This is a genomic window from Acinetobacter sp. GFQ9D191M (assembly GCF_011174875.1).
Taxonomy (GTDB): Bacteria; Pseudomonadota; Gammaproteobacteria; order Pseudomonadales; family Moraxellaceae; genus Acinetobacter.
Genome location: NZ_JAALGV010000067.1, coordinates 1 through 57,671, shown reverse-complemented (window position 1 = coordinate 57,671; position 57,671 = coordinate 1). Strand labels below are relative to the sequence as shown.

57 protein-coding genes, 1 other RNA gene and 1 pseudogene (1 of these 59 running past the window's edge) are annotated in these 57,671 nt (G+C 42.3%); 27 read left to right on the top strand and 32 right to left on the bottom strand.

All coding sequences use genetic code 11. The features are described from left to right. The 4 genes from putA to G5T77_RS10090 all read left to right on the top strand — a co-directional run. Window positions 1-2,247 carry the 3' portion of a trifunctional transcriptional regulator/proline dehydrogenase/L-glutamate gamma-semialdehyde dehydrogenase gene (gene putA / locus G5T77_RS10105; protein ID WP_166136631.1) on the top strand. It extends 1,509 nt beyond the left edge of the window, so only the last 2,247 of its 3,756 coding nucleotides appear in the window; its start codon lies off the left edge, out of view; it ends in the stop codon at window positions 2,245-2,247. 179 nt (window positions 2,248-2,426) lie between these two features. After that, window positions 2,427-3,509 carry a tRNA (uridine(54)-C5)-methyltransferase TrmA gene (gene trmA, locus G5T77_RS10100; RefSeq protein WP_166136629.1) on the top strand — a complete coding sequence of 361 codons (1,083 nt, stop codon included), beginning with the start codon at window positions 2,427-2,429 and terminating at the stop codon, window positions 3,507-3,509. 242 nt (window positions 3,510-3,751) lie between these two features. Beyond that, the gene (locus G5T77_RS10095) at window positions 3,752-3,976 is read left to right on the top strand and encodes a hypothetical protein (RefSeq protein ID WP_004786091.1); all 225 of its coding nucleotides are present in this window, start codon (window positions 3,752-3,754) and stop codon (window positions 3,974-3,976) included. A gap of 382 nt (window positions 3,977-4,358) precedes the next feature. Then, complete coding sequence (locus G5T77_RS10090; protein WP_166136626.1) at window positions 4,359-4,922, top strand: lecithin retinol acyltransferase family protein; 564 nt, start codon at window positions 4,359-4,361, stop codon at window positions 4,920-4,922. A 117-nt stretch (window positions 4,923-5,039) separates the two neighbouring features. Here the strand turns inward: G5T77_RS10090 and G5T77_RS10085 are convergent, their stop codons facing one another. Both G5T77_RS10085 and G5T77_RS10080 read right to left on the bottom strand, forming a co-directional pair. After that, complete coding sequence (locus G5T77_RS10085; protein ID WP_166136623.1) at window positions 5,040-5,951, bottom strand: bestrophin family protein; 912 nt, start codon at window positions 5,949-5,951, stop codon at window positions 5,040-5,042. A gap of 66 nt (window positions 5,952-6,017) precedes the next feature. After that, window positions 6,018-7,745, bottom strand: a complete 1,728-nt coding sequence (locus G5T77_RS10080) for a glutamine--tRNA ligase/YqeY domain fusion protein (protein WP_166136620.1) — start codon at window positions 7,743-7,745, stop codon at window positions 6,018-6,020. A gap of 430 nt (window positions 7,746-8,175) precedes the next feature. On the opposite strand from G5T77_RS10080, the gene G5T77_RS10075 reads away from it, so the two are divergent. Both G5T77_RS10075 and G5T77_RS10070 read left to right on the top strand, forming a co-directional pair. Next, window positions 8,176-8,685: a peptidylprolyl isomerase gene (locus tag G5T77_RS10075; protein ID WP_004786097.1), complete on the top strand. Its 510-nt coding sequence runs from the start codon at window positions 8,176-8,178 to the stop codon at window positions 8,683-8,685. Between the two features lie 154 nt (window positions 8,686-8,839). Beyond that, a complete protein-coding gene (locus G5T77_RS10070; RefSeq protein WP_166136617.1) occupies window positions 8,840-9,565 on the top strand; it encodes a UDP-2,3-diacylglucosamine diphosphatase in 726 nt (241 codons plus the stop codon). Window positions 9,566-9,602: 37 nt separating this feature from the next. On the opposite strand, the gene G5T77_RS10065 is transcribed toward G5T77_RS10070, so the two are convergent. Together G5T77_RS10065 and hpaI are read right to left on the bottom strand one after the other, a co-directional pair. Continuing rightward, window positions 9,603-9,821, bottom strand: coding sequence for a hypothetical protein (locus tag G5T77_RS10065; RefSeq protein ID WP_004786100.1), 219 nt, complete (start codon window positions 9,819-9,821; stop codon window positions 9,603-9,605). A 652-nt stretch (window positions 9,822-10,473) separates the two neighbouring features. Then, complete coding sequence (gene hpaI / locus G5T77_RS10060; RefSeq protein WP_125278322.1) at window positions 10,474-11,268, bottom strand: 4-hydroxy-2-oxoheptanedioate aldolase; 795 nt, start codon at window positions 11,266-11,268, stop codon at window positions 10,474-10,476. Window positions 11,269-11,513: 245 nt separating this feature from the next. Between hpaI and nfsB the strand changes: the two genes are divergently transcribed. Both nfsB and G5T77_RS10050 read left to right on the top strand, forming a co-directional pair. Continuing rightward, window positions 11,514-12,167 carry an oxygen-insensitive NAD(P)H nitroreductase gene (nfsB, locus tag G5T77_RS10055; RefSeq protein WP_166136614.1) on the top strand — a complete coding sequence of 218 codons (654 nt, stop codon included), beginning with the start codon at window positions 11,514-11,516 and terminating at the stop codon, window positions 12,165-12,167. Window positions 12,168-12,274: 107 nt separating this feature from the next. Next, a complete protein-coding gene (locus tag G5T77_RS10050; protein ID WP_004786112.1) occupies window positions 12,275-12,502 on the top strand; it encodes a hypothetical protein in 228 nt (75 codons plus the stop codon). Here the strand turns inward: G5T77_RS10050 and G5T77_RS10045 are convergent. The 4 genes from G5T77_RS10045 to G5T77_RS10030 all read right to left on the bottom strand — a co-directional run bounded on the left by G5T77_RS10045 (window position 12,465) and on the right by G5T77_RS10030 (window position 16,178). Next, the gene (locus G5T77_RS10045; RefSeq protein WP_034702593.1) at window positions 12,465-13,319 is read right to left on the bottom strand and encodes a DMT family transporter; all 855 of its coding nucleotides are present in this window, start codon (window positions 13,317-13,319) and stop codon (window positions 12,465-12,467) included. The genes G5T77_RS10050 and G5T77_RS10045 overlap by 38 nt on opposite strands. A gap of 85 nt (window positions 13,320-13,404) precedes the next feature. Continuing rightward, window positions 13,405-14,442: a class II fructose-bisphosphate aldolase gene (fba, locus tag G5T77_RS10040; RefSeq protein WP_104426189.1), complete on the bottom strand. Its 1,038-nt coding sequence runs from the start codon at window positions 14,440-14,442 to the stop codon at window positions 13,405-13,407. Window positions 14,443-14,562: 120 nt separating this feature from the next. Next, the gene (locus G5T77_RS10035) at window positions 14,563-14,841 is read right to left on the bottom strand and encodes a hypothetical protein (protein WP_166136611.1); all 279 of its coding nucleotides are present in this window, start codon (window positions 14,839-14,841) and stop codon (window positions 14,563-14,565) included. A gap of 149 nt (window positions 14,842-14,990) precedes the next feature. Beyond that, window positions 14,991-16,178 (bottom strand): phosphoglycerate kinase, encoded by a 1,188-nt coding sequence (locus tag G5T77_RS10030; RefSeq protein WP_166136607.1) that lies wholly within the window; start codon window positions 16,176-16,178, stop codon window positions 14,991-14,993. A 141-nt stretch (window positions 16,179-16,319) separates the two neighbouring features. On the opposite strand from G5T77_RS10030, the gene G5T77_RS10025 reads away from it, so the two are divergent. Genes G5T77_RS10025 through G5T77_RS10015 form a run of 3 tightly spaced genes read left to right on the top strand, consistent with a single transcriptional unit; the run spans window position 16,320 to window position 18,490 of the window. Then, a complete protein-coding gene (locus G5T77_RS10025) occupies window positions 16,320-16,703 on the top strand; it encodes a DUF2237 domain-containing protein (RefSeq protein ID WP_034170328.1) in 384 nt (127 codons plus the stop codon). Further along, window positions 16,703-17,296: a Maf family protein gene (locus G5T77_RS10020; protein ID WP_034702599.1), complete on the top strand. Its 594-nt coding sequence runs from the start codon at window positions 16,703-16,705 to the stop codon at window positions 17,294-17,296. The genes G5T77_RS10025 and G5T77_RS10020 overlap by 1 nt, the downstream gene beginning before the upstream one ends. A 24-nt stretch (window positions 17,297-17,320) precedes the next feature. Continuing rightward, the gene (locus G5T77_RS10015; RefSeq protein ID WP_166136604.1) at window positions 17,321-18,490 is read left to right on the top strand and encodes a cupin domain-containing protein; all 1,170 of its coding nucleotides are present in this window, start codon (window positions 17,321-17,323) and stop codon (window positions 18,488-18,490) included. A gap of 85 nt (window positions 18,491-18,575) precedes the next feature. Here the strand turns inward: G5T77_RS10015 and G5T77_RS10010 are convergent, their stop codons facing one another. From G5T77_RS10010 to G5T77_RS09990, 5 genes are all read right to left on the bottom strand, one after another. Continuing rightward, window positions 18,576-20,438 carry an ATP-binding protein gene (locus G5T77_RS10010; RefSeq protein ID WP_166136601.1) on the bottom strand — a complete coding sequence of 621 codons (1,863 nt, stop codon included), beginning with the start codon at window positions 20,436-20,438 and terminating at the stop codon, window positions 18,576-18,578. Window positions 20,439-20,497: 59 nt separating this feature from the next. Further along, window positions 20,498-21,181, bottom strand: a complete 684-nt coding sequence (locus G5T77_RS10005; RefSeq protein ID WP_034702603.1) for a response regulator transcription factor — start codon at window positions 21,179-21,181, stop codon at window positions 20,498-20,500. Window positions 21,182-21,403: 222 nt separating this feature from the next. Then, window positions 21,404-22,201 carry a glutathione S-transferase N-terminal domain-containing protein gene (locus tag G5T77_RS10000; protein ID WP_034702605.1) on the bottom strand — a complete coding sequence of 266 codons (798 nt, stop codon included), beginning with the start codon at window positions 22,199-22,201 and terminating at the stop codon, window positions 21,404-21,406. A gap of 101 nt (window positions 22,202-22,302) precedes the next feature. Next, on the bottom strand, window positions 22,303-22,812 hold the full coding sequence (gene rraA, locus G5T77_RS09995; protein ID WP_125278329.1) for a ribonuclease E activity regulator RraA: 510 nt from the start codon (window positions 22,810-22,812) through the stop codon (window positions 22,303-22,305). A gap of 12 nt (window positions 22,813-22,824) precedes the next feature. Continuing rightward, window positions 22,825-23,490, bottom strand: coding sequence for an NAD-dependent epimerase/dehydratase family protein (locus G5T77_RS09990; protein WP_034702612.1), 666 nt, complete (start codon window positions 23,488-23,490; stop codon window positions 22,825-22,827). Window positions 23,491-23,703: 213 nt separating this feature from the next. Here G5T77_RS09990 and rpsT point away from each other — a divergent pair, with 213 nt between their 5' ends. Next, window positions 23,704-23,973, top strand: coding sequence for a 30S ribosomal protein S20 (gene rpsT, locus G5T77_RS09985; RefSeq protein WP_004786139.1), 270 nt, complete (start codon window positions 23,704-23,706; stop codon window positions 23,971-23,973). Between the two features lie 139 nt (window positions 23,974-24,112). Here the strand turns inward: rpsT and G5T77_RS17205 are convergent, their stop codons facing one another. The 3 genes from G5T77_RS17205 to G5T77_RS09975 form a co-directional block, all read right to left on the bottom strand. Then, window positions 24,113-24,235: a hypothetical protein gene (locus G5T77_RS17205; protein ID WP_004786141.1), complete on the bottom strand. Its 123-nt coding sequence runs from the start codon at window positions 24,233-24,235 to the stop codon at window positions 24,113-24,115. Between the two features lie 120 nt (window positions 24,236-24,355). Then, window positions 24,356-25,105 carry a phosphoglycerate mutase family protein gene (locus G5T77_RS09980; protein WP_166136598.1) on the bottom strand — a complete coding sequence of 250 codons (750 nt, stop codon included), beginning with the start codon at window positions 25,103-25,105 and terminating at the stop codon, window positions 24,356-24,358. 60 nt (window positions 25,106-25,165) lie between these two features. Beyond that, window positions 25,166-26,017 (bottom strand): 3'(2'),5'-bisphosphate nucleotidase CysQ, encoded by an 852-nt coding sequence (locus G5T77_RS09975; RefSeq protein WP_166136595.1) that lies wholly within the window; start codon window positions 26,015-26,017, stop codon window positions 25,166-25,168. Window positions 26,018-26,029: 12 nt separating this feature from the next. On the opposite strand from G5T77_RS09975, the gene G5T77_RS09970 reads away from it, so the two are divergent. The 4 genes from G5T77_RS09970 to G5T77_RS09955 all read left to right on the top strand — a co-directional run bounded on the left by G5T77_RS09970 (window position 26,030) and on the right by G5T77_RS09955 (window position 29,028). Then, entirely contained in the window at window positions 26,030-26,716 is a 687-nt protein-coding gene (locus tag G5T77_RS09970) for an HAD hydrolase-like protein (RefSeq protein WP_004786146.1), read from the top strand. Next, window positions 26,709-27,149 (top strand): S4 domain-containing protein, encoded by a 441-nt coding sequence (locus tag G5T77_RS09965; RefSeq protein ID WP_004786147.1) that lies wholly within the window; start codon window positions 26,709-26,711, stop codon window positions 27,147-27,149. Before G5T77_RS09970 ends, G5T77_RS09965 begins: the two co-directional genes overlap by 8 nt. A gap of 145 nt (window positions 27,150-27,294) precedes the next feature. Continuing rightward, a complete protein-coding gene (gene recA, locus G5T77_RS09960) occupies window positions 27,295-28,338 on the top strand; it encodes a recombinase RecA (protein ID WP_004786150.1) in 1,044 nt (347 codons plus the stop codon). Between the two features lie 75 nt (window positions 28,339-28,413). Further along, on the top strand, window positions 28,414-29,028 hold the full coding sequence (locus tag G5T77_RS09955; RefSeq protein ID WP_166136593.1) for a regulatory protein RecX: 615 nt from the start codon (window positions 28,414-28,416) through the stop codon (window positions 29,026-29,028). A 299-nt stretch (window positions 29,029-29,327) separates the two neighbouring features. On the opposite strand, the gene ffs is transcribed toward G5T77_RS09955, so the two are convergent. Then, an RNA gene (gene ffs / locus G5T77_RS09950) (signal recognition particle sRNA small type) lies at window positions 29,328-29,424 on the bottom strand. A gap of 295 nt (window positions 29,425-29,719) precedes the next feature. Here ffs and G5T77_RS09945 point away from each other — a divergent pair. After that, the gene (locus G5T77_RS09945; protein ID WP_166136590.1) at window positions 29,720-30,523 is read left to right on the top strand and encodes a YbgF trimerization domain-containing protein; all 804 of its coding nucleotides are present in this window, start codon (window positions 29,720-29,722) and stop codon (window positions 30,521-30,523) included. Window positions 30,524-30,591: 68 nt separating this feature from the next. Here G5T77_RS09945 and lpxA read toward each other — a convergent pair whose 3' ends face one another. The 12 genes from lpxA to rimO form a co-directional block, all read right to left on the bottom strand. Next, the gene (lpxA, locus tag G5T77_RS09940) at window positions 30,592-31,380 is read right to left on the bottom strand and encodes an acyl-ACP--UDP-N-acetylglucosamine O-acyltransferase (protein ID WP_004786156.1); all 789 of its coding nucleotides are present in this window, start codon (window positions 31,378-31,380) and stop codon (window positions 30,592-30,594) included. Next, window positions 31,377-31,862, bottom strand: coding sequence for a 3-hydroxyacyl-ACP dehydratase FabZ (fabZ, locus tag G5T77_RS09935; RefSeq protein ID WP_171064833.1), 486 nt, complete (start codon window positions 31,860-31,862; stop codon window positions 31,377-31,379). The genes lpxA and fabZ overlap by 4 nt, the downstream gene beginning before the upstream one ends. Window positions 31,863-31,867: 5 nt before the next feature. After that, the gene (lpxD, locus tag G5T77_RS09930) at window positions 31,868-32,938 is read right to left on the bottom strand and encodes a UDP-3-O-(3-hydroxymyristoyl)glucosamine N-acyltransferase (RefSeq protein WP_166136587.1); all 1,071 of its coding nucleotides are present in this window, start codon (window positions 32,936-32,938) and stop codon (window positions 31,868-31,870) included. Between the two features lie 3 nt (window positions 32,939-32,941). After that, entirely contained in the window at window positions 32,942-33,433 is a 492-nt protein-coding gene (locus G5T77_RS09925; RefSeq protein ID WP_205683238.1) for an OmpH family outer membrane protein, read from the bottom strand. 80 nt (window positions 33,434-33,513) lie between these two features. Then, window positions 33,514-36,003 (bottom strand): outer membrane protein assembly factor BamA, encoded by a 2,490-nt coding sequence (gene bamA / locus G5T77_RS09920; protein ID WP_004786164.1) that lies wholly within the window; start codon window positions 36,001-36,003, stop codon window positions 33,514-33,516. 38 nt (window positions 36,004-36,041) lie between these two features. Then, window positions 36,042-37,397, bottom strand: coding sequence for an RIP metalloprotease RseP (gene rseP, locus G5T77_RS09915; RefSeq protein WP_166136580.1), 1,356 nt, complete (start codon window positions 37,395-37,397; stop codon window positions 36,042-36,044). A gap of 3 nt (window positions 37,398-37,400) precedes the next feature. Then, the gene (ispC, locus tag G5T77_RS09910) at window positions 37,401-38,597 is read right to left on the bottom strand and encodes a 1-deoxy-D-xylulose-5-phosphate reductoisomerase (protein WP_166136577.1); all 1,197 of its coding nucleotides are present in this window, start codon (window positions 38,595-38,597) and stop codon (window positions 37,401-37,403) included. Beyond that, window positions 38,598-39,422, bottom strand: a complete 825-nt coding sequence (locus G5T77_RS09905; RefSeq protein WP_004786167.1) for a phosphatidate cytidylyltransferase — start codon at window positions 39,420-39,422, stop codon at window positions 38,598-38,600. A 5-nt stretch (window positions 39,423-39,427) separates the two neighbouring features. Beyond that, the gene (gene uppS, locus G5T77_RS09900) at window positions 39,428-40,180 is read right to left on the bottom strand and encodes a polyprenyl diphosphate synthase (protein ID WP_166136574.1); all 753 of its coding nucleotides are present in this window, start codon (window positions 40,178-40,180) and stop codon (window positions 39,428-39,430) included. Between the two features lie 7 nt (window positions 40,181-40,187). Then, a complete protein-coding gene (frr, locus tag G5T77_RS09895) occupies window positions 40,188-40,742 on the bottom strand; it encodes a ribosome recycling factor (RefSeq protein ID WP_005235283.1) in 555 nt (184 codons plus the stop codon). A 79-nt stretch (window positions 40,743-40,821) separates the two neighbouring features. Then, window positions 40,822-41,550 carry a UMP kinase gene (gene pyrH / locus G5T77_RS09890; protein ID WP_004786170.1) on the bottom strand — a complete coding sequence of 243 codons (729 nt, stop codon included), beginning with the start codon at window positions 41,548-41,550 and terminating at the stop codon, window positions 40,822-40,824. Window positions 41,551-41,596: 46 nt separating this feature from the next. After that, the gene (rimO, locus tag G5T77_RS09885; protein WP_004786172.1) at window positions 41,597-42,940 is read right to left on the bottom strand and encodes a 30S ribosomal protein S12 methylthiotransferase RimO; all 1,344 of its coding nucleotides are present in this window, start codon (window positions 42,938-42,940) and stop codon (window positions 41,597-41,599) included. Between the two features lie 350 nt (window positions 42,941-43,290). Here rimO and glnL point away from each other — a divergent pair, with 350 nt between their 5' ends. Together glnL and glnG are read left to right on the top strand one after the other, a co-directional pair. Further along, window positions 43,291-44,400, top strand: a complete 1,110-nt coding sequence (glnL, locus tag G5T77_RS09880; protein ID WP_166136571.1) for a nitrogen regulation protein NR(II) — start codon at window positions 43,291-43,293, stop codon at window positions 44,398-44,400. Next, entirely contained in the window at window positions 44,387-45,868 is a 1,482-nt protein-coding gene (gene glnG, locus G5T77_RS09875; RefSeq protein WP_166136568.1) for a nitrogen regulation protein NR(I), read from the top strand. The genes glnL and glnG overlap by 14 nt, the downstream gene beginning before the upstream one ends. A 56-nt stretch (window positions 45,869-45,924) precedes the next feature. Here glnG and G5T77_RS09870 read toward each other — a convergent pair whose 3' ends face one another. From G5T77_RS09870 to mnmG, 3 genes and pseudogenes are all read right to left on the bottom strand, one after another. Continuing rightward, window positions 45,925-46,251, bottom strand: coding sequence for a hypothetical protein (locus G5T77_RS09870; RefSeq protein ID WP_004786177.1), 327 nt, complete (start codon window positions 46,249-46,251; stop codon window positions 45,925-45,927). A gap of 76 nt (window positions 46,252-46,327) precedes the next feature. Continuing rightward, window positions 46,328-47,251, bottom strand: a pseudogene (locus G5T77_RS09865) (ADP-ribosylglycohydrolase family protein). A 145-nt stretch (window positions 47,252-47,396) separates the two neighbouring features. Further along, window positions 47,397-49,277: a tRNA uridine-5-carboxymethylaminomethyl(34) synthesis enzyme MnmG gene (gene mnmG / locus G5T77_RS09860; RefSeq protein WP_159122801.1), complete on the bottom strand. Its 1,881-nt coding sequence runs from the start codon at window positions 49,275-49,277 to the stop codon at window positions 47,397-47,399. A gap of 249 nt (window positions 49,278-49,526) precedes the next feature. Between mnmG and G5T77_RS09855 the strand changes: the two genes are divergently transcribed. From G5T77_RS09855 to purD, 8 genes are all read left to right on the top strand, one after another. Beyond that, window positions 49,527-49,916 (top strand): hypothetical protein, encoded by a 390-nt coding sequence (locus G5T77_RS09855; protein WP_051065385.1) that lies wholly within the window; start codon window positions 49,527-49,529, stop codon window positions 49,914-49,916. Between the two features lie 146 nt (window positions 49,917-50,062). Beyond that, window positions 50,063-50,950 (top strand): bile acid:sodium symporter family protein, encoded by an 888-nt coding sequence (locus G5T77_RS09850; RefSeq protein WP_166136565.1) that lies wholly within the window; start codon window positions 50,063-50,065, stop codon window positions 50,948-50,950. 87 nt (window positions 50,951-51,037) lie between these two features. Next, window positions 51,038-51,937, top strand: a complete 900-nt coding sequence (locus tag G5T77_RS09845) for a bile acid:sodium symporter family protein (protein ID WP_125278346.1) — start codon at window positions 51,038-51,040, stop codon at window positions 51,935-51,937. 123 nt (window positions 51,938-52,060) lie between these two features. Further along, entirely contained in the window at window positions 52,061-52,966 is a 906-nt protein-coding gene (prmA, locus tag G5T77_RS09840; protein ID WP_166136562.1) for a 50S ribosomal protein L11 methyltransferase, read from the top strand. Between the two features lie 18 nt (window positions 52,967-52,984). Beyond that, window positions 52,985-53,845 (top strand): DUF3426 domain-containing protein, encoded by an 861-nt coding sequence (locus G5T77_RS09835; RefSeq protein ID WP_125278348.1) that lies wholly within the window; start codon window positions 52,985-52,987, stop codon window positions 53,843-53,845. 401 nt (window positions 53,846-54,246) lie between these two features. Beyond that, window positions 54,247-54,516 (top strand): DNA-binding transcriptional regulator Fis, encoded by a 270-nt coding sequence (gene fis, locus G5T77_RS09830; protein ID WP_001086304.1) that lies wholly within the window; start codon window positions 54,247-54,249, stop codon window positions 54,514-54,516. Between the two features lie 94 nt (window positions 54,517-54,610). Continuing rightward, on the top strand, window positions 54,611-56,185 hold the full coding sequence (gene purH, locus G5T77_RS09825) for a bifunctional phosphoribosylaminoimidazolecarboxamide formyltransferase/IMP cyclohydrolase (protein WP_004786185.1): 1,575 nt from the start codon (window positions 54,611-54,613) through the stop codon (window positions 56,183-56,185). 147 nt (window positions 56,186-56,332) lie between these two features. Beyond that, window positions 56,333-57,616 (top strand): phosphoribosylamine--glycine ligase, encoded by a 1,284-nt coding sequence (purD, locus tag G5T77_RS09820; protein WP_166136559.1) that lies wholly within the window; start codon window positions 56,333-56,335, stop codon window positions 57,614-57,616. Window positions 57,617-57,671 lie beyond the last annotated feature (55 nt).

Here is a 57,671-nt window from a genome sequence, read left to right as displayed (position 1 = left end):
TCTTTCGTCAATCGCATTGCCGACAAGAATTTAAAAGTCGAAGACCTGATTGAGAATCCGCGTCAAACCATTTTAAAAGCAGCTCAACAGGAAAATGCCTTAGGTGCTAAACATCCGCAAATCCCTTATCCAAAAGATTTATATGGTACTTTACGATCAAATTCGTCTGGTTTGGATCTGGCCAATGACGCAGACCTGCAAGCCTTAAATGAAGTTGCAACTGACTTGGCGAATAGCCAATTCCAGGCTGCTGCAATGGGTACTGCATTTTCAGAACTAGATACTAGCAATGCTATACAGGTTATCAATCCAGCTCAGCATCAGGATGTTGTGGGCACCGTATATGAGGCAACAACTGAACAGGCAGAAATTGCCCTGACACAGGCAGTAAATGCACAAAGTTTCTGGAGCACCTTGCCAAAGGATGAACGTGCAGCCTGTCTCAATAAAGCCGCTGACCTGATGCAGGAACGTCTGTTACCACTGATGGTTCTACTGTCTCGTGAAGCCGGTAAAACTTATGCAAATGCGATTGCGGAAGTCCGTGAAGCGATTGACTTCCTACGCTACTATGCTGGCCAGATGCTGGACCTGTCTAATGATGTCCATATTCAGCCTTTAGGAACTGTACTCTGCATTAGTCCTTGGAACTTCCCTTTAGCGATTTTTAGCGGTCAAATTTCTGCAGCACTGGTTGCTGGCAATACTGTCATCGCCAAACCGGCTGAACAGACTCCATTGATTGCCGCTCAAGCCGTGCAGATTCTCTGGGAAGCAGGTATTCCGCAGGATGTCCTTCAGCTATTGCCGGGTCGTGGTGAAACCATTGGAGCTCAACTCAGCCAAGATTCACGCATCCAAGGCATCATGTTTACCGGTTCTACTGAAGTAGCAAAAATTCTACAGAAGACCGTAGCAGAACGACTGAATCAGTTTGGCGAAAGCGTCACTTTAATTGCCGAAACTGGCGGTCAAAATGCCATGATCGTAGATTCATCAGCACTTACCGAACAGGTTGTACTGGATGTAGTTAACTCAGCCTTTGATAGTGCCGGTCAACGCTGTTCTGCCCTGCGTGTACTCTGTGTGCAGGAAGACAATCTAGATACTGTGCGTAAGATGCTACAAGGAGCCATGCAACAGCTACGTGTCGGCAATCCGGTTCTACTCAAAACCGATATTGGTCCAGTGATTGATGCCGAAGCCCAGCAGAATATCCAGAAACATATTGATCAGATGCGCAGTAAAGGTCATCAAGTTCATCAGCTGATGTTTAATCAAGATGCTTCTGATCTGGCTCAAGGGACTTTTATTCCACCGACCTTGATTGAACTGCCGAATTTGAATGATCTAGAACGTGAAGTTTTTGGTCCAGTGTTGCATCTGATTAGCTATAAAGCTGGTGAACTGTCACAGTTATTGGATCAGATCAACAGCAAAGGTTATGGCCTGACCATGGGACTACATACCAGGATCGATGAAACCATGCAGACCGTGATTTCAAAAGCGCACGTCGGCAACCTGTATATCAACCGCAATATTGTCGGTGCTGTGGTGGGTGTACAGCCCTTTGGCGGAGAAGGCCTGTCTGGGACTGGTCCGAAAGCCGGTGGTCCACTTTATATCTACCGTTTAATGCATCAGGTGTCTGAGAAGAAGCTGGCTCAGCCTTATGCAATGCAGCCTGCCCAAGTTTCCCTTGAAAATCCGGTAATGCAGGACTTTAAGGCTTGGGTAAACAAGACTTTCCCAAGAGTTTCGTTGAAGGCCCCAGCTCAGATTGCAACGAGACATAGCTTTAGCCTGCAAGGTCCAACGGGTGAGGAAAACCAGTACATGATCCTGCCGCGTGAGAGTGTGCTCTCTCTAGCAGACAATGATGTAGATCAGATTCAGCAAATCTTGGCAATTTTATCGGTCGGTAGCCGCCCGGCTGTACTGGCAGACAATACTTTTATACTCAAGTATCTGCAAAGCATGCCCGCGAGTGTGGTGAAAGCTATTAAAGTTATCAAAGATATTGAATCAGGTGATTTTGAGGCTGTACTGCATCATGGCGAGACCACTGCATTGATGGATTTGCAGCAACGTATTGCAAGACGACAAGGAGCTATTGTAGGTATCACGCATTTAAGCTCTGGAAATTATGATATTCCAGTGGAGCGTTTCGTGATTGAACGTGCAATCAGTATCAATACCGCAGCTGCAGGTGGCAATGCCAGTCTCATGACCATGTCAGGCCTATAAACAGCTTTAGTACTTAAATTATTTTAATTCCTTTCCTCTTACGGCCAAATCTCTCCCCTTTGAAGATTTGGCCTTTTTTTAACAGCTTTTCCAGCCTGTTTCCCTGAATAGCCTTAGGCAGAACAGCAAATTTTTGCTACCATCTTGGCTTTCAAAATATTTGCGATTTTTTACTGCATATGACCTCATCTTATCAGCAACAACTGGATGCCAAAGTTGAACGCATTAGCGCGCAATTTGCCGAATATCAACCACCTGCCCTTGAAGTATTTGAGTCGCCTGAACAGTACTATCGCATGCGTGCTGAATTCCGGATCTGGCATACTGAAGATGACCTGTTCTATGCCATGTTTGAACGTGATGAGAACAATAACAAGAAAGTGATCCGTATTGATGAATTCCCTGTGGCTGACCGCAGTATTAATGACTTAATGCCGCAATTGCTAGAAGCCTTCAAAGCCGATGCAACTCTAGGCCACCGCCTATTTGAAGTCCACTTTCTAGCAACACTAAAAGGTGAAGTACTGGTTTCCCTGATCTATCACCGTAAACTGGATGAAAGCTGGGAACCTGCAGCTAAAGCACTGGCTGAAAAATTGAAGATCAAGCTGATTGGTCGTAGCCGTGGCCAGAAATTTGTCTTGAGCGATGAGTTTGTCGTAGAAGAACTCACTGTATTTGACCGTAAATATCAGTACAAACAGATCGAAAGCAGCTTCACCCAGCCGAATGCGCAAGTCTGCCAGAAAATGCTGGAATGGGCATGTAATGCCGCGCAGCAATCTGACAAAGATCTGTTAGAGCTGTATTGTGGCAATGGTAACTTTACCCTGCCATTGTCTACCCGTTTCCGTCGTGCATTGGCAACTGAATTGGCCAAGTCATCTGTGTATGCGGCTGAATGGAATATCGAGCAGAACGGTATCGAGAATATTCAGGTGGCGCGTCTGTCCGCTGAAGAATTTACGCAAGCTTTTAATGGTGAACGTACTTTCCGCCGTCTGCAAGAAGCCAATATCGATCTGTCAACTTATGACTTCGATACGGTATTTGTCGATCCACCACGGGCAGGGATTGATAATGAAACACTGAAACTGTTGCAACGCTTTGAACGAATTATTTACATTTCTTGCAATCCAGACACATTATATGACAATCTGAAACAACTTTCCCAAACCCATAAAATTACCAAGTTTGCCCTGTTCGATCAGTTCCCTTATACCCACCATGTAGAGTCTGGAGTACTGCTGGAAAAAGGCTAAAAATATTGTTTCAATTTATTTTTTTGTTACATAAATGGAGCTTTTGTTAGCTCCATTTTTTATATATAAAATTAGTAACTTACCTATGAATTATCTTGTTTCAATCAAATAATATCGTTCAAAATGTCTTCTGCAATCGAAAATTTGAAATACTGACTGCTGCTTTTATCACATAGGTCCTATTGCTTTATTTATTAAATTGGATATATTTCACCCTATGTTAGGTTGTGTATGAAGGCTCTATGAGTTTCTGGCAGAAGTTGTTTTCAGATGAACAACAAAATGAACACAAGAACCAGATTGCTTGTGTTGAAAATGATTGCTCTTGCAAGACAAATGAACAGCTCCTTGAAGCACTGTCTAAAGCAACTGATGAAGATATCATTATCGGAATCAAAAAAGTTCTAGCTTCTCGCGGTTATAGCCGTAAAGAACTCAATGAACTTCAGCACCTGCCGCTGCAATAAGCAGCTTAGGTCTTGATAAAAAGCATTTGCATACGCAAATGCTTTTTTTATATCTATCATTTGGATTTTTGCCTACCCTTCTTTGCTTTTAATCAGGTGGAACCTACTCCTTCTATCTAAACCTAAGTGTCTATATCTTTATTTCTTTTCAAATATGCAGATAAATGACTTTTCATATTTGCTTAGGCTATTTAGACATTATAGTTTAAGATCTGCCTCAATCAGTTCACATACAGCATTTATAAAGTTCGAAAAATTTAAAGATGACTGTCTAGACAACGAATTCTGGATAGAATTGAACCCTAAAACATCGATTAATTCACAAAAAAACAGTACACTTGCTGTTTAAAATACACTTGTTATTAAATGGCTTAATCTTTACATGCAGCGAACTAAACGGTTTCCCATAGGTGCGCATCTTATGGTTAAACATTTCGGTTATACTCATCACGGGATTTATGCCGGGCGTGGTCGTGTCATCCACTATTCTGGTTTTGCACATTTATTTAAGAAGCATCCAATTGAAATCACCTCAATTGAGAAATTCAGCAATGGCAAACCGATTCAGATCCAGTATTATGCTTCAGCAAAATATAAAGGCCGTAAAGTGGTTCGCCGTATGCGTTCCAGAATGCATGAAAATAACTATCACCTGATTATTAATAATTGTGAGCATCTCTGTACCTGGGCAATCACTGGTGTAGAAAGCAGCCCACAAGTCATTCAGATGATGAATCGCCTGACGACGATCGGTTATATCAGCTCCATGATGAGCTTTATGAATAGCCTTTTCCTGACCTTGACGACCACCTGTTTCGCTCTAGCTCTCTATATCAAGAAAAAGCTACGTGACAAGGCCAAACAACGTTTAGAGCAATATCGTGAGCTACATAAGCAGGTTAAAAACAATAGCCCAGATCTTGGCAATCATTTAAAACATCGCTAGGGTCATAGTTTCTTGCTTTTAAAATTTTTAAGCCAGCCACTCAAAAATAATTTAAAAATAAGATGATTTTCATTTAATTTATTTAATGATTAGCTTTTCAATAAAATCAGTTTAAACCTAAGTTAAATAAGCTTTTTTAGCTTTAATCGCTTCAGGTAATTCTTGTCCTAAAGAACTCAGGGTTTCACGTTCGATCAATCTTACAATAGAGTCTAAAGGCAGATCATTATCCTGAAATCCAAAAGGCTCTTCCAGTTCCGCACTCAGTTCATCTAACCCTAACAGCATATAGGCAATCAGGCCGACTAGAATCGGAGTCCATAAACCAAGACTGGCTTCCAGACTAAATGGCAGGATAAAACAGAAAGAATAAACAGCACGATGCAACAGCACCGAATAGGAAAATGGTAACGGCGTCGACAGGATCCGGTCACAACCCGCCTGTATATCGCCTAAAGCCACTGTATGCTGATTCAGATTGTTATAAATAATGTCTGTAATCTTGCCTTGTTTATAGAGCAGAACCAAATCTTTCTGGATTTGTTCCAGTACCCATTGTGATGCATTGATATGCGTGGGCAATTGATCAAATGCAGCAACTTCAAAATTAGTGTGGGCCTGGTAATGCTGAATACTTTGCTGCTTCTGTCTCAAACGGTCACGTAATAAATGAGTAAACAGCATCATTCGATACAACAGGATTTCACGTGACTGATCATCAAGGACATAGCTATCACGGCATAAATGACGTGTCGTAGCAATCAGCGCTCCCCACAGCTTGCGCCCTTCCCACCAACGGTCATAACAGGCGGTGTTACGAAAGCTGAGAAAAATCGACAGAATCACCCCGAAGATGGTAAAGCCTATGGCCGGCACTGCAGGAAAGCTAAAAAAATGCGCCTGACGCAGATAGACCAGCAAGCCTGAAAGAAAAATTACCAGCCCCAAGGCAGGCAGAACTTTAGGCAAAATTGTGCCATGCCATGCAAACAGCAGACTAAAGCTATTACTTTTATCACGAACAATCATTCATTCTTTCCTACCAGGATTGAAAAAGCCCAACCGGAGTTGGGCTTTTTAGGGATTTAGCTTAAATTATTTGCCAGGTTTAAAGCTGTCTTTCAAATCTAGAATACGGTTGAACACTGGTTTGTCACTTGAATGATCATATTGATCCGCTACGAAATAGCCTTCACGTTCAAACTGGAAACGATCTTCCGGTTTTGCCTCAGCCAGCGCAGGCTCAATAACTGCTTGAACCACTTTCAATGATTCAGGGTTCAGATTCGCCAGGAAGTCATCACCAGTTTCTGGATCAGATTCAGTGAACAGACGATCGTAAATGCGAACTTCGGCAGGAATACCTTTGGTTGCAGATACCCAGTGAACTACACCTTTTACTTTACGGCCTTCAGGATTTTTACCTAAAGTTTCAGGATCGATTGAGCATTTCAATTCAACCACTTCACCGTTCGCATCTTTAATCACTTCATCACATTTGATGACATAAGCATGACGAAGACGCACTTCACCACCCGGGATTAGGCGTTTGAAGCCTTTAGGTGGCTCTTCTTCAAAGTCTTTATGGTCGATATAGATTTCTGAAGTGAGCGGAATAATACGTTCGCCCATATCTACGTTTGGATGACGTGAATGAGTCAGATCCATATCCGCTGGCAAATTGGTTAAAGTCACTTTCAGTGGATTCAATACTGCCATACCGCGAGCTGCAGTATTTTCTAAAGATTGACGGATGCAATATTCAAGCATTGCTACATCAACGATACTGCCATCGACTTTAGATACTCCTACACGCTTACAGAAATCACGCAGACCTTCAGGCGTGAAACCACGACGGCGCATACCGACAACAGTCGGCATACGTGGATCATCCCACCCGTTAACATAACCGCCTTCAACCAGCTTGCGCAGCTTACGTTTAGAAGTGATGGTGTAATCAACATTCAGACGGCTAGATTCGTACTGACGTGGAACTGATGGCGATTTAACTTTTTCCACCATCCAGTCATAGAATGGACGGTGATCTTGGAATTCCAGTGTACAAAGTGAGTGCGTAATGCCTTCAATCGCATCTGATAATGGATGCGCATAGTCGTACATTGGATAAATTTTCCATTTATCGCCAGTCTGGTGATGTGCAGAATGCAGAATACGATACAGGATTGGATCACGCATATGCACATTTGGCGAGTTCATATCTATCTTGGCACGCAATACCGCTTCGCCTTCAGCATATTCACCAGTGCGCATTTTCTCGAAACGCTCAAGGTTTTCTTCCACAGTCGCATCGCGTTGTGGCGAGTTTTTACCTGGCTCTACAAAGTTACCGCGGTTCAGCTTGATCTCTTCCGGAGTTTGCAGATCCACATAGGCATCGCCCTGTTCAATCAGTTGAATTGCCCATGCATATAACTGATCAAAATAGCTTGATGCATAGCGTGGCTCACCATTCCACTGAAAGCCCAGCCATTTCACATCATTGGCAATACCATCCACATATTCCTGCTCTTCTGCATCTGGGTTGGTATCATCAAAACGCAGGTTGCACAGGCCACCAAATTCTTCAGCAATACCAAAGTTCAGGCAGATTGCTTTTACATGACCAATATGCAAATAACCATTTGGTTCAGGCGGGAAACGGGTGACCACTTGCTGGGTACGGCCAGCTGCTAGATCGTCAGTAATCACCTGACGTACAAAGTCTAAGCCTGGTTGTTGTTCCTGCTGCTGCGCTGAATCGACTGCATTCTTATTTTGGGTCGGGTTGTCGGGCAGAGACGTCACAACATCATTTGGCTTCATGATTAATCATTCACTTCTAAAGTTAAAAAGGGATTAATGAATATGCAGTAGCTCACGCGGTCTAACTGTATTCACTAAATAAAGGTTCTTTAGTTTAACTATAGGTGAATGATCTCTCAACCGTTAACTTAGGTATTTGATTTCAATTCGTTCATTTTCAAATTGGAAAATACAATAGCTTACCAAATCGTAAAATATCCGCTTTTGACTGAGCCAGCAGATCAGTGCATGCTCTTAGGGTCAGACAAGCTTTATGAAGACGCATGATCTAGAAGAAATGACTTTGTAAATCAATGCATAAATAAGATACGATTTTTATGTTTTTAACAAAGAAAATTATGTTTTTGCTTGCCTTGTCGATTGTAGTTTGCTTATGCTTCCTTCATTCAGAAAAAACCATGGCATTAGTCCATGATTAGGAGATTACACAATGAGTTTTCCTCAAGTCGAATTAAACACCAATAAAGGTCGTATTGTTCTTGAATTAAACGCTGAAAAAGCACCTAAAACAGTAGCTAACTTCTTGCAATATGTACGTGACGGTTTTTATGACGGCGTAATTTTCCACCGCGTTATTGATGGTTTCATGATCCAGGGCGGCGGCATGGATGAAAACTTCAAAGAAAAAGCAACACGTGATGCGATTGAAAACGAAGCTGACAACGGTTTAAGCAACGATGTAGGCACCATTGCAATGGCACGTACTCAAGCACCTCACTCTGCTTCTGCTCAGTTCTTCATTAACGTGAAAAACAACTCTTTCCTTAACCACACTGGTAAAACTGCACAAGGTTGGGGTTATGCCGTATTTGGTAAAGTAGTTGAAGGCATGGACGTTGTTGATGCAATCAAAGGCGTTCGCACTGGTAACCGTGGCTACCACGCTGACGTTCCTCTAGAGAACGTTGTGATCGAATCTGCAAAAATCATTTCTGAGTAATTTTAAATCCTCCCTAACCCTCCTTTAATAAAGGAGGGAACCACCATTTTTAAAGATGGTTTTTCTCCTCCCTGAGTAAGTTTTAAAGCACTGCTTTTAAAACGAAACGCAAGAAAGGGAGGTCGGGAGGGATTAAAAAATAAGGAAAAGATTCGTGACCTATCTGTTTATCTCAGATTTACATTTGTCACCTGATCACCCTCGACTCGTTCGGGGGTTTTTAGATTTATTGGCAGCTTATCAGCATAAAAATACCCAACTGTATATTTTGGGCGACTGGTTCAATGCCTGGATTGGAGATGACTACACTGCTCCCTGGCTGGATGAAATCGTCAGTGCTTTAAAACAGTTTAACCAGGCCGGCAATCAGATCTATTTTCTCATCGGTAACCGTGACTTTGCCTTAGGCCAAGATTTTCTGAATCAATTTTCCGGACAGCTTTTACCTGAAATGACCAGTTTAAATATCGGTTCGATCCGATACCGGATCGAACATGGCGATGCACTCTGTACCGATGATGTGTCCTATCAACGTTTCAGAAAAATCATCCGTCATCCCTGGATGTTAGGTTTTTTAAGAAAAATGCCTCTTAGCTTTCGAGCCAGACTCGCCAACGGTTTCCGCAAGAAAAGCCATGAAGCACAGCAATTGAAAAGCTATGAGGTTATGGATGTAAACCCATCTGCGGTAGAAGCAGCACTCAAAGAAGCAGATGTGCTGATTCATGGACATACTCACCGCGCTGCAATCCATGATGTAAATGGTAAAAAAAGAATTGTTTTAGGAGATTGGAAAGCTGATTATGCTGAGATTTTAGAGCTGGGCAGCTCGGATATTGATATTCATAACATTCAGCTAAAAATCTGGTATTACCCATAAAAAAAGCAACTGCGAGTAGTTGCTTTTTATATTTTATTTAACTTAAACGGTATAACTGGTTAAAACCAGTATAGAAACTTTTACCATCCAGATTAAATGGATATTGTTCACCATTTTCAAGTTCAATCATCTTGCCCACATTGACCATAATCATACCATTGATGGTATTTTGCTGACGTTGCATTGGTACAACTTTGACTTGAATTTCACAACCATTAATGGCGGTCGCGATAGACCATGTATTTAAATTTTTCAAAATATTCACTCATAATATGAGCTTTTTGTGATTAAACAAGGAGAGCTATAGACTAAAAATAAATCTTATTTCTGGGTTTGCTAGAGTTTTTTTAACAGGAAAACCTGTCTTTCGTGTATCACAATCAGCTAAAAATAAACCAGCGAAAACAGTATTCGCTTTAAAGTAATTATCTTATAACTCTTTTTTGACCAAATAGCAAAATTACATTGTAATGACATATGTCAAGAGTAGTATTTTTCAGATGCTTTTTCGCCTATCTGAATGTCCAGTAAAGAAGTATTTCAACATATAAAACAAACCGATCAACATCATGATACTAAAGCCAGAGATCAAATCACCTGAATCAAGAAAGTTTAAAACTGCCAGATATCCACTAAGCAATGTATAAGTCAGCATTAAAGACGAATAAGATACGTTGCCCTAAATGATAACGTTGTTGTTTTTTTGCTCATGGATCTGTTTTTGCTGCTCAAAAAATATATCAATTTCTTCTGGTTTCATTTTACAATCCCACCCATCTTATTTTTTAAACTACTATAGCTAAAGTAAATAAAAAAGCTCTGACAAATCAGAGCTTTTATAAAATATCTTCTATGTAAGTAATCAATATTGAGAAACCACAATTTACGACTCTCTGATATTTTTATAATCAATAACCGCCTTCTGACTTGATGACTTCAGCATCAGGTTTATATTTCGCCAAAAGTTCACGAAGCGAATTCATCAGAACACTGGTATCAACCCCTACTGCAACGAACTCAGTTCCAAGCGCCAGATATTTCTGGGTAGCTTCATGCTGAGTCGATAAAATCCCAGCAGCCTTACCTGATGCACGAATCCGCTGAATAGCGTCTACTACTGCTTTTTGTACTTCAGGATGGTTCGGATTCCCCTGATAACCCATAGTCGCTGAAAGATCTACCGCCCCAATAAATACACCATCAATCCCCTCAATCTTGAGGATTTCATCCAGATTTTCCAGACCTGTCACCGATTCAATCTGAATTAACAAACAGATATTTTCATGAGCAGTCTGATAATAATTCGGGATACTGTTCCAGCGTGTCGCACGTGCCAGCGCAGCACCCACACCACGAATTCCTTCCGGTGGATAACGGACTGCTTTGACCATTAATTCGGCCTGCTCCACAGTTTCTACCATAGGAATCAATAAGGTCTGTGCGCCAATATCGAGTAACTGCTTGATCAGTTGTACACTGCCGATTGGTGGGCGTACTACAGCTTGAGATGGATAAGCAGCGATACTCTGTAATTGAGAGAGCGTTGTTCTTAAATCGCTTGGGGCATGCTCACCATCAATCAAGAGCCAGTCATAGCCCGCATTTGCCGCAATTTCTGTTCCATACGCGTCAGCCAGTCCGACCCACAAGCCAATTTGCTGCTGCGTCTTTAATTTACGTTTAAAGTAATTGGTATATTGCATCGGCCCACCTATCTTGCATGCTATTGCCTGAAGTTCTTATTAAACTCCTGTTACCAGAAACTGCCAATATACAAAAGCTTGCTTTTTATCTGATTTAACTCTTAGTTTTTCATAAAATTTCACTCAAGATTATATAAATATAAACTTTGCCGATGATGTTTTTATTGTAATAATCTTTTGATCAGAAAAATCTAGATGCCTAAAGCATATTTCTAAACGCCTTATCAAAAGATTGGAGTCCATCAATGGATTTACTCAAGATCGCTCAAACCCGTTATACCACTAAAGCTTATGACCCTAACAAGAAGGTTCCAGCAGAACAATTTGAACGTTTATTAGAAATCTTACGCCTGACGCCATCTTCGATTAACATTCAGCCTTGGCATTTTTTTATTGCCGACAATGATGCCGCTAAACAGCGTATTGCCAAAGCACTAGTTGGAACTTATGCCTACAATGCTCCCAAAGTGCTGGACTCTTCACATACCATTTTATTTTGTACCAAAGCCGATATTGACGAGTTACATCTGGACAATCTGTTAAATCGTGATGATCTCAGTGGTCGTTTTAAAGATGAGAGCGCCAAAGAAGGTCAAAAGAATACCCGTACCGGCTATGTACATTATTATCGTAATGAAAAAGGTGATATTCAGCGCTGGGCAGAAAACCAGACCTTTATCGCGCTGGGACAAATTCTATTAGCTGCAGGAAGTGAAGGGATTGATGCCACTCCGATCGGTGGTTTTGATGAAGACATTCTGAGTGAGGAATTACAGTTAGCTGAACAGGGCCTGATTCCATCAGTACTGCTTACTTTAGGTTATCGCAGTGAAAATGATTTCAATGCCAAATTACCGAAATCCCGTCTGCAAGCTGAAGATATTTTCACCAAACTGTAAGCATTTTATGTTATAAAAGGGGTCTAGTGCCCCTTTTCTTGTCAATTTGGGCCTAATTTTTGCTTTATTCTCCAAACATCCAACTAGAATAACAATTAGAGGTACCCATGTCTGTTTTACCATCCAGCTCTTTAAAATTCGAATGCAAACACTGCGATAAGATCTATTTACATCACTATGCTAATGCCCAGCATCGTTATCCGCATTGTCCAGACTGCAAACAGGCAGGCTTATTGCTTGGACGGGCTGAAAAAGAAGACCTGTTACGTTATCCGCTTGAATTTGCATCTTCCTATGTTAAACAGACATTGCATATGCTAGGCAAACAACACTAATCACACCTAGAATCAACCCGATCACACTTGCAGGTTTGAGTCGTTCTTTAAAGATGAGCAATCCTGCAATCACACCAAAAATCACCACCAGAATATTCATGCCCGCAAATACAATCGCTGGCGTATCTTTGAGCATCATGTGTGCTTTGACGTAAAAAGCAATATTGGCAAAGTTCAACGCACCCAATAACAGACCGAAACCAATATCCTTGCCAGAACCCAGATGACGATATTGCAGCAGCAGATAGATCATCGACAGAATCATGGCGCAGATAAACATCAAGTTCAGTGCCACAGCAAATTGTAGACCAAGGCTGGTGGTATATTTCAACAAGACATCAATCAGTGCATAACCAAACCACACCAGACCCAGAAAAAACATTCCCTGCCGGGAGCTTTCTGATGCCTGACGGTGTGAGAATAGAATGCACAGTACGGAACTTATGCCTAAGACAATACCCAGCATCTTGAGCTGGTTAAATTGTTCCTGAAAAATGAAATAAGCAGCGGCCAGTGATAGTACAACCGATAATCGCTGGGCAATTTCAGTTTTTAAGATTCCTGCTGTCTGTAATGACTTGGCCAGAAATAGAAATACGCTCGGCAATAAAACGCCAAGCGCCAGAATCAGTAGCCATGGAGTCTGACTCATGGAAATATGCTGGATGTCTGGCTTGAACCAGAAAAAACACAATACGCTGGCTGTGACATAATTCCAGCTAATCATGTGGATGGGGCTCAAGCCTCTATTTTTAGCAATTTTTAAGAGTATCGAGACTGCAACACTACATAATGCTGCAATAAAAATCAGTTCCATATGCTGCTCTTATTCTTCATCTTTATTTAAATATAAAAAAGCCCACATTCGCTGTGGGCTCTTCTTATAAATTATTCACAAGGAATTATTTATAACGCTCAACCATTTTCTCTAAAGAGATTGGGCGAATCTTGTCTGCATTACCTGCAGTACCAAATGCTTCATAACGGTCGATACAGATTTGCTTCATTGCATCTACAGTTGCGCTGAAGAATTTACGTGGATCGAATTCGCTTGGTTTTTCAGCCATCATACGGCGCATTGCACCTGTAGACGCTAAACGCAAGTCAGTATCGATGTTGATTTTACGAACACCGTGTTTGATCGCTTCAACCAGTTGCTCAACAGGAACACCATAAGTTTCTTTGATGTCGCCGCCATACTGGTTAATCACAGCCAGCCATTCTTGTGGCACAGAGCTAGAACCATGCATTACAAGGTGAGTATTTGGCAGTGCTTCATGAATTTCTTTAATGCGGTCAATTGCAAGAATATCGCCTGTAGGTGGACGAGTAAACTTGTACGCACCGTGTGAAGTACCTACTGCAATAGCTAATGCGTCAACATTGGTATCCGCAACGAATTGACGAGCTTCTTCAACTGAAGTTAGCAGTTGAGAATGGTCAAGTACGCCTTCAGCACCTACGCCATCTTCTTCGCCTGCCATACCTGTTTCAAGGCTACCCAGACAGCCGATTTCACCTTCTACTGAAACGCCACATGCGTGTGCCATTTGTACAGTACGGCGAGTCACATCAACGTTGTATTCGTATGAAGTCGGTGTTTTACCATCTTCACCCAGTGAGCCGTCCATCATGACTGAAGTAAAGCCTAACTGGATTGAACGTTGACATACGTCAGGGCTAGTACCATGATCCTGGTGCATTACCACTGGAATATGTGGCCATTCTTCAACTGCAGCCAAGATAAGGTGACGTAAGAATGGTGCACCTGCATATTTGCGAGCACCTGCAGATGCCTGCACGATTACAGGTGAATTCGTTGCATCTGCTGCGAGCATGATTGCGCGCATTTGTTCTAAGTTGTTTACGTTAAACGCTGGTACGCCGTAAGCATGTTCGCCGGCGTGATCCAAGAGCTGGCGCATCGAAATAAGAGCCATAATATCCTCCCAGGTAATGGGCCATATTCTACATGTTCAACTATTGCAATACAGCCAAAAAATACAATATTTTATAAAAAATCCCTGCAAAAGCAGGGATTTTTACTTGCATAGTCTGAGTTATGGTGTCATAGGCTCGGAAGCGCCTGATACAGATTGATCTACAGTCGCAGCATCTGCAGGTGCATTGGCAATTTCAGCTGGAACATCTGTATTTTTTTCATCCAGAACCGGTTTATCAATTGCATCAATTGCGGCCTGCTGTTCCGGACTAATGAACTCTTCATTTACAGCTGTTGTATTTTCTACGTCCTCGGCTGGTGTATTTTCCTGCTGGGTACAGGCAGTAAACATAAAAGATGCTGCCAGCAATGCAGCTAAAGTGAGGTGCTGTTTCATCAAAAGATCTCATCTCCATACTCTATTGTCTGCATCTTATGACAGCTTTATTGCACTTTAATGAATCAGTGATGAACAGATCTGGAATAAATAAGCGATAAAAATAAAAAAGCTGGCATCAAGCCAGCTTTTTACATTAGGACATGCGATTAAGCACGTTCTAACAATACCGCAACTGCAGGAAGTGTTTTGCCTTCAACGAATTCAAGGAATGCACCGCCACCAGTCGAGATGTAGCCAATTTTGTCAGCAACTTCGTATTTGTCGATTGCAGCTAAAGTATCGCCACCACCAGCAATCGAGAAGCCTTCAGATTCAGCAATTGCTAAAGACAGTGCTTTAGTACCTTCACCGAACTGATCTACTTCGAATACGCCGACTGGACCATTCCAAAGGATGGTTTTAGATGTTTTCAGGATTTCAGCAAATGCTTTTGCAGTTTCTGGACCAACGTCAAGGATCATGTCATTATCAGCAACATCTTCAACTTTCTTCACAGTCGCTTTAGCCGCAGCCAACGAACCCAGGAAGTCATCAAAGTTAATATCAGATGCATCAGCAACCACAACGTCAGTTGGAAGTGGAACTGAAACTTTTGCTGCAATGGCTTTCGCTGTATCGATCAGATCATTTTCACATAGTGATTTACCTACATTATAACCAGCAGCTGCAAGGAACGTATTTGCTATACCACCACCAACAATCAATTGATCACAGATATCAGATAATGAAGTCAAAACATCAAGCTTGGTAGAAACCTTAGAACCTGCAACGATCGCAACCATTGGTTTTTCAGGCGTTTTCAATGCACGGCCAAGAGCATCTAGCTCAGCTGCCAATAAAGGACCTGCTGCTGCTACTTTAGCTAAACGAGCGACACCTTCAGTTGATGCTTCTGCACGGTGTGCAGTACCAAATGCATCCATCACAAATACGTCACAAAGCGCTGCATATTTTGCTGCAAGTTCAGGATTGTTTTTCTTTTCACCTACGTTGAAGCGGCAGTTTTCCAGTAAAACAACTTGACCCGGCTGAACTTCAACACCATCCAGATAGTCTGTGAAAAGTTTTACTTCCTGACCCAATGCTTCAGTCAGATAAGCTGCTACAGGCGCAAGAGACTGTTCAGCCTTCGGCTCACCTTCAACTGGACGACCAAGGTGTGAATACACCATGACAGCCGCGCCCTTTTCTACTGCAGCTTTAATTGTTGGTAATGCAGCACGTAGACGCGCATCGCTAGTGATTACACCATTTTTAACCGGTACATTTAAATCTTCACGGATCAGAACACGTTTACCCGTCAGGTCAAGGTCAGTCATACGCTGAAAGTTCATTGTAGAGCTCTCTTTATAGATATTAAAAACGAGGCGATTTTAAATGATTATGCAGAAAAAGGTTAGCATCTTTTGCAGAAAACATTATGAATGCCAAAGTTTTGTTATGATAGAAAAAAGCTTCTTCCAGATTCAGTACCTATGTCGATACATCCTGATCCTAATCTTAACCGTCTTAATGTTCTGGGCGAGCCTTTGGCGAGCTGTTGTTTTGATCCCATTACTGGGTATTTCCGTAATGGCTTTTGCCATACCGCACCTACCGATCTGGGACAGCACACTGTCTGTGCACAGATGACCTCTGAATTTCTGAATTTTTCCCAGAAAGTGGGCAATGACCTGATTACACCATTACCAGAACTGGGATTTCCTGGACTGCAACCTGGTGATTTCTGGTGTATCTGCGTTACACGCTGGGTAGAAGCTTATGAAGCTGGACAAGCGCCACCGATCAAGCTGCAAGCCTGTCACAAAGCTGTCCTTGCTTACGTTCCTCTCCATATTTTAGAAGAATACGCTGTCTAATGAATACCGCAAAAATCATCTTGGCTTCTTCAAGCCAGACCCGTAAAGAACTGATGAACCGTCTACGTCTTGATTACGTATCGGTCGTCCCGGACATAGATGAATCACCCCAAGGTGAAAATCATGCGGATGAATTAGCCAAACGCCTGGCTTTTGAAAAAGCTCGTCATATCGCTGAGCTACATCCTGATGCGATTGTAATTGGTTCTGATCAGGTAGCCTGGCGTGAAGGCGCACCAGATATCTTTATGGGTAAGCCTTTAACAATAGAAAAGGCCATTCGCCAGCTGCAGGCCAATTCGGACAAGATTGTGTATTTCAGTACAGCGCTCAGCGTTCAGCAGAAATCTACCGGTTTTGAACGTACGCTGGTAGAACATTACAAAGTCAAATTCCGCAAACTGTCTCAAGCGGAAATTGAGCGTTATGTAGAGATCGAACAGCCGCTGCATTGTGCCGGTAGTTTTAAATGTGAAAGCCTTGGGATTAGTCTGTTTGAAACCATGATCGGTCAGGATCAAACTACCCTGATGGGTATGCCAATGATTCAGCTATGTAATATTCTTCGTGAGCTAAAGATTTTAGTTCCTTAATCTCCTTTATTTTAGGCTTTATTTATGTCCCTACCTCTAGACGTTTTAGGCGGTATTACCGCTGAACAATTCCTTGCCGAATACTGGCAAAAAAAACCGCTGCTGGTACGTAATGCCATGCCTGAAATCGCAGGCCTGCTAGAGCCTGATGATGTGATGGAGCTAGCACTTGAAGAAAATGTCACTGCACGTCTGATCAAGCAGAAAGATCGTGATCCAAATCAGTGGTCGGTCAAGACATCTCCTTTATTAAAAGCTGACTTCCAGAAGATGCCTAAGCTTTGGACTTTACTGGTTCAGGCTGTGGATCACTATTCTTTCGACCTGTCTGAACTCTGGAAAAAGTTTGCCTTTATCCCTCAATGGCGTCGTGATGACATCATGGTGTCTTATGCACCTCAAGGCGGTTCAGTCGGTCAACATTTCGACTTTTATGATGTTTTTCTGGTTCAAGGCTATGGTCATCGCCGCTGGCAACTGGGGCAAATGTGTGATGCTGAGACCGAACTTGTACCGGGGCAGCCATTAAAATTATTGCCAGAAATGGATGTGAATTTTGATGAAGTCCTTGCACCCGGTGATTTGCTGTATATTCCACCCGGTCTGTCTCATTACGGCGTAGCAGAAGATGACTGTCTGACTTTCTCTTTTGGTTTCCGTATGCCAAATGTCAGTGACATGATGGACCGTGTAGGCGATAAATTTTCGGAAAATGAAGTCTTACGCAATCCATTGACTGACATCATTCGCGATCATATCAGTGCTGCGGGTGAAGTCACAGGCAATGAACTTGAATATCTGAAAGGCAAAATCATGGAGCAGTTGCATAACTCCAATGTGCTTGAAGATGCCATCATGAGCCTGATGTCAGAACCAAAATATGAAGAGAATATTCCGGAAGCTGAAGAAATTGGTACAGGTGATCTGGAAGAAGCACTTGATCAGGGCTATAGCCTGATGCTTGAACCCGCTTCACGCTTACTCTATACAGAAGAAGATGGTGAAACCTTATTCTGGGCCAATGGTGAGGGAATCTGTATTTCTGAAGCATTTACTTCAAAACTGAAGCAGATTGCTGATGGTGCGCGTGTCTTATTGGATGAAGATTTCGCTGACGAAGATATACTGGAGGATGTTGCTGAGCTATTGAATGATTCTGTACTGATGCTAGTGCCACCGGCTGAAGAAGAGTAAGTTTTTATATCTCGGTCATTTTAAGTCTATAAAAAAAGAGGATCATATGATCCTTCTTTTTTATGTATGTATAATTTTGAGATGATTAAGGCTGATAGAGTTCCATCACCACGTGTACGCAAGTATCGCCTTTCGCAGACTGAATATCCAGCATTCCACCCATGCGTTCAATACGCATTTTCATACTGCGCATACCAATGCTCATGCCATTTTTCTGCACCATCTCCGGATTAAAACCGATACCATTGTCCTGAATTTTTAAAGTCAGTTGATGTGGTTGTGTATATTCCATACTCACACTCACTTTTGTGGCCTGACTATGCTTGATAATATTGGTCAAGCTTTCTTCTACCACACGGATCAGGGTCAGACATTGTAAAGCCGTAGGTTCACGCTGCCAGACTTTAGGAAATGACCATTCTACGGCGATATCCATTTCTTCCAGCAATTGAGTAAATCGGTAACGTACTGGCGCAATCCAGATCACTGGCGTTTCAGGCACTTTATTGTCAATAGAAGAACCGCTATCGATGATTTGACGCAGGTCATCCCTAAGCAGCTTCAGCATAGATAAAAACTGTCGATTGGAAATGTTTTCGGTACTTTGATCCACCAGAATCATGGAACGCACAATCGAGCCACCTAGTCCATCATGCAGTTCATGTGACAGATTAATCCGTTCCTGCAAACGCACATTATCCAGTTCCAGCTTATGCTGATCACTCAGGCTTTTATTTAGATCTGCACTGACTTGCCGTACTTTGGATTCCAGCTGCGTATTAAATTTTTCGATTTTTTTAATATTACGATTCAGTCGTGTCCCCATAATTAGCACGACAAACAGGATAATAATCGGTGATGTATAAGGTGATAAAGGTGAGAATTCACTAACCGCCGTTTGACCCAGAATGATCAGATCTATAATGACACACAGCAAAATTCCCCACAGACAAAGCATCAGAAACAGATATTCGCCATTTCGAGTTTTAATTGCCCAGTAGCTAACATAGATGACACAACTAATATAAAGCAGCACATAGCAGACAAAAGCAACACTTAGCACTGCTTCTAAATGATCTAAAGAACTGGCTATGATGAATAGACTGAATAAAGCAGTCACCCCGATAAGTCCCCGCTCCAAACGCTGAAATTTCTGCTTCAAGAACCGAATTAGATACAGACAAAAACAGTGCATATAGAGGATAAAGAAAATCAGATTGGCTTTACCGGCCCATATACTGGAGGGAAAAGGAAAATTCTCTGTGGTTAATACATTGGAGATAAACAGAATCCACAATAATGAACTCAACGCCAGCCAGCCAAAAGTGGTTTCTGAACATCGGAATAGCCAGATAATCAGGCTAATGACTCCAATCGTACCGGATAGAATCATATTGATCTGAAAGAGTGTACGGCGATCCCAGATCTTTTTTGAGTAATGCTGGTCATTGGCCATGATGTTGTGAAATTCAATTCTGCCAAGCCCTGCACCCTGGAAACTATAGCCTCGTACATAAATCAGCAGTTCATTGTCTGTCTGCTTCAAGCCCGCAATGGGCAAAATCCAGTAACGTGGTACATTCCAGCTTTTAGACAAAGGCTCTTGCAGGTTTTGATCCGACCACAGCAGATCATCATTCAGGAAAACAGCTCCAGCAGAGTTCAGATAATCAATACCAAAAACAATGGGTTCAGCGAGACGTATATTGTCCTGACAAGACCAACCCCAGCGAATTTTATACCAGGCACCCCCATTATATTTCGGCCAGTTATTTTTCCAGTTATCCGGTAATGTTACAGGTTGCCAGCCCGCCTCCGGAATTTCGAGATGACTTGGGACTTGAACTTTTTGTTGCTGTTCAATGTTCACCTGACAAAGCTCGTTAATCTGAAAATTATTCTGTGCCAAGCTGATGCAAGAGAATAGGCTCAGCCAGCTCCCTATCATTAATAGAGCGAAGAGCCTTAGTCTTTGCCCAAACATCTTGCTAACAGACAGCATTCGCACTAAAGAATACCTAAATGCCGGGCGGTGCTGACTGCTTTGGTCCGCTTGCTAACAGAGAGTTTGCGGTAAATATGCTTGATATGACTTTCAACGGTATAACGTGACACGCAGAGTTCATCAGCAATTTCACGATTGCTGAGCCCCTGTGCCACCAATGAAAGAATTTCTTTTTCCCGTTGAGTCAAGCTTTCCTGTTCAGGATCAAGTACGATCTGCTCCAAAGAGGAAGATGGCTCTGAACTGGAAATCTGCTTGAGAATTTCCCGTGCAATAAAAGGATCAATGGGTGCACCGCCACGCAAAATACTACGAATTGCCAGACTTACTTCTGTATCATCGCGTTCCTTGAGTACATAACCGGTTGCTCCCGCCTTAATTGCTTTTAACAAGCTATCCTGAGTGCTCCAGGCAGATACCACTAGTATTAAGGTTTGTGAACCGAGCTCATGTATTTTTTCAATAATGGAAATGCCATTTCCATCTGGCAGTCCAAGATCAATCAGTGCTAAACAGAACGGTTCTTGTTGCAGAAGATATTCGGCTTCCCTGACATTATTGGCGAACAGCAATACCTCATCACTATATCCCAGATCCTTCAAAATATTTTTTAAACGGCACTGAATGACATATTCGTCTTCAACAATTAATACAGGTACCGGTAGTACGGCGTCTTGTGCTGTCATAAGCACACCCCTTATCGTTATTCTTATTACCCCATTGAAATTAAAATATAAACAAAAAAAGAAGAAAAATCATGAGTTTTTTTAACTTTATTGTGAGTAGCTCTAAGTATGAATAATTTTGAAAGCAGAGTTCTTGTTCTTGGAAAATTTAAATTTATAAACCATAAAAATGCCATCTATTTTCAGATGGCAATTTTTTATCTTCCAAATATTAGGAGCAGTTTATTTTTTGCTTTTCTTCTCAGGACCATATTGCTGCTTCAAATACTCCACAATATCTTTGGACTCAAACATTTTTGTATTGGTATTTGGGTCAACCAGATAAGGAACCTGAATATTATCTCCCATTACTTTTAAGACCTGTTCACGCTTACCACCCGGTAAAGGTTCATATTTCCCCGGTTTTAAACGCAGTTTTGCCAGACCTTGATCCTGCCAACGTTCTTTTGCCACATTATGATAGATGTAAGGGATTTCCAGTTCAGACAATACGCCACGGACAATACGGGTATATGGACTGGCTTCAAAGCCCCACAGCTCAAGAAGCTGTTCAGGCGCAGGGCTATTCTTCGACAACGGTTTAGCCATGCCACCACGTAGACCATTCACCATCGTACCTGCAATGGCAGCAACCGGCACTTTTGGATAATTTGAATATTTGGCTGGAGTCTTACCTGTCTTGCCATAATGCTTAAACAGGTGATGAATAATATCCTGAGATTCGTATAGCTTATCTCCGGTATTTTCATCTACTAAAAATGGAAACTGAAGTTTGCCACCTTGCTGTTTCACTTCGGGACGAAAGCGTTTACCGCCTCGTGGGCACGGATACACTTCATAATCGAGATTCAGTAAAGTCATGACCTCACGGACACGACGACAGAATGGCGATCCTTCATATTCATAAAGCTTGAGAGGCTTTTCAGGCTGATTCGGAAATGGTGTTCCAGTGGTACCACGTCCACCTTCCAGAAATGCGGATGCCAATGCCTGTGCTACTTTAATCTGATGGCCTAACATATCGTCTGTCCTCTTTATTATTTTCAAACCGTGAAAGCAGCAATCTAAACTGCCTGACTTCCACGGTATAGCTTGTTTTTGTATATTTTCAATAACCGGAATTAGTCCACCAGTTGTTCTTTGGACAGGACAATGCCGTTGTTATCAGCATAGACATACTCGCCTGATTTAAAGGTCACGCCACCAAAATAAAGCGGCACATCTACCTCACCAATCCCCTTACGGTTGCTCTTTTGAGGAATAGAAGCTAAAGCATGTACACCAAGATCAAGCTCAGCAATCGCATCGACATCACGGACACAGCCGTAGATAATTACACCATTCCAGTGGTTTTTCACCGCAGACTCAGCAATCAGGTCACCCATCAATGCACAACGCATCGAAGCACCACCATCTACAACCAGAACCTTGCCGGTACCATCTGTCGCCAATAACTCTTTTACTCGAGAGTTATCTTCAAAACATTTTACGGTCACAATCTGGCCGCCAAAGCTTTTACGTGCACCATAGCTTCTAAAGAATTTGCCATCCAGGCATGGGGTGACCACCTGCAAGTTTTTATCCGGATTGTCATCAAGCAGGTCACAAGTTACAAATGGTACGCTGGACACGATTTTTTACCCTCATTTCATTTTTTGTATGGCTAAATTATCATAAATTTCAAATTTCACAGTCTGATTCAGCGCTGCATATACCATAGTATGAGCCACCTGCTCTGCTGTCACTGGCTTGTATTTAAAAGAATCGGGGATGAAATGCGAAAACTTGTCAAACAGGTTCTGTGCCGCGTCTTCCAGTAAACGCTGATGATCTCGCTCACCAATCAACAAAGAGGGTCGGAACAAGCTGATACGCTCCAGAGACAAGGTCTGGATATAATCCTCTAATTCACCCTTTACCCGGTTATAGAACAGTCTGGATTTTGAATTGGCACCCATCGCACTAATCAACAGATAATGAGCATCCGTTTGCTGCACCAGTTCGGCAAAATGGGCGTTGATGGTGTAATCGGTATTATAAAAAGCTTCTTTCGAACCGGCTTTCTTTAGCGTGGTACCCAGACAGCTAAAGGCATGAGTATGGCCACTGACATCCTGATCATTGAGCATTAAGAAATCCTCAACGACCACCTGCTTGACCTTGTGCCACTGTTCAAATTCTGGTTGATGTTTACGCACGATGACGCTAATACGCTTACAACTAGGTTCATTTACCAGCTGTTGTACCAAAGTCTTTCCGACCAAGCCTGTAGCGCCAATCACGATAGGATATGTAATGGTTTTAGTCATTTTTTGTACGATCTCCCTGCTTAGATACTAATCTAACGTTTTCTTTAGAATTTTTCTGCAACTAAAATGTTGTCAAAGCATGTCAAGACTTGACTTAAGCCCATAGTTTCCTCAAAATATGGCACTTGTTTACGGGCTGGTGATAGTTCTTCTGATGTGGTTTTCAGTTGAGTTTCAGCCCGCCCAGACCAATCTATTTCAAGGAGTGCACGAGTGGCAAACTCTGCTCAAGCAAAAAAACGTGCTCGTCAAAACGTTAAAGCACGCAAACACAACGCAAGCTTGCGTTCTATGGTTCGTACATATCTTAAACGTACAGTAGCTGCTATTGCTGCTGGCGACTATGCTGTTGCTACTGAAGCTTACAAAAAAGCTGTTCCAGTAATCGACCGTATGGCTGACAAAGGTATCATCCATAAAAATAAAGCAGCTCGTCATAAGAGCCGTTTGAACGCGCAAGTTAAAGCATTAGCTTCTAACTAATCGCAAATCAAAAGAAGCCCTTTTAGGGCTTTTTTTGTGCCTGAGATTTAATACCGAATCAATAATAAAGAATGATGAATACCAGAAAGTATCTAATCCTAGTTATAGAAATCTTCTATTCAAATAAAAATAGAATACATTATTCATCCTTATCCATAGAATGAGGTGTTGTCGTTTGATCTTGCTGCGCATTGTCTGTATCACGCTGACAGGCAGTTAATCCCAGCATAACGACCAGACTTAAAATTGTGATTATTTTCATGATAACTCCTATGCTTCCAAAATTGGTTTAAATATCAGCATAGTGATATTTCATCATTACTCTATTTCACTTTCATACGATAAATGTAAAAAGCTCAACCTAAATGATTGAGCCTTTGAATTATTTATTGACCTTTAATTCGGTATTCTGAAATTGGGAAATATCCAGCTCATGCACTTTGCCACGCCAGATCCATTTTAGTTTAGATTCCTCAAATACATCGCCCTCAAACCAGACAAACAGACCTTCCATCATTTTCGGCCAGTCTTCACGGCTGACTTCCTGATGCCCAGACATCACTGCAATCATCGCTGCCAGAATGGTGTCATGACTGACCGCCAGACTGAGTCCATACGGCGTTTTCGGATGAGTGTTATAAATCAATTCCAGTACATTCACTACGCCATTAATTGGATGTTTCATTCCGGGCAAGGCATTGTTGACGAAGCTATTAATAAAGCCTAATGCCCCCTGTTTTTTGAAATATGGCCCTGCTTTTTGAATATCCAGTACAAAGCTGCCTGGCTCAACTAGCAAACCCTGTTCCACGATTTCAATCTTATGGGTATGCGGTGCTTTATCCGTTGCATCTGCCCCTTCGATCATCAATGCTGCGGTATCTACGCAGCGCTGAATCGGACTCGATATACAATGCTGAATATGCCGATCTGTCTGATTGACCAGATAAGCGCCCCATTCCTGCGCCAGATCACGTCCTTGCGGCGTCAACTGCAAATCATACCCTGCCAGTCCCTGACCAGCGACATCTTCACGCAGAGAATGCCGCGTAAACAGAGTCACAGGTGTCTTGGTATCAGGCAATAAATCTATTGCACTGAGCATACTTGGTGGAAGCAGTTTTAATGCCACAATCTTGCCAACTGATCTATCAACGGAATCTTCCTCACTATACCATGAACGGCTATGAGCTCAATCATTGTCTTGCATGTCTGCCAGTGCCCGTAAAGCCAGTGCTTTCATTGCTTCATTCTTATAGGCGATAAACCCGCCATTCAGTAAGGTCTTGCGCTGATTGTAGATGAATGGCCGACCTTCCAGATCAACCAACCCTCCACCAATTCGCTCGAGCATGCATTGACCGGCACTGGTATCCCATTCAGAGGTTGGATGGAAACGAGGATAAATATCTACCCAGTCTTCAAGAAACATGCAGAATTTATAGGCACTTCCTGCCTTGAACTCGGTGTACGCGCTAAGTTTAGCCAGACTTTGTAGATACTCGACATATTTTGGTTTTTGCTGACTGCTCTGACTCAGACCGACAAAGACATCCTGATGATTTATAGCTGCTTCATAACCAAACCATGCCTGATTCTGAATATCGTATTTTAAAGGCATGCCCTGTTCTGGGCAGAAATAAATTAGCTGCTGCGCAGGAACCGCCAAAATAGCAAAGGTAGTCAGACTGCCTCTGACCAGACTGAGATTAATCGTGAATTCTGGGCGCTGATGCAAAAACTCTTTAGTGCCATCCAGAGGATCAAGTAACCAGAAATCTGTCCAGGCATGACGCTGATCCTGCTGCCCCTCTTCTGACAATAAAGGCAATTCTGAGATTTCCGCTAAAGCTTGGGTTAAATAACTATTCACCCGATAGTCTGCCTGGGTCACAGGAGAATCATCACTTTTCTTGACAATATCAAACGCAGCACCTGAACAATAACGCTGATATTCTTCTCGCAAAATTTCACAGGCCTGTGTCAAAATGGGCACAAACTGCAAAATCATCGGATCTTGTGGTGCTATTATCGCTTTAAACATAGAAAACCTTATATGTCGAATTGCTCAGAAAAACCGCCTGTCATTTTTGATATGGACGGAACTTTACTTGATCTTGCCTACGATGATTTCATCTGGAACGAGTTATTACCGGTCCGTTATGCTGAAACACATGGCTGTAGTCTGGAACAGAGCCGCGAAACGCTTTATGCATTCTATCAGCAACATAATCATACCCTAAACTGGTACTCTTCTCGCTTCTGGACGGCTAAAGTCGAAGTCGATGTTCTGGCCATGCAAATTGAGCATAAAGATAAAGTTAGCTTACGCCCTTATTGCTTGGAATTACTCGATTATCTTAAAAATAATGGCTATCCGATCTGGCTTGCCACCAATGCCGACTGTGCAGGACTCGCCTTCAAACTGGATCATCTGAATCTCAAAGATTATTTCAATGTCATTGTCAGCTCGGAAAGCATTGGACATGCCAAGGAATTTGTAGAATTCTGGCAAGGTCTGAATGCTTTGCACCCCTTTGATCCTGAGCAGGTCTATTTTATTGATGATACCGAAAAAGTCCTGAATGGTGCCAAGGCTTATGGCATCCAGAACTTGTTCTGCATCCAGCAACCTTCTTCCAGTAAAGTTGCACGCCAGACTTGCAATTACCCGATGCTGCACCAATTAACAGATTTAATCACTCATTTAAATCAGTCTGAGGTAAACAAGCAATATGCGTAAATCGTCTTTACCCGAAGATGCGGTAGGCATGCGTATAGATAAATGGCTGTGGGCGGCACGTTTTTTTAAAACCCGTTCCATTGCCAAGAATGCTATTGAGGGCGGTAAAGTCCATCATAATGGTGAGCGTGTAAAAGTATCTCGCGAAGTCCGTGTGGGTATGGAGTTGACGATTCAGCAAGGTATCGACAAAAAAACCGTGGTTGTAAAAGAACTTTCTGATGTTCGTGGTCCTGCACCTGTGGCACAGAAACTGTATGAAGAAACTGAAGTCAGTATCGCTCGCCGGGAATTGATTGCATCGCAAAGAAAGTTGCATAATCTAGCGCGTCCCGATCATCGACCAAGCAAAAAAGATCGTCGAGACATCAGTCGATTCAAGAATGAAAATAGTCAGAACTTTGATCAACATTGGTCATATAATGATGATTAAATTCAAGCGTCAGCATGTGTCGTAACACTGCTGGATTTTATAGAACACAAGGGAAATTTCTGTCACTATATTCCTGTGGAACAAAGCTCTAATGTAAGACATCCACTTGAGTACTAAGTTTGTGACATCGTATTGAGGTTGTAAGATGGATGAGAATAAAAACAAGGCGCTCAACGCTGCCTTAAGCCAGATTGAAAAACAGTTTGGTAAAAACACAGTGATGCGTCTTGGTGACAATACCGTGCAAGCAGTTGAAGCTGTATCTACAGGTTCTTTAACGCTTGATATTGCACTCGGTATTGGTGGTTTACCGAAAGGCCGTATTATCGAGATTTATGGTCCTGAATCCTCAGGTAAGACCACAATGACATTGCAAGCGATTGCTGAATGTCAAAAAGCTGGCGGTACATGTGCATTCATCGATGCCGAGCACGCGCTTGATCCTCAATATGCCCGTAAACTTGGTGTAGATATTGATAACCTACTGGTTTCTCAGCCAGACAACGGTGAACAGGCACTTGAAATCGCTGATATGCTAGTACGTTCTGGTGCGATTGACCTGATCGTAGTCGACTCTGTTGCTGCATTGACCCCTCGCGCCGAGATTGAAGGCGAAATGGGTGACTCACATATGGGTCTGCAAGCACGTTTGATGAGCCAGGCACTGCGTAAAATTACCGGTAATGCCAAGCGTTCAAACTGTATGGTGATCTTCATTAACCAGATCCGTATGAAGATTGGTGTAATGTTCGGTAGCCCGGAAACGACTACTGGTGGTAATGCACTGAAATTCTACGCTTCTGTACGTCTGGATATCCGCCGTATCGGTCAGGTAAAAGAAGGTGACGAGATTGTAGGTTCTGAAACCAAAGTCAAAGTTGTTAAAAACAAAATGGCGCCTCCATTCAGAGAAGCTCTGTTCCAGATTCTGTATGGTAAAGGTGTTAACCATCTTGGTGAACTGATTGACCTTGCAGTACAGCAAGAAATCGTTCAAAAAGCGGGTGCTTGGTATTCATATCAAGGCGACAAGATTGGCCAAGGTAAGAACAATACCATCCGTTATCTTGAAGAACACAAAGAGCTAGCGGATACCATTGAAAAACTGATCCGTGAGCAACTGCTTACTACAGGCAAAGTAGTCGAAGATAAAGACGAAGAAGAACCAGCAGACTTTCTGGATGCATAATCCTTAAACGTCATAACAGAGCGCCCTACGGGGCGTTTTTGTTATTATGGAATAGATATTTTAATCGAGATCGATATGTCAGACGCAAAATTCAGCAAACTTTTGGACTATGACACGATTAAACAGCAGTTTGGTGATGCTGAAGACTCAGCCACTTCTTCACCTGTTGAGTCACAGACTTTGCCAGAATTTGATCCGGAAGACAGCTTATTTGGTAACTCCGATAAAGAGCAGAAGAAACCCGGTCTAACCGGCACCCGTTTGCGTTCTTATGCCTTTGCTGTACTAACTCGCAAAGAATACTCCAAAGCTGAACTCATTGAGAAACTGGCGCTTTATGCAGAAGATCGAAATGAAGTGATTACTTTGGTTGAAGAGCTATCTCGAGAAAACTATCAAAGTGATCAACGTGTCGCTGAAATCATGTTGTCGAGCCAAAAGCGTAAAGGCAAAGGTCCCAATCAGATTAAAATGAAGCTGAAAAGCAAAAAAATTGATACTGCCCTGATCAGTGAAGAACTCAAAGAAACGGACTGGGTACAACAGGCTTATGAACTGAAGCTTAGAAAATATGGTTCAGAAGTGACGAAAGACCCAAAACTTAAAGCCAAACAGATCCGTTTTCTAATGTATCGTGGTTTTGAAATGGATGCGATCATGAAAGCGATTAGCCGCAAGGCCGAAGATTAATTCTTTTGTATTTGTGAAAAAATATGCTTAGGCTATTTTTTATTTTCCTCTTTGCCATCCTGCTTAAATAGTTTCCCTTATTACAATTAATCTCAAACAGCAAAAAGCTTTCAAAAGCTCAAATTAAGATAGTTTATTTTCATGATTGAATTCAATATTCCAAACAATATAGGCATCCACGAAAGCAGCTCTGGATAGAAATTTGAAAGTAAATATTAAAGGAATGGAATACAATAAAGATTAAGATTGAAAAATAAAGAGAGAATAGAGAAATTTTATAATTATAAATCTGGTGGCAACCCTACCAGCAAAGCTCCGGCACATCATAGATCTACTACCGTTGCTACCTTCCGGTCCTGGCGGGGTTCATAGAGTACAATTGCGAAGTAACCGGCAGGGCTACCATTACAGGAACAGAGTATAGAGATTTTTATTGAAGTTGCAAGGGCTGTATTTCAAATTTTCGGCATAAGCTATCCGTTTGATTATTTTAAAAACAATATGCCCCAAGATGCTGATTTTTTAATATTCTTCACAATTAATTCATGAATATCGAAATTCACATGATCTTTGTAAAACCTTGTTGCAATTTCTAAAAATGCCGTTTTAAATGTGAAGCTATAAACGGGTTATCTCTTTTAGAATAAATGAGCTGCGGATACATAATCTCGCCAAGAATCATGGAACTTATATGATGTTTAAGAAACAGGTATTGTGTGCCCTCACTGCACTCTGTACAACCTCTCTTTTTGCTGCGATTCCTATCGAATCACGTGGACTCAGCCAAGGTGCTCAATCAAATAATATCAGCACTCAATCTGCCATTGCTACAGGCGCAGATGCACCTCAGACCAATACCAGCTGGCAGCTTATGCAAAAAAACCAGCAGCTTGAAAATGATCTACGCAGTTTACGTGGAAAAATCGAAGAACAAGAAAATGAGATCGAGAGATTAAAGAGCGAATTAACCAACCGCTATGCCGATCTGGATCAACGTCTGGAACTATTGCAGCAAAAAATTGAACCTACTGAAGATACCTCCGCGGAGGATAACCAACAGGATATTTCTCCCAGTTTAAGCTCTAATGCTCCAGTAGCCACTAATCAGGCATCTACAACGCAACAGCCGAGTGAGCAGGAAAAAGCGGCTTATACCATTGCACTAGATGCCTATAAAAATGGTGGTGCAGCTAAAGCCATTGCGCCCATGCAAAATTTCATCAAGAATAATCCGAATAGCGTCTATATCAGCAATGCTCACTTCTGGTTAGCCGAATTTAACCTGTCGATTGATCCGCCGAATTTTAATGAAGCAAAGAAGAATTATCTGATCGTGGTTGACCGCTATCCGAATTCTGCAAAAGCCTCTACTGCCCTTTATCAGCTTTATAATATTAGTAAGGATGTAGAAAAAAACGCTACTCTTGCTTCACAATATAAAGCGAAACTACTCAAGAATTATCCGAAAGCTGAAGAAGTTAAATTTTTGAAGTAAATAAAAAGTCCCATAAAAAAAGACACCACGAAGGTGTCTTTTTTTAATTCTACTTTCATTTCTTTAGCTTAGCGCACAATGCCACGCTTTGATTGTTCGAGTGAATCAATCAGACGTTGTGCTTCAGAAACTTCTGGAAGAATCTCGTTACGGATTTTCTCGATGGCTTCCTGAGTCGTTAAGCCAGATTTGTAAATCAGCTTAAAGGATTCACGTAAACCATTAATCACGTCTTTCGACCAGCCTTTACGACGCATGCCTTCAACATTCATGGCAAATGCATGGGCCGGGTTACCCGATACCATCACATAGGCAGGAACATCTTTCAGAATCAGTGAAGCACCACCAATCATGCTGTAAGAGTCAATTTTACAGAACTGGTGAATACCTGAGTTACCACCAATCACGACATAATCGCCTACGTGTACGTGACCCGCCACACCGACATTATTTGCGAAAATATTATGATCACCAACCATACAGTCATGTGCAATATGGGTATTTACCATTAACAGGTTATGACTGCCAATCTTGGTAATACCTTTGTCTTGCACCGTACCACGGTGCAGACTGCAGTGTTCACGAATCTTGTTATAATCACCAATTTCCAGCCAGGTTTCCTCGCCTGCATATTTCAGATCCTGGCAGACTTCACCGACACTGGCGAACTGAAAAATTTCATTATGTTCACCAATACGTGTGAAACCACCCACCACGACATGTGAATGCAGTTTGGTACCAGCACCAATCGTGACATTTGGCCCAATAATACAGTAAGGGCCAATCTGTACATCTGCAGCAATTACTGCAGATGCGTCAATGATGGCAGTTGGATGAATTAGGGGATTATTGCTCATGCCTGCTCGACTTTCAGATGGGAAACCATAATTTCCGCGGTTGTTGCGACAATGCCATCTACTGTGGCAATGCAATTATATTTATAAATACCACGTTTTTGCATCACTAATTCAGATTTAAGTACTAATTGGTCACCAGCAACCACTTGTTTTTTAAATCGAACCTTCTCAGCACCAGCAAAAAGGAATAATGAACCTTCTTTTGGAGTTTCATTATTCATGACAAAACCAAGGATACCTGAGATCTGTGCTAATGCCTCTACAATCAATACGCCTGGCATGATTGGATAGTTCGGAAAATGGCCTTGCAGAAACTCTTCATTAATTGAGACGTTTTTATAACCAACAATACCATTTTCAGTAATATCGACGACGCGATCTACCAGCAGAAATGGATAGCGATGGGGTAAATATTCACGAATCTTTTGAATATTCATTGGCAATTCAGGCTTCGTGAATGTAGGCAAATTCGACTCTGTCATCATAATTATTTACGCAACTTAAATGTTGATTCAATGGACTCAATTTGAGATTGCATATGATCCAATCGTTTCACCAACTGGGTCAATGGCACATCTGCTAATTGTCTTAAGCGAACCACTGTGCGTTTCCATTGCTGATTTGGCAACAATCCCATGCCTGAAGAATAAGTGCCTTCTTCAGTAATGTTATTTGTCACCATTGACATTCCTGTCAAGGTCACATTATTGGTGATATGTAGGTGTCCTGCTACCCCACAGGCCCCCGCAAGAATACAGTTTTTGCCAATCGTGGTACTGCCGGCAATCCCGCATTTGGCTGCAATCGCAGTGTTTTCACCAATCTTAACGTTATGGGCGATTTGCACAAGATTATCAATAATGACACCTTGTTCCAGAATTGTGTCATCCAGTGCACCCCGGTCAATACTACAGTTTGAGCCGATCCGGACATCATCTGCAATACGGACTGAACCCAACTGGGCAATTCGATGCCATTTCCCTTGATAAGGTGCAAAACCAAAACCTTCACTACCAATTACGGTATTGGCATGGATCCGAACACGATTACCGATTTTCGTAGCACCTGTTAAAGTCACATTTGCATCAATAAAACAGTCCCGGCCAATTTCAACCTGATCGTCGATCTGAACGTGGGACTGGATAATCGTATTTTCACCCACCACACAATTCTCACCAATGATCGCATAGTGACCAATATAGGCACTGTCAGCAATGATGGCAGATGGATGAATTTGTGCGGTACTTTCAATTCCCTGAGTCGTATGTTTTTTCTCAAAAACGTGAGTCAGAATTGCAAAAGCCAGATAAGGATTGGCCACGACAATGAAGTTTTGCTGGGAAGTCAGCTGCTCTTTTAATTCAGCAGTCACAATTAAAGCGCCCGCCTTACTCTGAGCTGCCTGTTCCAGATATTTATCTGCATTGACAAATGCAAGGTCATGAGAGGTTGCATTTTCAAGACTTGCCAAACCTCTCAAACATAAATCTGCCTGACCTACATACTCACCTTGGACAAGACGAGCGAGGTCAGCTAACTGAAGTTTTTGATGATTCATCGATTATTTAATTGCATTAACCTTTTGAATCATTTTATCAGTTAAATCATACTTCGCGTCATAAGCAAGTACGGAATTTTTATTTAAAACCACATCTAGCTTGTTTTCTTGGCGCAATTGTTCAGCAGCACGCTTCAGATTTCCTTCAAAAGCCTTATTTACACTTTGCATACGCGTTTGCACGGTTGCCTGTACCTGTTGCTGCACACCTGCCAGTTGAGTCGCTTTGCCTTCAAATTCTTTGGCTATTTTTTTATGTTCTGCTGGTGTTTTTGCAGCCTGACCTTTTTGCTTGATTGCAGCAAGATCTTTTTGCAACTGTGCAATCTGTGCAGTTTGCGGCTTAATGTCATTTTCCAGAGTGGCATTTTGCTGCTTTAAATAGATACTGTTTTGTACTACTTTTTCTAGATCAACGATTCCGTAATCATCGGCATGTGACAATGAAGTTAAACCCGCTAAAGCAATACCCATTGCCATCATCATTTTTTTCATGTTTTTACCCATTCAAAAAATTTTGCTCACAAAACCTGATGGCTTCATGAGCAAAATTTGTATTTAAGATCAAAGTTTTCTTAGAAAGTACGTCCAATTTCAAACTGAACATTTTGAGTTTCATCACCGTCTTTATCATTCAACGGGTATGCATAGCTCAGTGATAATGGACCAATCATGGTAATCCAGGTGAAACCAGCACCTACGCTATAACGCATATTGCCTGCATCGAAACCAAAGTTATCTTTACAGTACTGTTTACCACTAATCGAGCTGCCATTCACGAAAATATTATCATTAGATACATCACACTGAGTATCAAATACTTGAGCACCTTCAGCAAAAAGTACCGGACGAACCTGACGCGCCCAATCTCCCTTAAATGGCACAGGAAGAACTAACTCAGTACCAAACTGAACTAAAGCATTACCGCCCACTTCTTCTGGGGATGGATCAGTTCGGCCGATGTCAGAGAAATATACGCCTGGATATTTAGGACCTAAGGTACTGTTTTCATAACCACGTACTGAACCATAGCCACCGGCATAGAAGTTCTTATAGAAAGGTAGGTCATTACCATAGCCTAAACGGCCATAACCACGTAGAACAAAGTCTTTGCCTAATGGGAAGAAAGCTTGAGCGTCATAGGTGAGCTTTTGATATTCCACATCACTACCCGGCAAGGCAATTTCTGCATTGACACGATGTGACATACCTGTAGTCGGGAACATTGGACGGTTCAAGGTATTATAAGACCAACCCAGATTCAGGTTATAAGTTAAGAAGTCACCCTTGAATTCTTGCCCATAAGGAATATTTCTACAATCTTCAGTTGGATTACCCTCAGCATCTAAAATTGGCTCACAATATTCTCCGGTTTTTGTTTCTTTACCACCATTGCGTTCCAAATAGTCAGCCACATATGTAGATACGTATGGCCCTGTGGTCACTTCAGTCTGGTCTATATTCAGACCCAGGCTTACACTTTGGTTCTCATCAATTGGATAACCGAAGTTAATACCACCACCCAAGCTGTCTGTAACATAGTTGTTTACGTTATAGTCATCATCCAACTTTGTTTTACGGTAGTAAAGATTATAACCGCGACGTACACCATCAATCGTGAAGTACGGGTCCATTACACTCAAGTTATAATAATCTTGAGTTTCAGAACGTGACAGGTCAATCGAAACGCTGTTCCCTGTACCCAGGAAGTTAGTCTGACTTAGACCAGCCTGGAACGTTACACCACCACTTTGCGAGAAACCAACAGCTAGAGTACTTGTACCTGAATGCTGCTCTTCAACTGCCACATTCAAATCAATCTGATCTGGTGATCCCGGAATACGAACAGGTTTGATATCAACTGTTTTAAAGAAACCAGTACGCTCTAAACGTACTTTAGACAGGTCAATCTTCTCATTGCTTGCCAGCGCACTTTCCATCTGGCGCATTTCACGACGTAATACTTCATCGGCAGTTTTAGAGTTACCTGTGAAGTTGATCCGACGTACAGTCACTTGCTGACCCGGATTAATATAGTAGTTCAGGTCAACCTGTTTAGTTTCGTTATTAATCTGAGGCACAACATTTACTTCAGCATAGTAATAACCAGCATTACCATATTTACGTAGCAATAGCTGCTTGACCGCATTCACTCGTTCCTGAGAGTAGGTGTCGCCTTCTTTATACAACTGCAAAGCTTGTAACTCTTCAGGTTTATAAAGCGCATCACCTAGGAATTTGGTTTGTCCAAACTTAAACTGTTCGCCTTCATTGACTGAAACTTCAATAAAGACATTCTTTTTATCTTCACTCAGGTTCAGACTTGAATTGGTAATATTGAAGTTGATGTAACCACGGTTCAGATACATCGCACGTAAAGCTTCCAGGCTCGCAGCCATTTTTTCACGTGCATAACGGTCATTACGTGAAATGACCGAGCTCCAGCCACTTTCTTTAACAGCGAAAGCCTGCTTGATATCCGATTCTTTAAAGACAGTATTACCGATAATATTGATATCAAAAACTTTAGCCGCTTTACCTTCAACAAAATCAATCAACACTTCAACGCGGTTGTTTGGTCGCGGTGTCGTTGTTACCGTAATATCGGCATCATAACGACCTTGCTGCATATATTGCTGTTCCAGCTCGGTTTCAACTGTTTGCAGTGCAGATTTCTTCAGTACCTCACCTTCAGCCAGACCCATTTTTTTCAGGCCTTCTTCCAGCGCTTCCTTCGGAATCAGCTTATTGCCTTTCAGCTCGATTTTTGAAATTACCGGACGTTCTACCACCTGGAATACCAAGGTATTGCCCTGTTGAACGGCTTTAATGTCATCAAATAGTCCTGATGCATACAGGCTACGAATCGCATTGGCAATGATCGGATCATTCACCCGGTCACCACTGTTGATTGGCACCAAGCCGTACACATTTTCTGGAGTTAAACGTACCAATCCATCAAATTTTATATCTTGTACAATGAAGTCTTCTGCCGCATATACTTGTTGTGCTACTGCCATTGCACTAACGAGTGCCAAAGGCATAAATAAATGTGTGTGCTGCATGCCAGTCTTTTCCGCTGTTAATTATTCCATTTACGTTATTATAAACGCATAAAGTCATTAAATAATGCCAAAAGCATCATACTGCCGAGCAGTACCATACCAATTTTTAATCCAACCAATTGTATTTGTTCAGAAACAGGTTTACCACGAATTAATTCGATAAAATAATAAACCAGATGTCCGCCATCAAGCATTGGGATTGGCAATAAGTTTAATATCCCTAAACTTACACTCATTAGCGCCATAAAGGAAATAAAAGTTTCCCAACCCATTTCCGCGCTTTGTCCCGCCACTTTGGCAATGGTAATCGGGCCAGAAAGATTATCCAGACCAATCAGACCACGTACCATTTTGACGATCGAGTTCAGAATCATTGAAGACAGATGTGCTGTCTTGTCAAAGGCCATCACCATCGCCTCAACAGGCGTATAGTGAATAGTCTGTTTATATTCAGCAGGAATTGTCACCTTGCCCGGATCGCTTTGAACTCCGAGCATACCGGTTACATTCCCCATATTGTCACGTTTGCCTTGCGGCATGACCTGAAGATGCACGACCTGATTACCACGTAATACATCTATCTTAAGTAATTTTTCTGGTGATGCCTGTACCACTTTTACCACAGCGAACCAGTCTTTCATCTGTACACCATCAATCGCCAGAATCTTGTCACCTTCTTTAAGACCCTGACGAATGGCTGCACCATCTTCACTCAGTTTGCTCACCACAGCCGGAATTTCCGGACGATATGGCAAGAAACCTAGTGTATCAAGGGGTGACTGACTTTGATCTTTAAGAAAGTCCTGAATTGGTAACTGGAATATCTTGTTTTCACCCGCACGATCTGCCTGAATCGAAACCACACCAGTTTCACCCACACGATCCACCAAGGCATAACTCAGTTTTTCCCAAGTTTCGACTTGTGTACCATCTACAGCGACAATCTTGTCGCCCGGCTGCATCTGTACCGCGGCTGCAGGTGTGTTTGGTAAGACCTTACCTACACGAGTATTCAGCTGTTCCTGTGCAGGTAAAAAAAGTACCCAAAACAGGACAACAGCTAAAAGCAGGTTAATGAGAGGACCCGCAGCAACGATGGCAATACGTTTCCAGGGATGCTGACGGTTAAAGGCTTTAGGCAAGTCTTCTTCTGCCACACTGCCTTCACGCTCGTCCAGCATTTTGACATAACCACCCAAAGGCAAAGCTGAAAGCTGATATTGGATACCGGATTTTTTGGAAGTCCACTTTAGAAGGGTTGGTCCAAAACCAATGGAATAGACCAGTACTTTAACGCCCAGTTTACGTGCCACAATGTAGTGACCAAACTCGTGAATCGCAATTAAGGGACCGAGTAATAGGATTGCGGCTGCAATAATAAACAAGGCGTTCATGTCTTAACTTCCTTTATTCACAACATATTGCTGTGATAAACCTCGTGCTGTGTGATCTGCATGCAGAATAGTATCCAGATCATGTGCTGGTTGATTGTCCATCTGATTCAGGACAGTTTCAACCACCTGAGGAATTTGGGTAAATCTGATTTGCTGATTTAAAAATGCAGCAACTGCAATTTCATTGGCCGCATTCAAAATTGTAGGCGCAATTCCACCACTCTTCATGGCTTGACGTGCTAATTTCAGTGCCGGAAAACGCACCACATCCGGTTCCTGGAAATTCAGCTGTGAATGCTTAAACAAATCCAGAGCCGGGATATGGGTACTGATCCGTTGTGGCCATGCCAAAGCATGTGCAATTGGCGTGCCCATATCCGGGTTACCCATTTGTGCCAATGTCGACCCGTCCACATATTGCACCATGGAATGAATAATACTCTGTGGATGGACAACAACTGTAACAAATTGTTCTTGAACTGCAAACAAATGACACGCTTCGATAAGTTCCAGCCCTTTATTCATTAAAGTAGCTGAATCTACAGAAATCTTTTGCCCCATTGACCAGTTAGGATGTTTGCAGGCTTGAGCAGGCGTCACATCATGCAATTGTTCAAGAGAATGATTCAGGAATGGACCGCCAGAAGCAGTCAGTAAAATCTGATGAACACCGAGCTTAGGTTGACCATTACGTTCGGTATCAAAGTAGTTTTGAGGTAGGCACTGGAAAATCGCATTATGTTCAGAGTCGACTGGCAATAATAATGCACCATAATCTCGCGCAGCTTGCATCATGATGTCGCCGGACATGACCAAGGCTTCTTTATTGGCCAATAGGACACGCTTACCTGCTTTGACTGCAGCCAATGTAGGAAGCAGGCCCGCCGCCCCGACAATTGCTGCCATCACGATATCAACATCCGCATACTCTGCGACTGAAATTAAGCCCGCTTCATCCTGAAGAATTTCGATATCTGATAAGCCCTGCACTTGTAGCAACTGAGAAAGCTCATCGACTTTATTTGCAGGCACTACAGCCACTTTAGGACGGTACTGCTGACAGATTTCTGCCAGCTCAGTAATACGACTTTGCGCTGTCACAGCGAAAACCGAGTAAGCTTCAGGATGTTGCTGCAAAATTTTTAAAGTACTTTGACCAATTGAACCTGTAGCACCCAATATACAAACAGCTTGTGACATTTATAAATCTACGCCAATAAGTTTTAAAACATATATGCCTGTTGCAAAGATAGGAGCTGCAGCAAGCAAAGAATCAATACGATCTAATACACCACCATGACCCGGCAAAATACGGCCCGAATCCTTGATTCCAGCACGACGCTTAATCATGGATTCAAACAAGTCACCTAGCACTGAACTAAACACGGTAATAACAGAAAGAATCAGGAATAGACATAGCTCTGGCCAGGTCATATCCAGATAAAGTGAAGCGACGGCAACCACGATGAGCATGGAGGTAAGAATACCGCCATATAGACCTTCTACCGACTTGTTTGGGCTGACATTTGGTGCGAGTTTTTTCTTGCCGAATTTGCGTCCAACAAAGTAAGCGCCACTGTCTGCACCCCAAACCAGCAGGAACAGGTACATTAACCACCATGGAGAGTTTAGCCAAACCGAGAAGATTGCTGTAACAGCAGCAGAAACCAGTACAATCCCGATGCCATGCAAGCTGACATTGTACCAGCCATCATAATCAGGATAGGTTTTAACCCAGTAGATACTCAGCAACCAGGTCAGAATAGATGCCGACCACAATAATAAGGCCACATCCCAATAGTATAAAGCCAGTGCAGATAAAGCTGCAGTCAGTAGACCATAGCCCCACGCCACTGGCTTGATAACATTTTTACATTTTCGCGGCATGAGTTTAAACCACTCATAGCCTGCCACCCCGGCAGCCACAACCATCAATGCGAACATTGGATATTGTGATTTGGTCGCAAACATACAGCTCAGTACGACTGCAACCAGCACCAATGCGGTTATAATCCGCTCAAACATGTGTATTAATTCTCAAGTCTTTCTTGAAGAATCTGCTCTGATGTTTTACCGAAACGACGTTCGCGCCCACCAAATACAGCAAGTGCGTCATCGAATTCCTCTACGGTAAATTCTGGCCATAAGGTCTCAGTAAAATACAGCTCTGCATATGCTGCCTGCCAGAGCAGGAAATTGGACAGGCGGAAATCTCCACCGGTACGAATCAGCAGATCAACAGGCGGCAAGTCACTCAAACTGACATATTGACCGAACACATCAGTATCAATTGCTTCAAGATCTAATTTATTTGTTAAAACATCCGCAGCAATCTGCTTCGCAGCTTGTGCCATGTCCCACATTCCACCATAGCTGATTGCAATGGTAAGCGTCATACTATCGAAATTAGCAGTCCTTTGTTCTGCTTGCAACATCAATGCTTGCAGTTCAGGAGATAAACGCGACCGATCACCAATAAAACGTAAAGCAATATTAAATTTTTGCATACGTGGCAACTGTTCATTAATCGTGTCTTCCAACAACTTCATGAGCAAGTCGACCTCATATTGGGGACGGTTCCAGTTTTCGCTCGAGAATGCAAAGACCGTTAAAGCCTGGATATTTCTTTTTCTACAATGTTCAACAATCGGATCAAGAACCGTTTTTCCTTCACGGTGTCCGTCACCTTTCTGCATCTGATTTTTTTTGGCAAAACGATTGTTGCCATCCATGATGATGGCAACATGTTTTGGAAGACGGGAATTTTCTTCAGAAGCGGTCATTGATGAATTAGACCTTCATCAATTCAGCTTCTTTCGCAGCCAAGCGTTTGTCTACTTCAGCAACAAATTTGTCTGTGATTTTCTGAATTTCGTCAGACGCACGACGTTCGTCATCTTCAGAAATTTCTTTTTCTTTCAACAATGCTTTGATGTCACCCAATACATCACGACGGATGTTACGGATCGCAACTTTTGCATTTTCAGCTTCGTTACGTGCAACTTTCTGCATGTCACGACGAGTTTCTTCAGTCAACGCTGCCATTGGTACACGGATCGCGTCAGCAGTAATCGGATTCAAACCAAGATCAGACTCACGGATCGCCTTATCAATCGCAGCAACCATTGAACGTTCAAATGGTTGAACCAGCAATGTACGTGAATCTTCCACGCCTACGTTAGCAACCTGGTTCAATGGCACATCAGAGCCGTAGTAAGGAACCATGACACCGTTCAAAATCGATGGATGCGCACGTCCGGTACGAACTTTTGCGAAACCATGTTCTAACGAGTCAAGAGACTTGTTCATACGCTCTTCTGCGTCTTTTTTAAGATCGTTAATCATATGATCTTCCTTACTTAATTCTTAAAAGATGTATTTACTAAATTAGGAGGTAGTATAAAGGGCTTTGTAGCTCACGTCATTAATTGGTGACGTGAGTTCCTTCTTTTTCACCCATCACTACTGAAAGCAATGCGCCAGATTTGTTCATGTCAAATACTTGAAGTGGCACATTGTGGTCACGACATAAGCAGATCGCAGTTAAATCCATGACGCCCAACTTCTCGTCCAGCACCTGATCAAATGTCAATGTATCGTATTTCACGGCATCTTCGTATTTGCTTGGATCTTTATTGTAAACACCATCAACCTTAGTAGCTTTCAGGATCAGGTCAGATTCAATCTCGATACCACGCAAGCATGCTGCTGTATCCGTAGTAAAGAACGGATTTCCTGTACCCGCTACAAATACGCACACTTCACCTTGAGTCAGATGACGAATCGCATCACGGCTAGAATAAGATTCAACCACTGCACCAATCGGCAATGCAGACATCAAACGGGTTTTGATATTACGGCGTACCAAAGCATCACGTAATGCCAGACCGTTCATCACAGTCGCCAGCATACCCATCTGGTCACCGGTTACACGACCAACAAGACCGTCTTTTTGCAACTGGCTACCACGGTACAAGTTACCACCGCCAACCACGATACCGACTTGTACACCCAAACCCACGAGATGCGCAATAGAAAGTGACATCTGATCGAGCACTTGTGCATCGATACCCATGTCCTTGTTTCCTGCCAGTGCTTCACCAGATAGTTTTAGCAGGATGCGACCAAATCGTGGCTTTTTAGAATCCAACATCATCAAACTCCAAATTGTTTAATATAAATTCTTTTAATTCAAAATCTTAAGCAGACTTGATTGAGATCAGCTTGGCAAATAAATCATATTCATCTGCATCAGTGATTTCGACTTCAAGCAAATCTCCTGCCTTAATCACACTTTTGTCGATATCTTCAACAAAAACATTACCATCAATTTCAGGCGCATCCGCATATGAGCGTGCTACAGCAACCGGGAATTCTTCTTCCAGATCATCGACTAGCACCGTCATTTTCTGACCAATACGTTTTTGTAGCTTCGCTGCTGAAATTTCCTGCTGAACCTGCATAAAACGTTCATAACGCTCCTGCTTGATCTCTTCAGGCACATGGTCTGGAAGATCATTCGCTGTCGCACCTTCAACTGGTGAATAAGTAAAACAACCCACGCGATCTAGCTGCGCTTCTTTCAACCAGTCCAGAAGCATCTGGAAATCTTCTTCAGTTTCGCCCGGGAAACCCACCACAAATGTAGAACGAATCACTAGATCAGGACATTTCTCACGCCAAACTTTCAAACGCTCCAGTGTATTTTCACTGTGAGCAGGTCGTTTCATCAGCTTCAGGATTCTTGGGCTGGCATGCTGGAATGGAATATCCAGATAAGGCAGGATTTTGCCTTGCGCCATTAAATCGATTACGGCATCTACGTGTGGATATGGATAGACATAGTGCAGACGCACCCAGATGCCCAATTGACCCAGTGCTTCACACATGTCATAGAATTTGGTTTTAACTGGCTGGCCGTTCCAGAAATCCAGTTTGTATTTGGTGTCGACGCCATAAGCAGAAGTATCTTGGGAGATCACAAGTACTTCTTTGACACCTGAACGTTTCAGTGCCGCAGCTTCTTCAAGCACAGAACCGACTGGACGGGAAACCAGATCACCACGCATGCTTGGAATGATGCAGAAGGTACAACGGTGGTTACAGCCTTCTGATATTTTCAGGTATGCATAATGTTTAGGGGTTAAACGGATACCCTGCTCAGGCACCAGATCAATAAATGGATTGTGTTTTGGCGGCTCAGGAACATACTCATGTACCGCATCCATCACTTCTTCATATGCTGCTGCACCCGTCACTTTCAGGACATTCGGGTGCATTTGGCGAATTTTATCTTCGTCTTTTCCTAGACAACCTGTTACGATGACACGACCATTCGCGCTCATCGCTTCACCGATGGCATCTAAAGACTCTTGTACTGCAGATTCAATAAAACCACAGGTATTTACTACTACTAAATCAGCACCGTCATAATCCGATGCGACATCATAACCTTCAGTCTTTAACTGAGTTAAAATTCGTTCAGAATCTACCAATGCCTTAGGACAACCTAAAGATACAAAACCGACTTTGGGGGACTTCATGAATCTGCGCTCCACTAGAATGCGCGTATTGTATGTCTTTTCGCATCATAAAAATAGTTGAAATGGCTACTCTTTGCATCACGCACTAAAATAACGCCATAAAATATTCAATATAAAAGCTTATGCACCAAAATGAATCATTTTAGGTTTACAGCCTCAATTTAATCCGTTATACCTGAGTTTGATTGGGCATCCTCGTCAGATTTCGTGCATTTTTCAGCAAAATTTTAACAAGAGTTCTAAAGTTGGCGTGCATCTTGCTTAATTTGCCTCAAATCTGAACTTTGAAATTGTTATTTTGCTTTATGAAGATGCCATTGCGCCATTTTAATACAGGAAAACCACCGCTAATGGATCAGCCTCATTCCATCGACTATCGCCTTTTGGTGGACAACCTGACCACTGCCATTATGCTGGTTGATAGTCACCTGAATATTTATTACTTAAATACGGCCTGCGAGGCTATGTTTGATGTCAGCCTGTTACGCGCATCAGGCACGCCGGTATTAAATATACTGCAAGCGCCGACAGATGAATTCAATACTGAAGAATCACTATATAACACGCTGCACACAGGCCAACCTTATACTCGCCGTGAGGCGACGATCATCGTCAACTTTAAAGACATTCATGTGGACTATACGGTTTCCCTGCTCAATGCGGGTAAGCCGAATCATCCTTTATTGCTCATCGAGCTGAATCAGCGTGACCGTATGCTGAAAATCTCTCGTGAAGAAAACTATATCCAGCAGCACCAGGTTGCGCGTCAGTTGATTCGTGGCGTGGCACATGAGATCAAGAATCCACTCGGTGGCATTCGTGGTGCAACCCAGCTTCTGGCACGTAGCCTTGAAGATCCGAAATATAAAGAGTTCACTGACATTATTATTAGTGAAGTGGATCGCCTGAGAAATCTGGCAGATAGCATGCTCGGTTCACGCCAGTTACCCAGCTATGAAATGGTTAATGTGCATGAGCCTTTAGAACGCGTCCGCTCACTGATTGTGAATCAGACTAAAAAGAAAATTAAAATTACCCGGGACTATGACCTGTCCCTGCCGGAAGTTCTGGCAGATCGCGATCAGCTGATTCAGGTCATGCTAAATATCTGCGTAAATGCCGTTCAGGCGATGACAGAAAACAAGGATTTCTTTATCGAGCATCAACCGGAACTCATTTTAAGAACCCGGATTCAGCGCCTTTATACCATTAGTGGGGTGATTCACCGATCTGTGGTTCGAATCGACATTGAAGATAATGGTCCGGGTGTTCCAGACGATATTATCGAAGCCGTGTTCTACCCGCTTGTGACCAGCCGTGCCAAAGGTACCGGACTAGGTCTCAGCATTGCTCAAAATATTATGCATCAACATAACGGAATGATTGAATGCCAGTCAGTTCCAGGAAAAACCGTATTTAGCTTATTTTTACCTTGGGAGTCAGATCATGTCGCGAAATAAAATATGGGTGATTGATGACGATCGTGCCATGCGTTGGGTACTAGAAAAAACATTTAAAGAAGAAGGTTTCGACGTTACTAGTTTTGAAGAAGCCCAGTCAGCACTTGATCAGTTGGGCGTAGATGCACCTGATGTGATCCTAACCGATATCCGTATGCCAGGTATTGATGGTCTGACCTTTTTAGGCAAGGTGAAAAATACCAATCCTGATTTGCCGGTTATTATTATGACGGCGCATTCGGATCTGGAATCTGCTGTATCCAGTTATCAAACAGGTGCTTTTGAATACCTGCCAAAACCATTTGATATTGATGAAGCATTGGCACTGGTCAATCGTGCGATTTTACATATCACCAAATTACAGCAGCAAGAATCTGCCAAATCTGCACCAACCATTCAATCGACTGAGATCATTGGTGAATCGCCTGCCATGCAGGAAGTCTTCCGTGCCATTGGTCGTTTGTCTCAATCACACATTACCGTGCTGATTAATGGTGAATCCGGTACAGGTAAAGAACTGGTAGCGCATGCCCTACACCGCCATTCACCGCGTAGCAATAAACCGTTTATTGCACTGAACATGGCGGCTATTCCAAAAGACCTGATAGAGACTGAATTATTTGGTCATGAAAAAGGCGCTTTTACCGGTGCAAATACACAGCGTCAAGGCCGTTTTGAACAGGCCAACGGCGGTACGCTGTTCCTGGATGAAATTGGCGACATGCCTTTTGAAACACAAACGCGTTTATTACGTGTCCTTGCAGATGGTGAATTCTATCGCGTTGGTGGTCACATTCCGGTTAAAGTTGATGTACGTATTGTGGCTGCAACGCATCAGGACTTGGAAAAACTGGTACATGACGGCCGCTTCCGTGAAGACTTGTATCACCGTCTAAATGTAATCCGTATTCATATTCCTAAACTGGCGCATCGCTCTGAAGATATTCCAATGCTGGCACAGCACTTCCTTGCGCGTGCAGGTAAAGAACTGGGTGTAAATCCTAAAATCTTACGTCCTGAAACTCAGGAATATATGCAGAAGCTGCCTTGGCAAGGTAACGTACGTCAACTTGAAAATACTTGTCGCTGGCTCACAGTGATGATTACCGGTCGTGAAGTTTACCCTGAAGATCTGCCACCTGAATTAAAACAGATTCCAATTCAGCAACAAGATCCGGGTGCTCCAATTCCAAACCTGAATCAAATTGCACCGCATCATTGGGATGAGTTACTGGGTCAATGGGCAATCCAGAAACTGAAAAACGGCGAAATGAAGCTGTTAGATGTGGCTACACCAATGTTTGAACGCACACTCATTAATGCTGCACTACAACAAACCCGTGGTCGTAAGCGTCATGCTGCGGAGCTTTTAGGTTGGGGACGTAATACCCTCACCCGTAAGCTGAAAGAGCTCGGCATGGACAGTGCGGAGGATGATGAAGTCGAAGAAGTCGAAGGCCAAGCCTGAAATTAAAAAAGCACCCTTGGGTGCTTTTTTATTGCTTATATATAGTAATGAGATTCTTACACTGTTAAACCGATATAACGCGAATAACCTGCCGCGCCTAGATCCGATTTTAAAATCAGATAATTCGGATAAGTACTTGTGGTGATTTCTTCGAACATGTTGACGATGTCATCATTGGCATGCAGTTCATCGACTGTTTTTCGCATAGTTTGCTCAAATTCATCGGTGATGTATTCAAAGCCGATATCCATGGCAATAAACAAGGTATGTTCACAGGGTTGAACATACTGTTCTTCTTGCCAGTTAATAATCTCTTGATGGCAATGTGGGCAAGCGATGTTGTCTGTGGCTTGGATATCGAGTTCAACGAGTTGATATGGCATTGGAATGATCTAGATGTGGAACTTTTGAATATTTTAGCAAATCCCAACATCATCGCAGTCATTCTTTAGAAAATTTCTACAACCATTGCACAAGCAATTCTTCCACCATTTCTTTACCTCGTAAATGATTCATCCAAGATGATGGAATTGCATCTACACCATAATATAAACCAGCTATACCACCCGCCACACATGCAGTCGTATCTGTATCATTACCCAGCGCAATTGCTGTCTTAATCACCTTTTCATAATCGCTAGCTTGTAGTGCGTAATATGCCGACTTTAAACAATCTACGACATAGCCAGTACCTGTCGGTCGATCCCAGTCATCACTTAAAATATGGTGCTCAAGCTCATCTAACGCACCATTCTGATCACTCAATTCACGCTTGAGTATTTCAATTGCTTCTATCCATGAATCTTGAATAGAACAACCATCTAAAATTTTACGTACCCATAAACAATATAATGCACAACATAATTTAGAACGGATATGCGCATGAGTCAGATGTGATTGTATAAATGCCGCCTCTATTAATTCACGATTAGAGCCTTGATGCCAGAGCGCTAAAGGCAATACACGCATCAGCGCACCATTACCATTGGCATATTCATCATTTTTCGCAACTTGATTTAACTAGATACCCGATTGATAACGATGTATCGCATCAACCGTTTGAATTCCCACATCGAATACCTGACCATCGACAGCCATATAACCTGATTGGTACCAATCGCAAATCCGTTGCATAAAATCTTCAGGATTGAGTTTCTTTTGATCTAACAATGAGGCCAACAAACATAATGCTTGTGCACCATCATCTGACCACGTTCCAATTGGAAGAGTGGCATAAGTCCGCGCAAATCCTTTTGGGGGAATCATATCAATTTGTTCAATATCAGGCAGCTGGCTCGGCACTTTAAACTCATAAGGCACACCTACCGCATCACCAACAAGTAAACCGTAAATCGCGCCCCGTATGTATTTTTCTCTATCCATGTTTTAGCTTCATTGTTGTACATTTCCCATAATTAACATAGCAAAATTACTGAATTTATTCATGAAATAATTGATCTTTTAATTTTTTTAACTACATTAAATATAAAAAACCCGCATTACGCGGGTTTTTTATCACTTCAAAATCTTATGCAGATTTTTTCGCTTGGGCATTCTTACGAATCGTAATCATCACCAATTGAACTGCCGCAGGTGTTACACCCGGAATACGGCTTGCTTGAGCCAGTGTTTCAGGACGAATATCTTTTAACTTCAATGTAATTTCACGAGAAAGACCTGAAACAACATCATAGTCAAAATCAGCAGGAATCTTGGTTTCCTCTAAACGTTTCATTTGTGCAACGTCTTGATGCTGACGGTTGATATAACCTTCGTATTTCACCGCAATCTCAATTTGATCACCCACTTGTGGTGAAACTTCAGAACCTGTGAGCTCTGCAATTTGAGCAAAGGTAATGTTTGGACGTTTTAACAAATCAATTGCAGAACATTCTTTAGAAAGATCCGCACCCGTCATTTCTACGAATTTTTTACCCATTGGATTGTTTGGTGCAGCCCAAAGGTGTTGCAAACGACCTGTTTCTTTCTCTACAGCTTCCATTTTTTCACAGTAAGCTGCCCAACGTTCGTCATCAACCAGACCCATTTCACGACCGATTGGTGTTAAACGCTGATCCGCATTATCTTCACGCAACATCAAACGGTATTCCGCACGTGAAGTGAACATACGGTACGGTTCTTTAGTACCCAAAGTAATCAGGTCATCAACCAGTACACCCATGTACGCTTCATCACGTTTTGGTGTCCATTGTTCCTGATCCCATGCACGACGTGCAGCATTCAAACCTGCAAGCAGACCTTGTGCCCCCGCTTCTTCATAACCAGTAGTACCATTAATCTGACCAGCAAAGTACAGGTTATTGATCGCTTTGGTTTCCAAAGTGAACTTCAATGCTTGCGGGTTAAAGTAATCGTATTCAATCGCATAACCCGGACGAAGAATGTGTGCATTCTCCATACCACGGATTGAACGCACCAATTCAAACTGAACATCAAATGGTAAAGAAGTTGAAATACCGTTTGGATAAAGCTCATGTGTATCCAGGCCTTCAGGCTCAAGGAATACTTGGTGTGAATCTTTATCAGCAAATTTATGAATTTTATCTTCAATTGATGGACAGTAACGTGGACCTACACCTTCAATCACACCAGTGTACATCGGTGAACGGTCTAAACCGCCACGAATGATCTCATGGGTACGTTCATTGGTATGCGTGATGTAGCAGTTCACCTGTTCAGGGTGCATAGACACATCACCCATAAATGACATGGTTGGAGACGGGAAATCACCCGGCTGCGGTGTCATGACAGAGAAGTCGACTGAACGTGCATCAATACGTGGCGGTGTACCTGTTTTTAAACGACCTACAGGTAAGTTTAACTCACGTAAACGATGTGCCAATGAAATTGAAGGAGGATCGCCAGCACGACCGCCTGAAGCATTGTTTAAGCCAATGTGAATCACACCACCTAAGAATGTACCTGCAGTTAGCACCACAGTTTTCGCATCAAAGCGAATACCCATTTGGGTCACGACACCTTTAACGGTATCGCCTTCAACAATCAGATCGTCTGCTGCTTGCTGGAAGATGTCCAGATTCGCTTGATTTTCTAAAGTCTCACGAATCGCCGCTTTATAACGAACACGGTCAGCCTGCGCACGAGTTGCACGTACTGCTGCACCTTTACGTGAATTCAGAATACGGAATTGAATACCGCCTTTATCGGCAGCCAGCGCCATCGCACCGCCCAAGGCATCAATTTCACGCACTAAATGTGATTTACCGATCCCGCCAATGGCCGGGTTACAGCTCATCTGCCCTAAAGTCTCAATGTTATGAGTTAAGAGTAATGTCTGTCGACCCATACGTGCTGCAGCCAGTGCTGCTTCCGTACCTGCGTGACCGCCACCGATAACAATGACATCGTATACTTTAGGATAGTGCATAGTGGTAAATAGAGAGATAGAAAAAGGATAGCTGAACATTATAGCAAACTTCCTTCCAAAGTTGACAAAATCACTTGAATTTATCCTTCGGAATTTACTCTGCCAGCCAATAAAGCAATGTAATTAAACTTTGCATACTTACTATATAAATTAAACATCTAAACTCAAAAAGTTACCCGACTCATATTGTTTAATATTGATTAGTTTTTAATCTATAAAGTGGTCACATTACAAACAAAGGTATACATGATGAATAAGAATATTTTCCTAGCAACAGCGCTCTGCGGTCTATGTTTCGCTCCATTTGCAGCCTCAGCAAATGATAAAGTCGAGAAGGTTTATAATGCCCAAAAATACCAGCAAGTTTGTAAAGGTAAATCAGAGGGCGCTCCTGTAAGTTTTGCTTACCGCGGCATTATCTGGAATGGTACCTGTCAGCAACAGTTCTTCCCTTCATCATCAACCAATATCAAAGGCGATGAACCTGAACTTTATACATCTTGTAGTTCAGGCGGCAAAACTTCAGCAACCATTAATGGCACTCAGGTCAATGGTAAATGTGCATTAGGCTTTACCCCTCCACGTCCACAGTCACAAATGCAAACTCAGCCTCAAACCCCATCTCAATCAGGGATGTAAATCACTATATAGCTGATTAAATATATTTTTAATCAGAAACTTAACGGGTAAAATGCATAAATTTTACCCGTTTTTATATTGCTTATTTATTCATCTACGCTAAACTCAAAACATACCTAAAAAATGAATAATAAAAAGGAAACTTCATGGATTCGGGGTTTTTTAGTTTGTTTTTGCCGATTACTTTGGCAATTACGATGATGGGGTTAGGACTACAGTTAACAGTCAAGGATTTTCTGCATGTTAGTCGTTATCCCAAGGTGATTTTTATTGTCTTATTCTCACAACTGGTCATTTTAACCGGTTTAACCTTTTTAATCTGTCTGGTACTGGATCTGCCACCATTGCTTGCTGTAGGCATGATGCTGCTAGCTGCCTCTCCAGGAGGTGCCACTGCCAATCTGCTGAGCTATCTTTATAAAGGTGATGTGGCGCTTAATATCACGTTAACCGCCATCAATACGATTATTTCTATTTTCACCTTACCTTTTATTATGAACCTGTCCCTGTACTATTTTATAGGACAGGATACCGGCATCGGCTTACCGCTTGAAAAAATGGCCCAGGTTTTTCTGATTACAATTATTCCGGTTGTGATCGGCATGCTGATTCGGGCAAAATTTCCAAAGCTTTCAGATATTGTACATATGCCAATGCGGTTTCTATCTATCGCTTTTTTAAGCATGCTCTTGATTTATGCCATTTTCCAAGAGCGCTTTAACATCATCGAATATTTTGCCAGTATCGGGATTGCTACTTCCATATTATGTTTTTCCAGCCTGTTTCTCGGTTATTGCCTGCCTTTATTAATGGATATCCCAGACAAGATGGCACGCGCCTGTACCTTTGAAGTCGGCATTCACAACACAACTGTATCAATGACGATTGCGATTTCTGTCCTAAGTAATGTCACCATTGCCATCCCTGCGGGTATTTATTCAATTGTCATGTACGTTTTTGCTGGTATTTTTGGCTTTATGATTAATCAGCAGAAACTTAGCTATAGTGGCAAGAGTCGTTTATCAGATTTGTAACTTTCTAAGTCAATTGCCTGCTTAAGCTGTATGCTTTTTATAGAAAATTTAAAACTATTAAAATAAATTTCTATAAGGAGCATGCAGATGGACTCTGGCATCATAACAATATTCCTCCCCCTCGCACTCGCCATCATCATGGTGGGATTAGGACTCGAACTCACGCTCAAAGATTTTGCCCGGGTAAGCCAGCACCCTAAAGCAGTGCTGGTTGCCTTGTTTTGTCAATTAATTCTACTGGTAAGCATTGCTTTCATTCTATGTAAAGTTCTGACTTTACCACCTTTACTCGCTGTTGGTCTGATGTTGCTGGCCGCATCGCCAGGTGGCAGTACCGCAAATCTGTTCAGCTATCTGTTTAAAGGCGATCTAGCCCTCAATATTACCTTGACTGCGATCAATTCGGTGGTTGCTGCATTTACCTTGCCTTTAATTATGAACTTTTCCATTATGCATTTTATGCAGGACAGTCAGCAGATCAGCTTGCAGTTCGGAAAGATTCTGCAAGTGTTTGGTATCATTATTATACCAGTCGCGATTGGTATGTTGATTCGTCATTATGCGCCTGCACTTACAGTAAAGTTAAACAAGCCTCTTCGCATTTTTGCAGTCCTCTTTCTAGTACTGATTATCGCCGGAGCAATTTATAGTGAACGCGCCAATATTGCCGAATATCTGACTCAGGTAGGTTTAGCAACCGCCCTGTTCTGTCTCTTCAGCTTAATGATTGGCTATTTTGTTCCACGACTAATGAACATCAATTCTGCTCAGGCACGTGCCAGCGCTTTCGAGATCGGTATTCATAACAGTACACTCGCCATGACCATTGCACTTACTGTCATGTCCAGCACTGTGGTTGCCATGCCTGCTGCGGTCTATTCCATCTTCATGTATATCTTCGCGGCTATTTTTGGATTATTACTGAATCGCTTTGCTCCAGTAACTGCACGTCCTAGCATTTCTCCCACTCAGGAAAATGCGTTTTAACCGGTTTTCATAAAAAGGATGCGAAAGCATCCTTTTTATTTGACTCCGTCTCAAGAAGATCACACCTTCAAGCCGAACTTCCGTTACAATAGCTTTTTGAAAAAATGTATAAAGGTTATTTCTGTGAAGTGGTTACAAATTCATATTACAGTTGATCAAGCTCAGGTAGATTTTACTGAAACATTACTTAGCTCACTGGGCGCCGTAAGTGTCACTCTGGATGATGCTGAAAACCAGGATTTGCTGGAACCACTTCCAGGAGAAACACCGCTTTGGAATAAAGTGATCGTGACTGGCATCTATGCTCAGGAAGATGACGAAGAAGAAATCGATGTAGCTGCATTGGAAACCTTTATTCGCGCACAACTACCTGAAGCACCGATCCGCCATGAATTCCTGGAAGATCAAGCTTGGGAACGCACCTGGATGGATGCCTACGAGCCAATCCAGATTTCTGAAAAATTCTGGATTGTTCCAGAGTGGATGGAAGCGCCTGAAGCAGATGCAGTGAATATCAAGCTTGATCCAGGTTTGGCTTTTGGTACAGGTAACCATGCATCTACTTTCCTTTGCCTGCAATGGCTAGGCAAAACCGATGTAAAAGACAAGATCGTGATCGATTATGGCTGTGGTTCAGGTATTCTGGCTGTCGCGGCCCTGTTACTCGGTGCCAAATATGCCTATGCAACTGATATTGACCCACAAGCTGTTTTAGCCACCAAACAGAATGCTGAACTGAATGGCGTATTGGATCGACTTTATGTTGGTTTACCGGAAGAGTTCAACACAGAGCTTGGCGAGCAGAAAGCAGATGTGTTTGTTGCCAATATTCTGGCTGGCCCACTCATGATGCTTGAGCCTGAGTTCGCAGAATTGGTCAAACCTGAGGCAGAGTTCGCACTCGCAGGTGTTATCGAAGAGCAAGTTGCTGATGTTACTAGCATTTACTCAAAACATTTTGATATATTAGAAGTAGAAAAACGCGATGAACACTGGTGCCGTATCTCGGGGAAACGCCATAAGAATTAAAGAGTCTATAAAACATTTATGAGTGACAAGCGAACCCACTGCCCGACCTGCTCTACAACCTATAAAGTTACGGTTGCGCAATTAACCATTGCCCAAGGCATGGTTTGCTGCCCAAAATGTAGTACGACCTTTAATGCTTTATCGCATCTGGTGACCGAAGCACAGAATTCGGTCGCCCTTACCCATACGCCAAGTCATGTTTCTTATATTAATAGAAACCTCACCAAATCTACTTCTTCAGCTAATTCTTCAGATCAGCACTATTTACTGAACATTTTTGATGAAAAAGTTGAAAACTCAAATATTGATCTGAAGACCTATCTGAACAACCTGAATTATTTCAGTACTGAACCGATTGCAGTACTGCCTAGCATGAACTGGGATGATCAGGCTGATAAACAGCACAATAAAGGCCCGCTTTATTATTTAGGCTGGACCAGCCTAAACCTGTTCTTATTTGGCTTACTTTTATTTCAATTCTTCTGGTTCAATCCACACTATATTAAGAATAGTCATGTGATGAGTGTGGCTTTTAACAATATCTGTGAAGTGTTCAACTGTTCCAATCTGGAAGAACATTACAATCTGATCAATACCAATAAGGTCAAAGCCAAAGCGATTGCCACAGATAAAACCCAGTTTAGTGGTGAGCTAATCAATTTCCACAAGCGCAGTCTGGAAATGCCAAACTTAAGAGTTCACCTTAAAGATCAGGGTGTAGTCTTGGCGACTTATAATTTAAAACCTCAGGAATACCTGATCGAAAGCCTAGTTAAGATTCAACGTATTCCCCAAAACAGCCCATTTAAATTTGAATTTGTGCTTCCTGTCGACCGTAAAGACTTCGATAATTACAGTTTGGAAATAATTCGACCTTAATATTGATAAAAACTATTAAAAAACGAAAAAAAAGTTAAAAAAAATGCAGTTTTCTTGCTCACTTTTCCCGAGACAATGGTATTATACGCGCCACGAAAGCTATGTGCTGCAAACTCCTCGCTACTTTTTCACAACAAATACAGTCTTGCCTAATGCGCTATAAAACTTATTGCGTATCGAGCAGATTTTTTTGTTTTGATTTTGGTCAGTAACAAAACTTTAACTATTGTTACGCTTATTTTTCGACCAAATCGTCGAGATGTGGCAAGCTACAAGCTCAATGTAATGACCAAGTTTTAGAACTCCAGTTTTAGGATCTAAAATGGAGTTCATTTCAATTTCTAGACCACTTTTATATATCGCTTTACCCAAGTGATATTTGATTTTTCGGATTAATTCGCATGAATAGCAAATCTCCTATTTTTACTGCACAATCTGATGTCGCTCTTCGTATTCACGTAGATCGCGCAGTTCGCCACTACTTTGCACAACTGCAAGGCGAGCAACCTTCTCAGGTGTACGACATGGTGCTGGCAGAAATGGAGAAGCCTTTATTATCTGTCGTTCTAGAATATACGCGTGGTAATCAGACACGCGCTGCCGAGATTCTCGGACTAAACCGCGGTACTTTACGTAAAAAGTTAAAAGCTCACGGTTTAATGAGTGAATAAATGATAAAATGCTTGCGGCTACCGCAGGCATTTTTTTTGACTGTTAATTAGCTATTTAGATTTAATCTGTTCCTTGGTAACTGTGACGAAGATCATGACTATTAAACGCGCTTTAATCTCTGTTTCCGATAAAACCGGTATTGTGGAATTTGCACAAGACCTTGCTGCTCTTGGGGTAGAAATTTTATCTACAGGTGGTACATACAAATTGTTGAAAGACAATAATGTTGCTGTAGTAGAAGTTTCGGAGCACACTGGTTTCCCAGAGATGATGGACGGCCGTGTAAAAACGCTACATCCGAAAATTCATGGTGGCATCCTGGCTCGTCGTGGTCTAGACGAAGCTGTGATGGCTGAACACAACATCGATGCGATCGATCTTGTCGTTGTTAACCTGTATCCATTTGCTGCAACTGTAGCGAAACCAAACTGTTCACTGGCTGATGCAATTGAAAACATCGACATCGGTGGTCCAACAATGGTTCGTGCTGCTGCGAAAAACCACGCGTCTGTTGGTATCGTAGTAAATGCTGCTGACTATGCAACTGTAATTGCTGAGCTTAAAGCTGATGGTGCTTTATCTTATGCAACCCGTTTTGACCTTGCGGTTAAAGCATTCGAACATACTGCTCAATATGACGGTATGATCGCATCTTACTTAGGCGCTCGCGTAGGTAAAGAAGAAGGTCAGGCAGACAAATTTGCGCGTACTTTCAATACTCAATTAAACAAAGCTCAAGACTTACGTTACGGTGAAAACCCGCATCAGTCTGCTGCTTTCTATGTAGATCCTGCTGCGAAAGAAGCTTCTGTTGCGACTGCTAAGCAGCTACAAGGTAAAGAACTTTCTTATAACAACATCGCGGATACTGATGCTGCACTTGAATGTGTGAAATCATTTGCGAAACCTGCTTGTGTGATCGTAAAACATGCGAACCCATGTGGTGTTGCAGTTTCTCTAGACGGCATCAAAGCTGCTTATGATCTTGCTTATGCAACTGACCCTGAATCTGCATTCGGTGGCATCATTGCATTCAACCGTGAATTAGACGTTGCAACTGCACAAGCAATTGTGGATCGTCAATTCGTTGAAGTGATCATTGCACCAAGCATCGCTGACGGCGTACTTGAAGTGACTGGCGCGAAGAAAAACGTACGTGTACTCGTATGTGGTGAACTTCCAGCAATTAACGAACGTGCTCCACAGCTTGACTACAAACGCGTAAACGGTGGTTTATTGGTTCAAGATCAAGACTTGGGCATGATCACTAAAGATGACCTGAAAGTTGTGACTAAACGCGCTCCAACTGAACAAGAAATCGATGACATGATCTTCGCTTGGAAAGTTGCTAAATACGTGAAATCTAACGCGATTGTTTATGCGAAAAATCGTCAAACCATTGGTGTGGGCGCAGGTCAAATGAGCCGTGTCAACTCTGCTCGTATTGCTGCAATCAAAGCTGAACATGCAGGTCTTGTGGTTGAAGGTGCAGTCATGGCGTCTGACGCATTCTTCCCATTCCGTGATGGTATTGATAACGCTGCCAAAGCTGGTATCAAATGCATTATCCAACCGGGTGGTTCTATGCGTGATGAAGAAACAATTGCAGCAGCTGACGAAGCTGGTATTGCAATGGTATTCACTGGCATGCGTCATTTCCGCCACTAATTTTTAAGTATTAAATTTCAAACCCTCCTTTTCATAAGGAGGGTTTGCTACATCAGTAGATTGTTTAATATCTTGCTATAAGATGTTAAAAGATTTTTAAACCTCATTGGGTTTGTGGAATTTCATTTTCGAGGGAATTTTCTAAAGATGAACATTTTAGTTTTAGGTGGTGGCGGCCGTGAACATGCACTTGCATGGAAAATCGCACAAGACGATCAAGTAGCAAAAGTATTTGTTGCACCGGGCAATGCAGGCACCGCAACTGAAAATAAATGTGAAAATGTCGCTTTGGACATTCTCGACAATCCTGCCATCATTAATTTTGCAAAAAACAATGCAGTTGAAATGATTATTGTAGGTCCTGAAGCACCGCTTGTGAATGGTGTGGTTGATGCTTGCCGCGAAGCAGGCGTGAAAGTTTGGGGTCCAACTCAATTTGCTGCGCAGCTTGAAGGCTCTAAAGCATTCGCGAAGCACTTCTTAAAACGCCATAACATTCCAACTGCTTTCTACGATGTATTTACTGAAGTAGACGCAGCAAAAGCATTTGTTGAGAAAAATGGCGCACCAATCGTGATCAAGGCTGACGGTCTTGCTGCCGGTAAAGGCGTAATTGTTGCCATGACTAATCAGGAAGCATTTGATGCGATTGATGACATGCTGGCAGGCAACAAATTTGGTGATGCGGGTTCTCGTGTAGTCATTGAAGAATTCCTTGCTGGTGAAGAAGCATCTTTCATTTGTATGATTGATGGCGACAACATCCTGCCAATGGCGACCTCACAAGACCATAAGCGTATTTTTGAAGGTGATCAGGGTCCAAATACTGGTGGTATGGGTGCTTACTCTCCTGCTCCTGTTGTGACTGCTGACGTATTCGAAAAAGCCATGAATGAAGTGATGCGTCCGACTGTTGAAGGCATGAAAAAAGATGGTCACGTATATACAGGTTTCTTATACGCAGGCTTGATGATTGACGACAAAGGCCAACCAAAAGTGATTGAGTTCAACTGTCGTTTTGGCGATCCAGAAACTCAACCGATCATGATGCGTCTAAAATCATCTTTGGTCGATTTGGTTCAAGCAGGTCTTGAAGGTAATTTACCGAAAGAAGCTGAATGGGATGAGCGTAAAACTGTCGGGATCGTACTGGCATCTAAAGGCTATCCTGAAACGTCTAGCAATGGTGATGTGATTTCAGGTTTAGATACAGAAATGACTGATGTGAAAGTATTCCATGCGGGTACGAAAGTCAATGAAAATGGTGACATCGTGACTGCGGGTGGTCGTGTACTTTGTGTGACTGCATTGGGTAATACCATTGGTGAAGCACAAGCGAAAGCATTAGAACTTTGCCAAAAAGTAACGTTTGATGGTGTTCAATACCGTAAAGATATTGGTTACCGCGCGATTGCACGTGAAAATGCTTAATCTTAATTTAGATTAAGGAAAAACCCCGCTAAGTGCGTAATGCCAGTCAGTTAAG

Bases quoted from the DNA above. Each gene is read 5' to 3' on its own strand.
- glnL (WP_166136571.1), top strand. From the start codon at position 43,291: ATGGATCAGCCTCATTCCATCGACTATCGCCTTTTGGTGGACAACCTG.
- purD (WP_166136559.1), top strand. From the start codon at position 56,333: ATGAACATTTTAGTTTTAGGTGGTGGCGGCCGTGAACATGCACTTGCA.
- G5T77_RS10050 (WP_004786112.1), top strand. From the start codon at position 12,275: ATGTCTGTTTTACCATCCAGCTCTTTAAAATTCGAATGCAAACACTGC.
- fabZ (WP_171064833.1), bottom strand. From the start codon at position 31,862: ATGACAGAGTCGAATTTGCCTACATTCACGAAGCCTGAATTGCCAATG.
- G5T77_RS10000 (WP_034702605.1), bottom strand. From the start codon at position 22,201: ATGTTAGGCCATCAGATTAAAGTAGCACAGGCATTGGCATCCGCATTT.
- G5T77_RS09945 (WP_166136590.1), top strand. From the start codon at position 29,720: ATGATGTTTAAGAAACAGGTATTGTGTGCCCTCACTGCACTCTGTACA.
- G5T77_RS09965 (WP_004786147.1), top strand. From the start codon at position 26,709: ATGCGTAAATCGTCTTTACCCGAAGATGCGGTAGGCATGCGTATAGAT.
- G5T77_RS10030 (WP_166136607.1), bottom strand. From the start codon at position 16,178: ATGAACTTTCAGCGTATGACTGACCTTGACCTGACGGGTAAACGTGTT.
- pyrH (WP_004786170.1), bottom strand. From the start codon at position 41,550: ATGTTGGATTCTAAAAAGCCACGATTTGGTCGCATCCTGCTAAAACTA.
- glnG (WP_166136568.1), top strand. From the start codon at position 44,387: ATGTCGCGAAATAAAATATGGGTGATTGATGACGATCGTGCCATGCGT.
- G5T77_RS10090 (WP_166136626.1), top strand. From the start codon at position 4,359: ATGCAGCGAACTAAACGGTTTCCCATAGGTGCGCATCTTATGGTTAAA.
- G5T77_RS17205 (WP_004786141.1), bottom strand. From the start codon at position 24,235: ATGAAAATAATCACAATTTTAAGTCTGGTCGTTATGCTGGGATTAACT.
- G5T77_RS10020 (WP_034702599.1), top strand. From the start codon at position 16,703: ATGAATACCGCAAAAATCATCTTGGCTTCTTCAAGCCAGACCCGTAAA.
- G5T77_RS09970 (WP_004786146.1), top strand. From the start codon at position 26,030: ATGTCGAATTGCTCAGAAAAACCGCCTGTCATTTTTGATATGGACGGA.
- rimO (WP_004786172.1), bottom strand. From the start codon at position 42,940: ATGAAGTCCCCCAAAGTCGGTTTTGTATCTTTAGGTTGTCCTAAGGCA.
- G5T77_RS10095 (WP_004786091.1), top strand. From the start codon at position 3,752: ATGAGTTTCTGGCAGAAGTTGTTTTCAGATGAACAACAAAATGAACAC.
- frr (WP_005235283.1), bottom strand. From the start codon at position 40,742: ATGATTAACGATCTTAAAAAAGACGCAGAAGAGCGTATGAACAAGTCT.
- uppS (WP_166136574.1), bottom strand. From the start codon at position 40,180: ATGACCGCTTCTGAAGAAAATTCCCGTCTTCCAAAACATGTTGCCATC.
- trmA (WP_166136629.1), top strand. From the start codon at position 2,427: ATGACCTCATCTTATCAGCAACAACTGGATGCCAAAGTTGAACGCATT.
- G5T77_RS09870 (WP_004786177.1), bottom strand. From the start codon at position 46,251: ATGCCATATCAACTCGTTGAACTCGATATCCAAGCCACAGACAACATC.
- G5T77_RS09990 (WP_034702612.1), bottom strand. From the start codon at position 23,490: ATGACTAAAACCATTACATATCCTATCGTGATTGGCGCTACAGGCTTG.
- G5T77_RS09955 (WP_166136593.1), top strand. From the start codon at position 28,414: ATGTCAGACGCAAAATTCAGCAAACTTTTGGACTATGACACGATTAAA.
- G5T77_RS10075 (WP_004786097.1), top strand. From the start codon at position 8,176: ATGAGTTTTCCTCAAGTCGAATTAAACACCAATAAAGGTCGTATTGTT.
- G5T77_RS09905 (WP_004786167.1), bottom strand. From the start codon at position 39,422: ATGTTTGAGCGGATTATAACCGCATTGGTGCTGGTTGCAGTCGTACTG.
- G5T77_RS09925 (WP_205683238.1), bottom strand. From the start codon at position 33,433: ATGAAAAAAATGATGATGGCAATGGGTATTGCTTTAGCGGGTTTAACT.
- hpaI (WP_125278322.1), bottom strand. From the start codon at position 11,268: ATGCAATATACCAATTACTTTAAACGTAAATTAAAGACGCAGCAGCAA.
- G5T77_RS10085 (WP_166136623.1), bottom strand. From the start codon at position 5,951: ATGATTGTTCGTGATAAAAGTAATAGCTTTAGTCTGCTGTTTGCATGG.
- recA (WP_004786150.1), top strand. From the start codon at position 27,295: ATGGATGAGAATAAAAACAAGGCGCTCAACGCTGCCTTAAGCCAGATT.
- G5T77_RS09835 (WP_125278348.1), top strand. From the start codon at position 52,985: ATGAGTGACAAGCGAACCCACTGCCCGACCTGCTCTACAACCTATAAA.
- G5T77_RS10045 (WP_034702593.1), bottom strand. From the start codon at position 13,319: ATGGAACTGATTTTTATTGCAGCATTATGTAGTGTTGCAGTCTCGATA.
- purH (WP_004786185.1), top strand. From the start codon at position 54,611: ATGACTATTAAACGCGCTTTAATCTCTGTTTCCGATAAAACCGGTATT.
- G5T77_RS10005 (WP_034702603.1), bottom strand. From the start codon at position 21,181: ATGACAGCACAAGACGCCGTACTACCGGTACCTGTATTAATTGTTGAA.
- G5T77_RS10080 (WP_166136620.1), bottom strand. From the start codon at position 7,745: ATGAAGCCAAATGATGTTGTGACGTCTCTGCCCGACAACCCGACCCAA.
- fis (WP_001086304.1), top strand. From the start codon at position 54,247: ATGAATAGCAAATCTCCTATTTTTACTGCACAATCTGATGTCGCTCTT.
- G5T77_RS10025 (WP_034170328.1), top strand. From the start codon at position 16,320: ATGTCGATACATCCTGATCCTAATCTTAACCGTCTTAATGTTCTGGGC.
- mnmG (WP_159122801.1), bottom strand. From the start codon at position 49,277: ATGCACTATCCTAAAGTATACGATGTCATTGTTATCGGTGGCGGTCAC.
- ispC (WP_166136577.1), bottom strand. From the start codon at position 38,597: ATGTCACAAGCTGTTTGTATATTGGGTGCTACAGGTTCAATTGGTCAA.
- G5T77_RS09845 (WP_125278346.1), top strand. From the start codon at position 51,038: ATGGACTCTGGCATCATAACAATATTCCTCCCCCTCGCACTCGCCATC.
- G5T77_RS09850 (WP_166136565.1), top strand. From the start codon at position 50,063: ATGGATTCGGGGTTTTTTAGTTTGTTTTTGCCGATTACTTTGGCAATT.
- lpxD (WP_166136587.1), bottom strand. From the start codon at position 32,938: ATGAATCATCAAAAACTTCAGTTAGCTGACCTCGCTCGTCTTGTCCAA.
- fba (WP_104426189.1), bottom strand. From the start codon at position 14,442: ATGGCTCTTATTTCGATGCGCCAGCTCTTGGATCACGCCGGCGAACAT.
- G5T77_RS10010 (WP_166136601.1), bottom strand. From the start codon at position 20,438: ATGATAGGGAGCTGGCTGAGCCTATTCTCTTGCATCAGCTTGGCACAG.
- bamA (WP_004786164.1), bottom strand. From the start codon at position 36,003: ATGCAGCACACACATTTATTTATGCCTTTGGCACTCGTTAGTGCAATG.
- rseP (WP_166136580.1), bottom strand. From the start codon at position 37,397: ATGAACGCCTTGTTTATTATTGCAGCCGCAATCCTATTACTCGGTCCC.
- lpxA (WP_004786156.1), bottom strand. From the start codon at position 31,380: ATGAGCAATAATCCCCTAATTCATCCAACTGCCATCATTGACGCATCT.
- G5T77_RS10015 (WP_166136604.1), top strand. From the start codon at position 17,321: ATGTCCCTACCTCTAGACGTTTTAGGCGGTATTACCGCTGAACAATTC.
- nfsB (WP_166136614.1), top strand. From the start codon at position 11,514: ATGGATTTACTCAAGATCGCTCAAACCCGTTATACCACTAAAGCTTAT.
- G5T77_RS10035 (WP_166136611.1), bottom strand. From the start codon at position 14,841: ATGAAACAGCACCTCACTTTAGCTGCATTGCTGGCAGCATCTTTTATG.
- G5T77_RS09975 (WP_166136595.1), bottom strand. From the start codon at position 26,017: ATGTTTAAAGCGATAATAGCACCACAAGATCCGATGATTTTGCAGTTT.
- G5T77_RS09855 (WP_051065385.1), top strand. From the start codon at position 49,527: ATGAATAAGAATATTTTCCTAGCAACAGCGCTCTGCGGTCTATGTTTC.